Here is a 56,639-nt window from a genome sequence, read left to right on the forward strand (position 1 = left end):
AACGAACCCTGAACCGAGTGCGCCCAGCCGCACGAGGAGTTCCGGTACGCTCCATTGGAGCGTATTCCACGGGAGGGCCTTTTGAAACCATCGGCGGAAGGTACGTTCGTGGAGTCCGCTGTAACGGCTGAGATTCAGGGCATTGATTCGGCCAGGAATGGCCTGCCACACCGGCATCAGGTGGAGGAAAAAACGCTGTTGGGCAGCGGGGAGATTGAGCAGGGTGAGCAGCACAGGTAAAATAGTCATTGGGTCTCCTTGGGTGTGGGCTTGAGAACCTCACCCTACCGGAGACCCGTTTTTTGGGCCACCCCTACTTTTCGTCAAAACTGTCCGAACCATTGATCAGGCATAGGGGAGAAGGCGGCGGCGGGAGGAACTCGCACCCTCCCCGTTCAGCGTCGGCCCCGACTCCCGCCGCCTATCCGGCGCTGCGCCTGACCCAGCACAAAATCCAGGGCGCGGTCCCGTTTGCGTGCCTTGATGTATTTGCCGCCCTTCTTTTTTCGGCTGCGGCGCAGCAGGTTCAGGAGTTCCAGGGCGATGGGCGCGTAGACCAGCAGTTTGCCCAGGCTGGAGCCTTGCTTGGAGTTGCCCTTGACGGTGCGGGTGCGTGGGAATTTCACGCTTCCATTACGACATTTCCACCCCCAAAGTTGCTGAGAGAACGCAGGGGCGTGGGTTGTCAGTTCCCCCCCTCACCCTTGCCCAATGCCGCGTCGCGCTAGCCTGCGGGATGTGACTGCCGCCGCCGCCCCCATCCCGCAACCGTGGCTGGTGGTGGTCAATCTGCCCGTGCCAGCGCAGGATTTCAGCGCTCCACACGGCTGGACGGGCGAGGTTCCCACGGGTTGCCGGGTGCTGATCCCCTGGCGCGGCGAGCTGGTGGTGGGGCTGGTGGTAGGTGAGACCCAGGCGCGCGGCGCGTACCGTCTGCGCGAGGCCGTGCATGTGCTGGACGCCCCGGCCTGCCCCTGGGTCACCCCGCCCACGGTGGCGGGCGTGTGTGCCTGGGCAGGTGACGCCCGCATTCCCGCCGGACTGATCTGGGGCGATCTGCTGGGGGTGGGCTGGACGGCGGACTATTTGCACACGGTTCGCGCGGTGGACGGCGCGGACCTCAGCGCCTTCGCCCGCAAAGCCCCGACAACGCTGTGGACGGATGCGGGCGCATTTCATCCTGCCCTGCTGGACGCCGTGCGCGAACAGGGCCTGCTGGAGGAACGATTTGACCCCCGCCCCCGCACCAGATCTGTCATCCGCGCCCGAGAGCTGGCTGAGGTTCCCGCCGCCGCCCGCGCCGTGACTGCCCTGCACGCCGTCGTTCCCGCCCCCACTCCCCTGACACCCCGGCAAACGCACGCCCACGCCTGGCTGAGCGACTATGGCCCGCACGACACCTTAAGTGGCTGGGCCAAAGCGGCGGGCGTCAGCGCCAGCGTCGTGAACGGCGTTCTGAATGCAGGCGGCGCTCAGTACGTTTTGGAAACGGCCCCGCCTCCCCCCGCCTGGGCATGGCTGAATGAGGCTGGATCCCAGGACACCCTGAGCGGCTGGGCCAGTGGCGCAAGTGCGGACGGTGTGCCGCTGTCACCTACTGCTGCCGGAACGCTGCTGGCGCGGGGCTGGGCCGACAGCGTGCAGGTGATTGCGCCGCCGCCCGCGCTGCTGGAAGCTGCCCCCAGCGAAGTCAACGACGACTTCCCAGACCGCCTGCCCGAAGCCCCGCTGTGGCGCTTGCATGGCGGGCGGGCAGCCTCGCGCTTCCGCACCCTGGCCCCGCGCGTGCTGCGATTGCTGGGCCAGGGCCGAAGCGTGCTGGTCCTCGCTCCCGATCACGCCACCCTGCGCCGTGCCTGGGAAGGACTGTCCGGGCTGGCCGCCCACGCTGGAACGCGCGCCGTGCAGCTCAGCGGACAACTGAATGAAATCCAGCGATCCCACACCTGGGAACTGGTTCGCAAGGGTGCGGCGCGCCTGGTCATCGGTAGCGCCCACGCCCTGGCCGCCCCCTTGCAAGACCCCGCCCTGATCGTGGTGCTGGAGGAAGGCAGCGACGCCCACAAGCTGCTGTCCGGCTCGCGGGCCTTTGTGCCGGACATCGCCGCGCGGGTGGCCGCCGCGCACGACATCCCTATGGCTGCCCTAGGAGCCACGCCCGCCGCCGAGAGCGTGCCGTGGCCCGGCGCAGTGCTGCCGCCCCCACGCGCCCGAGTGCATATCGTGGATTACGCCACCCCGCCGGAGCAGCCCACCCTCGGTCCCCTGTCCGGCGCGCATCTGGGCATGGGTGACATGGGCTATCCGATCAGCCACGATCTGGCCCGGCTGCTGCGGCAGGTGCAGGAACGCGGGCGGCAGGCCGTTCTGCTGGCCCCCAGGCGAGGTTACTCGGCACTGTTGCGCTGTCCCAACTGCGAACACACCCCGCAGTGCCGCAACTGCGACGTGCCCCTGCGCTTCCATCAGGCCACCCGCCAGATGACCTGCCACCAGTGCGGCTACCACGAATCCATGCCAGACCGCTGCGACAACTGCGGCGAGCAGATGTGGAAGGCTCGTGGCCCCGGTACCGAATGGATCGCGCAGGAGGTAGGCAAGTTGCTGTCAGGAATGCCCATTTACCGCATGGATAAGGACCGTCAGGACCCACTGGCCCTGCTGTACGCCGGAGAGCCAGGGGTGCTGGTGGGAACCCAATTGTTGCTGTCTCATGACGCGCCGCCGAATCTGGCGCTGGTGGCAATCACGCTGGCCGATACGTGGCTGAACGTGTCCGATTTCCGCGCCTCCGAGCGGTATCACCGCCTGCTGCGGCAACTGGCCGAATGGCACCCCGCCCGCGCGCCGCTGCTGCTGGTGCAGACCTTCCAGGCTGATCACCCGGCCTTGAAGGTGCTGGCCGAGGGCCGCGATACCCTGGCCTATCCGGCGGCAGAGGAACGCGCCCGCAAGGAGCTGGGCTATCCGCCCCACGCCCGCTTGGCCCAGGTAGAAATCACCGCCCGCGAAGCCAAGCGTGCCCAGATTGCCGCGCAGGAACTGGCCGAGGCGCTGTACGCGGCGGGGGCCACAGCCCAGGAAGTTCTTGGCCCCGCCCCCAGCCCGGTGGCCCGCCTGCGCGGCGTGTACCCCTATCACCTTTTCCTGCGCGCCCGCAACGACGCCCGACTGGCGGAATTGCTGAAGGTGCTGGATACCAAGACCTGGAAGGCGCGGGTGCGGGTGGACGTGAACCCACGCGGCGGATTGTAAACAGCAAAAAAGCCCCCTCCACCTAGGAGAGGGCCTTTCTTTGAACGGCTAAACGCTTAAACTTCCAGCTCTTTCTTGCTGATAAAGGGCATCATGTCGCGCAGTTCCTTGCCCACGGTTTCCAGCTTGTGATCGCGCATCTTGGTGCGCTGCTCGTTCATGTAGGGGAAGCCGCTCTCGGCGTCCGCGATGAAACGCTCGGCAAATTTGCCGGTCTGGATGTCGCTCAGCACGTCCTTCATGGTGGCCTTGGTGTCATCGGTGATGATGCGCGGCCCGGTCACGTAGTCGCCAAACTCGGCGGTGTTGGAGATGCTGTGGCGCATGCCTTCAAAGCCCTTCTCGTAGATCAGATCGACGATCAGCTTGACCTCGTGCAGCGTTTCAAAGTAGGCGATTTCGGGCTGATACCCGGCGTCCACCAGCGTTTCAAACCCGGCCTGGATCAGGTGGGTCACGCCGCCGCACAGCACGCTCTGCTCGCCGAACAGATCGGTCTCGGTCTCTTCTTTGAAGGTGGTTTCCAGCACGCCCGCGCGGGTGCAGCCGATGCCGCGCGCGTAGGCCAGCGCAATGTCGCGGGCCTTGCCGGTGGCGTCCTGCCCCACGGCGAAGATGCCGGGCATGCCCGCACCGTCGGCGTACACGCGGCGCAGCATGTGGCCGGGGCCTTTGGGCGCAACCAGGAATACGTCCACGCCCGCTGGCGGCTTGATGCGCCCAAAGTGAACGTTGAAGCCGTGACCGAAGGCCAGCGCCTTGCCGTCCGTCAGGTGCGGCTCGATACTCTCGGCATAGGTCTTGGGCTGGTTCTCGTCGGGGATCAGGAGCATGACCACGGCGGCTTCCTTGGTGGCGTCCTCGATGCTGGCAACGCGCAGCCCAGCCTGTTCGGCCTTAACCTTGCTGCTGCTGCCATCGCGCAGGCCCACCACGACATTAAAGCCGCTATCTCTTAAATTTTGCGCATGCGCGTGCGCTTGCGAACCGTAGCCGATGATGGCGATCAGTTTGTTCTCGATGGGGGCGGTGTCCACGTCTCTGTCGTAATACATTTTTGCAGCCATTGGGGGATTCTCCTACAGGTGAGGGTGAAAGGGGGAATGTGGGCTAGGGGAGGGAAGGGATTAAAAGAAACCCCTCAGTCTGCTCCGCAGCCAGCTCCCCTCAAAAGCGAGCCAAGAAGCGCAGGGGATCAGATAATTTTGCAACTCTTGCCTCCCTTCTAAGGGGAGGTGGCCCGTAGGGCCGGAGGGGTTAAACCGTGGCAGCCACCCCTTCACACCGTTCAGAACAGATTCGGAACCCCACGCGCCCGTTCCTCCCGCGCCTCCAAACCTTCAACTGCGGGCCGCAAAGCTTCAGATTCGCCGTCGTGGTAGATGTGGCTGGCGATGTCGGCATTAGAGCCGCGCGTCAGGGCAATTCGGCCCGTTCGCATGGTTTCCAGGATGCCAAACGGGCGCATCTGCTCGATAAAGGCAGTCAGCTTGCCCTCGTCGCCCGTGACTTCAAAGGTCAGCGCGTGGCGGCCCACGTCCACGATCCGGCTGCGGAAGTCCTCGGCGATCTGGCGCACCTCCACGCGGCTTTCGGCGGTAATCGCCACCTTGACCAGCACCATTTCGCGGTCCACATACTTTTCCAGGCTGTGATCGATGATCTTCACCACGTCGTGTAGCTTTTCGAGCTGGCGGATGGCCTGCTCCACCACGCCCCGGTCACCATGCACCACGATGGTCATGCGCGAGACGCCGGGATGTTCGGTGCTGCCCACACTCAGGCTCTTGATGTTGTAACCGCGCCGCCCGAACAGCGCGGTGATACGGGTCAGCACACGCGGCTCGTCGCGCACCAGGATGGACAGCAGTTGATCGTAGGGAATGGGATCGGTCATGCGTCGTTCACCTCTGCGGCGTTGCTGATGGGGGCTTCGTTCATCGGAGCGTCAGCCAACTGGGCCTTGAGTTCCGCCGCCCGCTTGGGATCGGATTCAATCATCTCGTACAGCGCGGCCCCGGCGGGAACCATCGGGAAGACGCCGTGTTCGTGCGGCACCACCACTTCCAGCAGGGCGGATCTGGGGTCATTCAGCCATGCATCAATCGCACCGGGCAATTCCTCGGCGTTGCTGGCACGGTAGCCGGGCACGTCGTAGGCGTCGGCCAGTTTCAGGAAATCGGGGTTGCTGTCGCCCAGCCACACTTCCGAGTAGCGCTTGCCATGGAACATCTCCTGCCACTGGCGCACCATGCCCAGATACGAGTTGTTGATGATGCAGATCTTGACGTTGCGGATGTCGTACATCTTCAGCGTCGCCAGTTCCTGCGCCGTCATCTGAAAGCCGCCGTCGCCCGCGATGACCACGCTGCGGACGCCTGGTTCGGCCATGCCCGCGCCGATGGCCGCCGGGAAGCCGAAGCCCATCGTGCCCAGCCCGCCAGAGTTGAGCCAGCGCCGGGGCTTTTCAAAGCGGGCCAGTTGGGCGCACAGCATCTGGTGCTGCCCCACGTCGCTGCTCAGGATGTCGTCGGGGGTCAGGCGGTCCACCACGGCCTTGACCGCGTAGCCCGCGCCCCAGTGGTCCGGGGTCTCGTTGCGGCCCTTCCACTCCTGAATCTGCGCCACCCATTCGGGCCACTCGCCCTTCACGGCTCCATCCGTCAGCTTGACAGCGGCCACCTTTGCGTCCCCGCGCACCGGAACGTGTGTGCGGATGATCTTGCCGATCTCGGCGGCATCCAGCTCAATGTGGATAATCGCGGCGTTGGGCGCAAAGCCGTTGACGCGCCCGGTCACGCGGTCATCAAAGCGCAGGCCAATGCCCAGCAGCACATCGGCCTCGCTGATCGCGCGGTTGGCGGCCACGCTGCCGTGCATTCCCGGCATGCCCAGCCACAGCGGATCGCTGGCGGGAAAGGCTCCCAGGCCCATCAACGTGGTGATCACTGGAATATCCCAGGCGCGGGCCAGTGCTGTAATTTCGGCGGCGGAATCCAGCGAACCGCCGCCCACCATCATCACGGGCTTTTTCGCGCCTTTCAGCAGCTCCAGCGCCCGCGTAATGGACTCGTCGGACGGCGCGGGAATCTCCGGGCGGGCGTGTGGCGTGGGAATCTCGCCGTGGAAGGGGGCCATCTGCACGTCCTTGGGAATGTCCACCAGCACGGGTCCGGGGCGTCCGGTGCGGGCAATACGGATGGCCTCGGCGATGATCTGGGGAAGTTCCTCCACGTCGCGCACCACGTAATTGTGCTTGGTGACGGGCAGGGTGATCCCGGTGATGTCGGCCTCCTGAAAGGCGTCGGTGCCCATCAGGTGGCGGGCCACGTTGCCCGTGATCGCCAGCAGCGGCACGCTGTCCATCATGGCGTCGGCCAGTCCGGTGACGAGGTTGGTTGCTCCGGGGCCGGAGGTGGCGATGCACACGCCGATCTCGCCTGTCGCCTTGGCCCAGCCTTCAGCGGCGTGAATGGACCCCTGTTCGTGCCGCCCCAGCACATGCCGCACCTCTGGGTAATAGGTCAGCGCGTCGTACACCGGCATGATCGCGCCGCCGGGATAACCGAACACGGTGCTGATGCCGTGGTTTGCCAGCGTGGCCCACAGCGCCTTTGCTCCGGTCATCTCGCCCCGGCTTAAATCAACACTGCTCAGGTCCTGTCCACTCTGATCCTGCCCGTCTGTCTGTTCCATAAAGCCTCCTAAAAAAAATCCCCCGCCTCTACTGGGGCGGGGGTGTGCGGCATGGCGCGTTGCTCAGCCTCGGAAACCCCCGGTGCTGAGAATTACGACCACGAGGTTCGCACTCATGCCGTACAGCTTACGGGTTTGGGGGGGCGTTGGGCAAGGTGGGCTAGATGAATCGGGAAAACTGAAGCGCCCGCGCTAGCACATTTCTTCAAAAAAAGTTGAGCTTTTCAGTGGTCCAGCCGTTTCAGCCCACCGCAGGGCAGGATGTTCCAGCACAGCCTCAGCAAAAGCTGCCGCGTTCGGGTAGTTCTGGCTCCAGAGATTTGTGCTAGGAAACTCCAGACTGTTGGGAAAGACCTCCAGTTCTGGCCCCGCCGTCATTCCGCACTTTGTCCGCTCGTCATCGTCTGGGTCAGCATCTGGAGCATAGAGAATCCGCTCAAAGTAGAAAGAATTTCCGCTCGCCTCGAAATGCAGATAGTCCCAGCCCTCTTCGCGCGAACAATTCTGAATTCTGACCTCATTGAAATAGTCCACCAGAGCCAGCAAAAGCGTCGGCGCGGAAACTGAATTCAGGGTGATGCCCCGCTCGTGCAGAAAGGCGTGAAAGGCATTTTCCAATTCTCGCGCTGGAACAGTCAAAGACATACTGCGGCAACTATAGACCCACAAAAACGCCCCCACCATCAGGCAGGGGCGCTTCTCAATCCACTTCTATCAGCGGTTGTTCACGAACTCGCGGTCGGCGAAGTCCTCGCGGCGGGGCTGGCTGTTGCCACCCTCATTGCGGTCACGGCTCCAACGGCCCTGGCCTCCGCCCTGTCCACCGCTGCTCTGGCCGCCACGGTTGCCGCCGCCCTGGCCCTGGTAGCCTCCGCCACCCTGACTCTGGTTGCTGCGTCCGCCCTGGTAGCCGCCGCCCTGTCCACGGTAGCCACCCTCGTCGCGGCTGCCGCGTCCACGGCTTCCGCCCTGGTAACCGCCGTCGCGGCGCTCACGGGTTGGAGCCTCGAACAGTTCGGGCAGTTCCTTGGCAATCTCGATCTGAATCTCGCCTTCCAGCGGGTTGGCTGCCATCAGCTTGGCGATAAATTCGCTGGGGATGTCGGCCACGGTGCCGCCGCGCCACTGACGCAGTTTGCCCAGGCGGCGGGTATCCACGTCGCCGACTCGGGCCAGCAGGGCCACACTGCGGGCCACGCTCAGGCGCTCGCCGTGCAGGATGATGGTGGTCAGCCCTTCCTCACCGCTCAGCAGGCTGGCGGCCTTGGCAGGTTCGGTCACGCCACTGATCTTGGCCAGCGCGCGGGCCAGGGCGTCGATGCCCAGTTCGCTGAACAGCATCTCGGCCTGCTCCTGGAAGTTGGCGGCCACACTGGGGTCCACCTTGCGGATCATGTCGGCCCCGGCGCGGGCGCTGGCAGCGGCCACTTCGGCGGGGGTGGGGATGGTGCGCTCGATGAAACGCACGCCAGTCACGCGCTCCAGGCCGGACATCTCGCGGTTTTCGCGGTCACCGTACATGATGATGGCGGTGCCGGTGCGGCCCGCGCGTCCGGTGCGGCCCGAACGGTGGATGTAGCTGTCGGGGTCCTGGGGCAGATGGAACTGAACCACCAGATCGACTTCGGGGATGTCCAGGCCACGGGCCGCCACGTCGGTGGCCACCAGCACGCCCGCACGCCCGCTGCGGAAGGCTCCCAGCGCACGCTCACGCTGGCTCTGGGCCAGATCGCCGTGCAGCGCCTCGGCTTCCAGGCCACGGTGGATCAGCTCGTTCGCCAGCTCGTCGGCCTCGCGCTTGGTGCGGGTGAAGACAATCGCCTTTTCAGGGTTGTAGACGGTCAGCAGGTCGGCCAGCACGCGGGTGCGGCTGCGGCCCACGCGCACCTTGAGGTGTTCGACGGTCTGCGCGGCCTGGTTCTTGCCCGAACCCACGGTGTCCACCATCACGGGGTTGTTCATGTACTTCTGGCTCAGGCGCTTGACTTCCTGGCTGATGGTCGCGCTGAACAGCATGGTCTGGCGGTCTGCGGGCGCGTTCTGGAGAATGGTTTCGATCGCTTCCGCAAAGCCCACGCTCAGCATCTCGTCGGCCTCGTCCAGCACGGCGAACTGCACGCCGCTCAGGTCGATGTTGCCGCGTTCCAGGTGGTCGATCAGGCGTCCAGGGGTGCCGACGATCACATCGACGCCACGGCGCAGGGCGTTTTCCTGGGGTGCATACGCAGCGCCGCCGTAGACGGTGACGGTCACGAGGTCCACGCCAGTCTTGCTGAATTCCTCGGCCACCTGCTTGGCAAGCTCACGGGTGGGGGTAATCACGATGGCACGGGGCAGGCGGCCACGCTCGCGGCTGCCTTCCAGCTTGCTGATGATCGGCAGGGCAAAGGCCAGGGTCTTGCCGGTGCCGGTGCGGGCGCGGCCAATCAGATCGCGGCCTTCCAGGGTCTGGGGCAGGCTGTCTTCCTGGATAGGAGTGGCTTCGGTGATACCGCGCTCGGCGAGACGCGCCGCGAGTTCGGGCGCAATCAGTTGGTCAAAGTTCATTTGTAGTCCTTTCGGGAAAGCACAACTGCCCCAGTGACCACCAAATGCCTTTGTCCCAACGAGCGCGTGTCTTCTAATCAGCGCGTCACGAGCAGCATGTCCGTGGATATTGAAAATGGGGGTACTCTCCGGCTGCCAGGCCCTTCCTGGTCAGCGCACGAAGAAAGAGAATACACGAAGGTTGGATAGAGTGCAAGGGGCGTCGGGGCTGTTTTCGGACCTTTGGCACCCGTGCGGCAGACCGCAAAGCAAAACTCCCGGCGCATGGCCGGGAGCTATCAGAATCGGGTGGAACTATTGGGCGAAAATCAGGTCCCGAAGAACTCGTAATTGCGGGGGATGAAACTCTCCTCTCCGGCGGGCACGTCCTCCTCGGGGAAAATGGCGCTGACCGGGCAGGCCGGGACGCACGCGCCGCAGTCGATGCACTCGTCGGGGTGGATCAGGTACATCTCGCCGGCGTCGTAGATGCATTCCACCGGGCAGACCTCGGTGCAAGCCTGATCCTTGGTGCCAATGCAGGGACTGGTGATGATATGGGTCATGACGGACAGTATGCACAGCCGGGAAGGGCGGCGCAAGAGTGAATGGGCACAGCTTTTCGGGGGTCATCGGGGGCTAAAGATCGAGAGAGAGCGCCACCAGACCTCTGCCCTTCTGACCTTTAGACCCGTTCTTTTCCGCTTCCCAGGTACGCCTCGGCCAGTGCCAGATCCTCGTCCTGATCCACGTCTGTGCCCACCGCCGCGTGGGGCGTGATCAGCGCGCGGGCCTGCACACCCAGAATGTCCGAAACCTTGCTCTCCAGCGCTTCCACGGTCAGGCGGCCCGTCAGCAGCTTGATAAAGATGCCCGGCCCGATCAGTCCCGCCAGCTTCAGTGGGGCCTTGCGCGCCGCCAGCACCTCGCGCAGCCGGGGCAGAAACTGGCCGATCAGCGCCGGATCGAGGATAAACAGGTTGCCACCGGTAAATGAGCCGTCCCGCAGCCGGGCGTAGGTGCGCCGCACGCCGGGATAGGCCGCCTCGCAGACCTCGCGCCGGACCACCGGGTAGACCAGCGCGGCGTCGGTGGAAGCGCTGTCCAGCACGTCCTGAACCTCTCTGGCGGTCAGCATGGGAATGTCCGCCGTGACCACCAGCACGCGCTCGCCCTTGCGGATGCCGCCTGCCTCCAATGCTTCCACCCCGGCTTCCAGGTTGCCCAGCAGCGAGCCGTTGTCGGTCACGCGCAGGTCGATCAGGGCCTCGATCTCGGGCGTGGTGGGGCCGACGTAGGCGATGCGGGCCACCCGCCCGCTGCCGTGCAGGGCGCGCAGCACGTACAGCGCCATCGGCTCGCCGTTCACTGGGATCAGCGGCTTGACCGCCGCGCCGTGGGCCGCCGCAAACTCGTCGCCCGGATCGCCGCCGCCCAGCACCACGGCGCTGTAGCGCACGGTCTCAAATGCAGTCATGTGGGTCCAGGGTAGCAGAGGGAAAGAATTTGAGCCGCCGAGCAGTTTCCTGAAGCTGGGCGCAGAGAACCGCAACGGGCCGCGAGGGCGGTAGGCCGGTGGAGAGGGCTGTAGACGATTTTCTGAAGCCCCCGAAGCCTTAACCCGGCGTGGGCCGGGCGCGAGTCGTTCTCACGAACAGCCCACGGCCCACGCCTAGGGTCAGAAAGGAATATCCGTCGCCCCCAATCCAGCTCCCGATTCAGCCCTCAACTTCAGGAGGTTCCCAGATGTTTAACCCCAAACGTATGTCTGCCGCTCTGGCCGTTCGTGCCCTGCTGGTGCTGGGGCTGAGCGCCGCTCCTGCGCTGGCCCAGGACACGGCCCAACCTGCTCCTGCCCAACCCGTTCCCGCCGGACAGTCCGCCTTCGCCCCCCAGCCCGTGACTTACGCCAGCGCCGCCGAGGCCGCCGCCGCCGCGCAGAAATTTGCCGACGAGGCCCGCAGAACGTACCCGAAGGGCAGCGCCAACATCGATCAGGCGCTGTGGACCCAGGCCGCCGCCGCCGCCGAAGCTGCCGTGCTGGCCGAGTCCGGCAACGCCGACTACCTGAAACTGCGCGCCCAGATCTACACCGAAGTCGGCTTCTGGCGGCAGGCGGAAGTGACATGGGCAGCGTATTTCAAGGCCGTCCCCGCCGTTCCCGGCAGCCCGGAGGCCCAGCAGGCCGGGGCGGCCCAGTACAACCTGGGGTATTCGGCGTATGTCCGTAGCCAGCCCGATCTGGCAGCCCGTTACTTCGCGGAGTGCCTGAACTTCGATCCCCAGAGCGCCCAGTGCGCGGGCTGGGCCGCCCGGACCGCGCTGGAGGGCGGCGACTATGCCCGCGCCCAGACGCTGTACGCCCAGGCCGTGGCCCTGACGCCAACCGACAAGTCCCTGAAGTATTTCCAGGGGCTGGCCCAGAAGGCCGCCGATTACGGCCCCGCCGCCACCCAGCTATTCAGCCGCGCATACGCCGATCTGGACGCCGGGCGTAAGGACAGGGCGCTGGAGGGCTTCCAGGCCGCCGCCCAGAGCGCCCCCAACTTTGCCGAGGCGTGGCGGCAGGCCGGACGGCTGGCGCTGGATATGGGTGATGCCAGGGCCGCGCTGGCCGCGTACCAGGGCGCAGTGGCCCTGCCCGGAACTGACGCCACCGACAAATTCAACCTCGCCTTGGCGCAGGAGGGCAGTCAATTCGGCCTGGACGCCGTGCGGACCTTCCGCGCCGCCTATAGCAACTATTCGGGCGGCGATAAGGCAGCGGCGGAAAGCGGTTTCCAGCAGGCCACCACCCAGAACCCGGACTACGCCAAAGCCTGGGCGTGGCTGGGGCGCACCCGCTATGAGGCCAAGAACTACACCGGAGCTGCCGAGGCGTATGGCCGCGCCGTGGCCCTGGACCCGAACGACAAATCCAGCGCCTATTTCCTGAGGCTGGCGCAGCAGGGCAAATAGTCCCAAGTCCGGTTGAATCACCTGCAAAAACGCACAACGGTCCCCACCTTCCTGCGCTCCTGGCGTGGGCGGGTGGGGACTTTTTCGTTTCTTGCTCGGCGCTGCTTTTCCTGGGGCCGCTGCTTAAACTTTACCCGCCACTGCCCGTGAAGCCGTACAGCGACACGCGGGTATCCGCCGTGGGCGTGATCGTCGCCCGGTACTCGCCCGCTGGAAGGCGAGAGTTGTAAAAGGCGTAGGCGTCCTCTTCCAGAACCACGGGCTGCCCCTGGGCATTCACGAGCGCTGCCGTGAACTGCATGGGCGCGGCGGGGCTACAGTACTCGCCCTCCGATACGCAGTCTCCCGGATTGGAGAAGTACAGTTCAGCGTTCGTAGCGTTGGCCGGGACGACGATCTTGAACGTCCGGGCCACTCCATTTTTCAGGTCGAACTCCACGCTTCTGAACTGCTGGTTCAGGGTGAAATCCGCCGCAGTCTGCACGGGCGCGGCCACGTTCACGACCTGTCCGGCGCGCGCCTCGTTGCCGCTGCTGTCCGAGACCACCACCGTCAGTTCATGGCCCCCCGCTGTCCCCGGCGTCCAGCCCGCGCTCCAGGTTCCGGCAGCGTCACCCGTGACCACCGTGACGCCCGTGACCACCTCGGCATTCACGCTGCTCGCCACCAGCGTTCCGTTGTCGTACACCCGAATGGCATTCACCTGCACGTCGTCCGTCGCCGTTCCCTTCAGCGTGGTCACACTGCCCACCACCGCGCCGCTGACCGTCGCCAGCCGGGCCACCGGCATCACGCCGTCCGTGGTCAGGCCAAGCCCACCGCGCATGATGCTCTGGGCGTATTCCAGGGTGGTGGCCTTGTAGGTGGCCGTGTCCTTGCTGCCGTCGCGGACCCAGGCGCTGAAGGATGCCGTGACGTTCAGCACCGAATCGCCCGCCGTGCCCCGCGCGGTCACATTGACGCCCACCTTGCCGCCCGCGCCATTGAAGACGCCGTCCGTGGCGTTGCCCAGGGTATAGGTCACGTTGCCCAGGTCCGTTGTCGGCACGCCGACGCTGCTCCCGGCCACGGCGGCGGTCTTCGGGTTGAGCGCCAGGTTGAAGGTCACGCCGGTAAACAGCGTGTTCATGCTCAGGGTGGGGGCCAGCGTGCTGCTGGCGCGGTCAAACACCGCGTGGAACTTGAGCCGGACGCTGCCGCCGTCTGCCCTCACGGTGGCTGGATTCTCGGCGGCGGGGCCGTAGCCCAGCAGCACCGCGCCGCTGGCGTCATCGAGGACCGCGTTCTCGAAGGTGTAGTCCCCGGCAGGCAGCAGCACGGTCTGCTGAAAGCCGTTGACGGTGTTCAGGGTCAGGGTGGCGCTGCCTGTGCCGGTGGGATCGTAGGTGGTGCCCTGAAAGGCCACGGGCTTCCCGGCACTGTCGCGGACCCGCACATCGAAGTGTGCGGCGGGAAGGGCACCCGTCAGGCCCTGGGCCTCAATCGGGCCAGCGGCGCTGAGCCTGAGTGAAACCAGCGCCGTGGTGCCGGTCTGGGCAGGGGCAGTGGGCTGGGGGGCAGCGGTCTGGGGGGCAGAGGGCTGGGACACTGAGCCGCAGGCGGCGAGCAGGGGCAGGCAGAGCAGCAGGGCGCGTTTCATGGGGAACTCCTTGAGGAAAGGGCGGGATGTCGGCACCGGAGAAGCACGCAACCGGTCTTGCTGGAGAGTTTGCTTCAGCACGTTTGACAACCGACTTACAAATCACCGGGCGGCGCTGATCCAACCTGCTCCCCGAACGCCGGGTCAGGTGGGGACAGGTGCTGCCCAGGCTCATCCGATGACGCCGGAGAGACGACGGACCAAGCGTTACCCCCTCTCCCGTGTGCTGCCGGTCACGGCCAGTCCCACGACATCCCCACCCGTGCCGGGCGGACGGCCCTCGCGGCCTGCCTGGACTGCCATGAGGAAGCCAGGGCTGCCGCCTGGGCGGGCTGGGCAGCACACTCGATTGGGATCAGGCCGGATGCTGGCTGGATGTGGAATGTACAGGTCCGTACCCGGAATACGGGGCTTGTTTCCCTGACGCCCAGCGCCCAGACCCGCAGTAACCTGACAGCATGAATGGGAAAAGAAGCCATATCCTGGTGTCCAACGACGACGGTATCTTCTCGCCGGGCATCAAGGCGCTGGCCCTGGCCATGAGTGAATTCGCCGATGTCACGGTGGTTGCCCCCGATGTCGAGCAGTCCGCCGTGGGTCACGGCATCACCATCCGCCGCCCTCTGCGGTTCAAGCACACGGCGGCGGCGGGCTTTGGCGAGATTCCCGCCTACCGGGTGGACGGCACCCCTGCCGATTGTGTGGTGCTGGGCGTGCATCTGCTGGGACGGCCTGATCTGGTGGTCAGCGGCATCAACCTCGGCCCCAATCTGGGCGACGATCTGACGCACTCAGGCACGGTGGCGGCGGCCATCGAGGGGCTGTCGCTGGGGCTGCCGAGCATCGCCTTCAGCCAGCAGAGTGGCCCGGACGGCGAGTACGATTTTGCTGCCGGGGCCGCCTACGCCGCGAAACTGGCCCGGCAGGTGCTGGTCCACGGTCTGCCGCCGCGCACGCTGCTGAACGTCAACTTTCCCAGCCGCCCGGCTCTGGAGGTGCGCGTGACCGCCGTGGGGCACCACCGCTGGGAGGACAGTGTGGTCACCCGCCAGGACCCCGAGGGCCGCGATTACCACTGGGTGGCCGGAGTGAGCCGCGCCGAGGACGCCCAGGACGAGCGCACCGATTACGGCGCGGTGCAGAGTGGCATGATCAGCGTGACCCCGGTGCGTCTCGATCTGACGGCGCGCGACCTGCTGGAACAGGTTGAGGGCTATCTGCCAGAGGTTTAGGGCGGCTGGTTAACCCGGCACCCGGCCCTGACCTGTCAGCCTCAGCCAGCGCCTCGGTCAACTTGTGGCATCGTCTGGCTAGGCTAGGCTTCGGTCAGAACCTCAAAGCTCCACGCCTTCACGCCGCCCGGCACGCTCAGTTCCGGCACTTCTGTGGCCCAGCGGCTCGCCACCAGATACAGGCCCGGCTGCCCCGGACTGCCCAGCAATTCCGCGCCCAGGAAACCGGGGCAGTTCAGCAGACCTCCTAAAAACCCACGCAGCAAGGCTTCGGCCCCGTCTCCGCGCGCTTCTGCGTAATGCACCCTTTTCACCGTTCCAGTCCTCAGTACAGTCCCAGCGGATTGCGCGGATCCCAGCGCAGGTAGGTGCCGAAATGCAGGTGTGGCCCGGTGCTGCGGCCCGTGTTGCCCACCCGGCCTATCGTCTGCCCCCGGCTGACCAGTTCGCCTTTCCTGATCAGGTTGACGCTCAGGTGGGCATACCGGGTGATCCAGCCGTCCGGGTGTTCGATCACCACGGTCCAGCCCCAGCCGCGCTCGAAGTCGGGGCGTGATTCCAGCACCCGCCCGCTGCGGGCCGCCCGGACGGGGGTGCCCAGCGGAGCCACGATGTCCACGCCGTAATGCATCTCGGAGTCGCCTTCCAGCGTTCGCTCGCCGTAGCCGCTGCTGATGGTGTTGTAGCTGCCCAGCGGCCAGAGCCACCCGCCCGCGCGGCTGGAAGTGCTGGCGGTGCGGACCGTGGCGGCAGGGGTGCGCGTGGAACTGGCCGTCACCGTGCGTGCCGGAATCTTGACCAGCGCGCCCACCTGAACCGGTTTGCCACCCGCGTAGCGCGGATTGGCCCTGAACAACTGGGACAGCGAGACGTTGTACCGCTTGGCGATCACGCTCAGGCTGTCGCCGGACCTCACGCGGTACTGGGTGGCCGCGCCGGGCCGCGCGGGGAGGGTCAGTACCCAGCCTGCCTGCACCCCTGTCTTACCTCGCAATTTCGGATTGGCCGCCTGCACCTGCCCCACGCTGAGGCCCGCGCGGGCCGCGATCTGGCCCAGGGTATCGCCGGATCTGACCCGGTACGAGGTGGCGGCCCCCGCCCAGCCAGTCAACATCAGGCCGCTCAGGGTCAGGCCACAGAGCGCGGCGCACAGGACGTTCTTCACGCCGGAAAGCATACCAACTCGTGCCAGATTTCCATGAGACGCGCTGGCGTTACTCTGTGCGCCATGACCGATACCCGCCGCAGCTATGTTCCGCCAGCGGGCCACATCCGTCTGCGGCTGACCGTCGGCTGGGACGGCGCGGCCTACGCCGGATGGCAGTCGCAGGCCAGCGTCCCCAGCGTGCAGGACACGTTACAGGGGGCATTTCAGCACCTGACGTCTGCTGAGTTTCGTCCTGTCGCCGCCGGACGCACCGACGCCGGAGTCCACGCCGAGGCCATGCCGGTGCATATGGACGTGCCCCAGGGCTTTGGCGTGCCCCTGCCCCGGCTGGCGCGGGCGCTGAACGCCCATCTGCCGCCGACGCTGGCCGTGCTGGACGCTGCACAGGCCCCGCCGGGCTTTCACGCCCGTTTTTCATGTGCCGAGCGGCGCTACGTGTACCGCGTATTGCGAACGCCGCACCGACACCCCCTGTGGGAGGGCCGCGCCCTGCATGTGCGAGGTGAACTGGACGCGGAGGCCATGAACGCCGCCGCCGCCAGCCTGACCGGCACCCATGACTTCGCCGCCTTCGCCACCCAGGAGGACCGCCAGACGGTGCGGGAACTGCGTGGCCTGAGTGTGGTGCCCGGCAGTTCCGTCTGGGAAATCCACGTCGCGGGCCAGAGTTTTCTGCGCCACATGGTACGCGGGCTGGTGGGCACGCTGTTGCTCGTCGGCGCGGGCAAACTGGAGGCGGACGCGGTAGCCGCAATCCTGGCCTCCCGTCAGCGGGCGCAGGCGGGCGCGAATGTCCCTGCCCACGGTCTGTATTTCACAGGTGCGAGTTATGGTGGGCAGGGCTAGGGCTATGGCGAACAGGGAAGAGGCTGACATTCCCCACGCTCAATCCCGCCCTGCCAGCACCACGTACCGTTCCTCCTGGTAAGGCATGCCCCGTGCGCCAGCGTGTGCGTCCCAGGCCGCGCGGCTGGCGGTCTCGCCCATGAACTCACAGCGGGTCTGCCAGTCGGCCCACGACGGTATCCACGCCCGCACAGACACGCGCCATTCGCCTAGCATGGCCCAGCCCACTGCCGCCAGCCGCTCCGGCACACGAGGCACGTCCAGCCGTGGCCCCACGTACAAAAAATGGGCGTCCGGCGCGGCCACAGCGTTCAGATGACCGATCACCGAAGTCGGCCCCCGGCGCGACACGATCAGATTGAAGGGGCCGCGTAAATCCGTGGGCACCTCGCCCTTGCCGTCCCACAGGTGGAATTCGGCTGCCGGAGCATTCTCCCGCGCCAGCCTCAGTATTTCCGGCACCCAGTCGTAGGCTGCCCACCGCGCGCACTGACTGCCGAAACGCGCCGCGTCGGAGCCATGACCACAACCTGCCTCCAGCACGCGGGTGTCTGGGCGCAGGTGTTCCATCAGCAGCGCGTCAAAGGTCAACTCCGGGTTCGGGCCGTCCAGCACGCGGCTCCACGGATGACGGCAGCCGCCCAGCTCTCGGGCCAGTCGGGCGTACCACGCGCGGGAATGGGGCGGGTCAGTCATGATGCCTCCTTACCGAAGAAGATGGCCTCAAAAAAGGCGTGGGGAACGGTTTCCTCCACGCCTTGCCTGCCCTGCCCGGATGGTTCAGTCCTCGTCCCTGGCCCCCGAGCTGCCCAGAATGGCGCGGTACTCGTCGATCTGTCCGGCCTGGGGTCCCTCGCCGAGTTCGCGGGCGATCTTTTCGATGGCCAGCCGCACGACCTCGCTCTTGCTGATCAGGCGTTCGGGACTGGACAGCTCGTAGGCGGTGCGTGTCAGCAGCGCGTCCTGCTCGTCACTGATGACCACCTGCAAGCGTTTGCGTTCCTTTTTGGGCATGCCTCTCCTGGTGTGGGCCGCGCGGGGCTGACCATGAAAACGGGTCAGAACGGGGATGCGGCGGACCGTGGGCCGAGCGTAGCATGGGGGGGCACTCACCTCAACATCATGCTCAGGGGATGGGGGGAGATCCACGTGTATAGAGGAAAGGAGTAGACAGAGAGTAGACGTACAGTGAGCAAGATGTGTAAGATACACCTGTGGACCCAGATTTGGTGAACTTTCCGTCACTCCATTAGACTGTCCCGGTTTGCTGTTGTCTGAACCTTCCCACTTCGCTTCCAAGAGGATGAACTCCCATGCAATTAACCCCACTGCACATCAAGGGTGGCCGCGCGCTCAGCGGCGAAATTACCGTTCAACACAGCAAGAACGCTGCCCTGCCGGTGATCGTCGCCACCCTGCTGAGCTGCGAGCCGGTGACCCTGCACGGTATTCCGCGTCTGAGCGACGTGTACACCATTCTGGACCTGATGGCGCACCTGGGGACGCAGCACAAGTGGGTGGGGGACAACAGCCTGGAACTGTACACGCCCGAGATCCTCAACACCGACGCCCCTTACGCGCTGGTCAGCAAGATGCGCGCCAGCTTTATCGTGATGGGCGCGATCCTGGCCCGTGCCGGGCAGGCCACCGTCAGCATGCCGGGCGGCTGCGCCTGGGGACCGCGCCCGGTGGACCAGCATGTCAAAGCGTTCCGCGCGCTGGGCGTGACCATGACCGAGGACGGCGGCAACTTCGACGCGCGGCGCGAAGGCAGTCTGAGCGGGCATTTCGTCTTTGAGCTGCTGACCGTGGGCGGCACCCACAACGCCATCCTGGCCGCTGCGCTGGGCGACGGCGTGGTGGTGCTGGACAACGCCAGCATCGACACCGATGTGGTGGACATGGTGGAGTTCCTGAATTCACTGGGCGCGGACATCACGGGCGCGGGGACCAACACCATCACCGTGCGCGGCGTCGCTGCCCTGCGCGGCGGTTCGTACACGGTGATTCCTGACCGCATCGAGGCCGGAACGTTCATGATGCTGGCCGCCGCCAACCGCTGCAAGCTGCGGGTCCGCAACGTGCGCCCCGATCACCTGCGCGCCGTGACCGCCAAATTGCAGGAAATGGGCGTCGTGATCACCGAGGACGGTAACACCCTGATCGTGGACGCCACCGGGACGGAGCTGAAGCCGGTAAATGTGACCACCCAGAGCTTCCCCGGCTTTCCCACCGATCTGCAACCGCAGATGAGCGCCCTGCTCGCCACCGTTCCTGGTACCAGCGTCGTGCAGGACCCGGTGTACCCGGACCGCCTGACCCACGTCGCTGAACTGCACCGCATGGGCGCGAACATTACCGTCAGCGGCTACACGCAGGTCATTCAGGGCGCAAAATTGCACGCGGCCCCGGTCAAGGCCGCTGACCTGCGCGCCGGGGCGGCTCTGTTCATCGCCGCCCTGACCACCGAGGGCGAAACCGTCATCGACGGCGTGCAGTACCTGAACCGGGGTTACGAGCGTCTGGCCGAGCGTCTGCGCGGCATCGGGGCCAACGTGCAGCAGCACGACATGGCCCTGGCCATGGACTGAGGATTCAAACTAGAAACGCGCCTGTCTCTTAGCTGGAGGCGGGCGCGTTTTCAATTGCAGCACGGTGACCGGGGCATCCGGCAATGCAGCGGAGATTGACCCCAACGCGCCCTCAGGCCTGCGCCCCGCCCGGCATGATGGTGCTGGGAATCACGCCCAGACGCCGCAGGGCCTCGCTCCAGCGACCTGCTGCTGGAATGTCCCACAGCAATTCCGGGGTGTCCTGCTCCACCCAGACCCAGGCCCCGGCCCGCGCTTCCTCGGTGAGCTGCCCGGCGCTCCAGCCCGCGTAGCCCAGCACCAGCATGTAGCGCTGTCCGCTTTCCATCACGGCGTGCAGAACGTCCAGGCTGCTGGACACGTTCAGGCCCGGCACCAGCTCCATCTCGCCGTCCAGTTCCAGCGCGTCCGGGTACAGGCACCAGCCCAGCGTGGGGTCCACCGGGCCGCCCAGCCATGCCGGGGTGTCCTGTCCCTCGGCCCCGGCCATCAGCTCGGAGACGGGCTGGGGCGTCGGCGCGTTGACGATCAATCCCATCGCGCCTTTCGCGTCATGTTCCAGCAACAGGATGACGGTGCCGCCAAAGACCTCGCCGTGCAGGTGAGGACTGGCGACCAGGAAAGTCAGTGGCCCACTCATTACTGGACAGGATAGCGGGCAGGCGGCTGTTGCACGCGGCGGGGTGTCATGGCAGGGTGTGACCGCCACAGGGACTGCACAAAAAAACCCCCGCCGAAGCAGGGGCCTGAGACTCCAAAAGTTGTCTGGGGGTTAAGCGCTGGCTCCCGGTCCACGCCGGGCGGCACGGCGTTTGGCGGGTGGGGTGGGGGTGGATGCCTCGTTGCCACGCGGGGTTTCCAAAGCCTTCAGGCCGCCCACCAGGGCCACGTCCAGCACCTGATCCACCGTTTCGCAGGGGTGGAAGCGCACGCTGGAACGCAGGTGGGTGGGAATGTCGCGCAGGTCCGGCTCGTTGGCCTTGGGCATGATGATGTGCTTGATGCCCGCACGGCGCGCACCCAGCACCTTTTCCTTCAGACCACCGATGGGCAGGTAGCGTCCGGTCAGGGTCATCTCGCCGGTCATGGCGACGTCGTGGCGGGCGGGGATGCCGGTCAGGGCGCTGATCAGACTGGTCACCATCGCGCCGCCTGCGCTGGGGCCTTCCTTGGGAATGGCTCCGGCGGGAACGTGGACGTGGATCTCGGAGTCCTCAATGCGAGCGCGGTCGATGTGGAAGCGTTCGGCGTTGCTCTTGATGTAGGTCAGGGCGGCGCGGGCCGACTCCTTCATCACGTCGCCGAGCTGTCCGGTCAACACCAGTCCCTTGCCGGGCATGATCGAGGTTTCCACGAACAGGATGTCGCCGCCGACGGGGGTGTAGAACATCCCGGTGGACACGCCCACCATGTCCTCGCGGTTCTCGGTTTCGGGGGTGTGACGGGCCTGGCCCAGGTAGCGCTCCAGCTCCTTGTCGGTCACCTTGACGCGCTTGACGTCCCCGGTGGCAATCCGGCGGGCCACCTTGCGGGCCACCGTGCCGATCTCGCGTTCCAGGTTGCGGACCCCGGCCTCACGGGTGTAGTGGCTGATCAGCCGTTCCAGCGCAGCGTCGGTAAAGCTGATCTGATTGGGCTTCAGGCCGTTCTGCGTCAGTTGGCGGGGCATCAGGTAGCGCTTGGCGATTTCCAGCTTCTCCTGCTCGATGTAGCTGGAGAAGTCGATCACTTCCATGCGGTCCATCAGTGCGGCGGGAATCTGCTCGGGGTAGTTGGCGGTGGCGATGAACATCACTTCGCTCAGGTCGAAGGCCACGCCCAGGTAGTGATCGGTGAAGTTCTGGTTCTGCGCGGGGTCCAGCACTTCCAGCAGCGCTGCACTCGGATCGCCCTGATACGAGCTGCCCAGCTTGTCCACCTCGTCCAGCAGGATCACCGGGTTCTTGGTTCCGGCGGTGCGCAGGCCCTGGATCAGGCGGCCCGGCATCGCGCCGATGTAGGTGCGGCGATGGCCGCGAATATCGGACTCGTCGCGTGCGCCGCCCAGCGCAATCCGCACGTACTGGCGGCCCAGCGCCTTGGCGATGCTCTGCGCGATGCTGGTTTTCCCGACGCCGGGAGGCCCGGTGAAGACCAGGATCGGCCCCTTGTTGACGTCCTCGGCGCTCAGCTCGCCGCGCTCGGCACGCTCTTTACGCAAGCGGCGCACGGCCAGGAATTCCAGCACGCGGTCCTTGACCTTCTCCAGACCGTAGTGGTCCTCGTCCAGCACCTGCGCGGCTTCCTCGACTTCCAGGCGGTCCTCACTGCGGGTGTTCCACGGCAGTTCCGTGACCCAGGTCAGGTAGGTGCGGATCACGCTGGCCTCGGCGGCGTCGGGGTGCATCCGGGCCAGACGGTTGACCTCGCGGTCAATTTCCTTCTTGACGTCGGGCTTCAGCTCCAGCGCGTCGATCTTGGTGCGGAACTGCTCGGCCTCATCGCCTTCCTCACCGTCTTCACCGCCCTGCAACTCTTTCTGGATGACCTTCATCTGCTCACGCAGGTAGTACTCGCGCTGGTTCTTGTCGATCTCGTCTTTAACCTGCGCGCGGATCTTGGCCTGCACCGCCTGCACTTCCTGCTCGGTGTCCAGCAGCGTCAGCAGCGTGCGGATGCGGTCCGTGAGGCGCACGGCTTCCAGCAGCGCCTGCTTGTCCTCCAGCTTGAAATCCAGGTTGAAGGCGATGTGATCGGCCATCTCGCCCACGTCGTCCTTGCCGTTGATGGTCTGCACGCTCTCGCTGCTGATCTTGCCGTTTCCGGCGATCACGTCGAAGCGTTCGCGCAGTTCGCGGCTCAGGGCCTGCAACTCCACGGGGTTGTCGGCGGGTGCGGGCAACTCGGTGATGCTGGCGCGCAGGTAATCGCCCTCGGTGTACTTGCCCACCTTGACGCGGGCCACGGCGCTGACCAGCATCTGCACGGTGCCGTCGGGGTTCTTGCGGACGCGCAGCACATTGCAGGCGGTGCCGGTGTCGTACAGGTCCGCGCCCTTGGGATCATCCACGTCCTTGTCCTTCTGGGACACGATCAGGATGACCTTCTCGGCGTTCATGGCGGCCTCGATGGCGTTGATAGAGATAGAACGGCTGGCGTCGATGTGCTGCACCATCGTGGGGTAGATCACGCTGCCGCGAACCGGGCAGACGGGGACAATTTTGGGGAGATTCAGGCTGGTGCTTTGGGTCTTGTCGGTGGGCATGCGGAACTCCTTTGGCCCTTGCAGGTCAGTGGAAAGAGGAGGTCTCCGGTGGCATGTACTGATGGATCTGCCAGGAAACTTGAGTGCAAGTATATCAAGTTTAAGAAGTCAAGGCAAGTGCTTTCTGAAGCTGTAGCGGGCGGTCTGGGCCAGCGGTCTACCGTGTCTATGTCACTCCCAGAGCGTACTCCCGGTGCGCTGACACCAACCTCACGCAAGCTGACGGCGGCTTAACGCGGGCGGGGGTCTGCTTCTCGGGGGGAGGCCAGGGATATCGCCTACTTTACCTGACGGGCGGGAGGCGCATCAGTCGCATCTCGTGCCGTTCAGCCCCTAAGCTGAGTTATGGCCCAGGTCCGTTTCGTGATTCCAGAGTTGCCGCCGAACATGCCGCATGGCGTCCTGTTCCTGACTGGGGATCACCGGAAGTGGGGCAATGACCCGGCAGGCTGGACCTTCGAGCGTTCGGGAAACAGAGCCGTACTGGACGCCGATCTGCCCGAGGGCGCGTTGCTGGGGGTCAAGGTCCGCGTATCGCATGACGAGCAGGCCACGGAAGAGGGCGACGTGTGGGGAGGCCGCACCCCTGCCCATAAAGCTGTTGTCCACGGCGATATGGAAATTCAGCTCCAACTGGAGGGCTGGCAGGACACTCGACAGGGCAGAGGACGGCCTTCCGCCTCGGCCCCGCCGCGCGAGGAATTGACGCTGGCAGCGCCCTGGGGCGAGCAGATTGTACGGCTATGGTGGCCCGAAGCATCCACGCCGCCCTTGCCGCTGCTGATCATGCACGACGGCCAGAACGTGTATGACGAGGCTTCCACCTTCGCCGGGCAGAGTTGGAGCGTCGTTGAGGCTGCCCAAGCCCTGGCCGATGAGGGCCATCCCTGCCTGATCGCTGCTCTGAGCGTGAACGACGAGCGCAGCCGCCGTTACGCGCCGTTTCACTTCGAGATGAATGATTTCAACTCTGGGGCGGACGAGTATCTGGACTGGATTGCAGACACGCTCAAGCCCGCGCTGGCCGAGCGTTTCGGCATGGCTCCGCAGACAGCTCTGGCCGGGTCATCCTTTGGCGGCCTCGTCACGCTGTACGGCGGCTTGCGCGCTCCCGCCGAGTTCGCCACGCTGGGCGTCTTCAGCCCGGCCATCTTTCCTGCCGATTTCGAGTTGCTGCGCTGGATGGAAAACCGCCCGGCCCCACAGTCCCGCGTCTGGCTCGACATGGGGGACCGCGAGGCCGCTTCTCTGAAGGGTGCGGCAGAGATGGTGGCGCTGACCCACGATCTTGCTGCCCGCCTGAAACCTAGAGTGCGTGAAGTTCACGTCACCATCGGGGCGGACCACTGGCACGACGAGGCCGCGTGGGCGGAGCGTTTCCCGGCTTTTCTGCGCTGGTGGCTGGAAGGCTCGCCCACTTCCCGGGAATAGGATTTACAGGCTGGCTATCGCGTCTGAAATGCCCTGCTCTCCGGCCACCATCTCGAAGGTCTTGCCCGCCGTGGACGGGTCAGTCAGACAGGCCAGGACCACGCTCGCCACGTCGTCGCGCGGGATCATGCCGCCTTCTACCTGCCCGCCCACCGTGACTCTGCCGCTGCCAGGTTCGTCGGTCAGGCCGCCAGGGCGCACGATGGTCCAGTCCAGACCGCTTTGCTGCACATGGCCGTCCGACTGCGCCTTGACCTTCAGCACCTGCTGCAAAAAGGGCGGCATCTGCTCCGGGCGGTCCACGCCCATGCTGCTGACCACGATCAGCCGCTTCGGGCCGCGCTCCGCCAGGGTGTCGGCCACGCGCCCCAGGGCCTCGCCGTCGATGGCCTGATAATTGCCGCCCGCGCCGCCGCCTGCGGCCCAGACCACTACGTCTGAGCCGTCCAGCACCGCCTGCCAGTCGCCCTCCAGATCGCCCATGACGGGTTTTGCGCCGTAAAGGGACACCATGTCGGCCTGCTCCTCGCGGCGCACCAGCGCCGAAACCTCATGTCCTGCTTTGGCGGCCTGCGCCACCACCCGGCGGCCCACACCGCCCGCCGCACCGATCACTGCGATCTTCATGGCCCAAGGCTAGAGCGGGGCCAGCAAAAGTAAAGGGCCAGCCCCCTTAGTCTGGGCGTATCCTGCCCTCATGAGCGACGCCGCCCGTCCCGATCTTTCCGGCTCCAGTTCCAGACGTGGCGGCGGGCCGCAAGCCGCTGCCCCCGAAGCCGCGCCGCCCGCCGCCGATCCACGGGTCTACCGCGCCGTGCTGGCGCTGACCTACCTGCCCGTGATGCTCAGCGGCGCACACCTGGAAGTCCACGGGCGCGAGCATGTGCCGCCGCCCGGCACGCCATTGGTGGTCGCGGCCAACCACCGTTCCGGCCTTGATCCGTTCATGGTGGCCCGCTCCCTGCCGCCGGGCCGCCTGGTGCAGTTCATGGCAAAAAAAGAGCTGTTCGTCCCCGTGATCGGCTGGATCATCAGCACGGGCGGGAGCTTTCCCATTGACCGTTCGGGCAATGATCTGGGGGCCGTGCGGATGGCGGTGCGAATCCTCAAGAACAACGGCACGGTGGGCATCTTCCCGCAGGGAACGCGCGGCGGCCCGGCCCTCCAGGGCGGTGTGGCCTTGATTGCCGCCAAGGCCCGCGCCCCGATCCTGCCCGCTGGCATCTGCCGCGAAGGCAAACGCTGGATCGTGCGTTTCGGCCCGCCCATCGAAGCGCAGGGCGGCATTAAAGGCGTGACGGCGGAGCTGGGTGAGCGGCTGCGGGAGCTGGCGCAGCCTGTGGGAGAGCTGGTCTAGCCGCAGGGCGTAGCCAGATTCACCTTTCCCGCATCTGCGGTTCCCGCACCTGTGTTTCCCGCGTCTGCGTTTCCTGCGCCTGCGCCCGCAGCACATGCTTCAGCACCTTGCCGCTGGCCGTCTTGGGCAGCTCTGCAACGAGGTGGACATGGCCAGGCAGGGCGTATTCGGGCAGATGTGGGGCGCAAAACCCGCGCAGTTCCTCGCCGCGCACGCCCGCGCCGGGGTGCAGGGTGACGAAGGCCACCGCGCAGGTCTGGTCCGGCTGCGGATGTGCGGCCACCACCACGGCCTCGCGCACGCTGGGATGGCGGTACAGCACGGCCTCGATCTGCGCGCTGGAGACGCTCTGGCCGCCGATGGTCAGCAGGTCGCCCGCCCGGTCCAGAATGTCCACCCGCCCATCGGGATGAACCACCGCCAGATCGCCGGTATGCAGCCAGCCGCCGTCCAGCGCCCGCCGGGTGGCCGCGCGGTTCCTGTAGTAGCCTTTCATGACCTGATTGCCCCGAATGACGATCTCGCCAGGGGTGAAGCCGTCGGCGGGAACCTGCTGCCCGTCCTCTGCCACCACGCGCACCTGACCGCCGAACATCATCGGGTGACCCTGGCGGGACAGGATGCGGGTGTCGCCTTCCTCTGAGTCCAGTTCGCTGACGGTCATGACCGCATTGGTTTCCGTCAGGCCGTAGCCGTGCAGCACCTGAAAACCCTGCGCCTGAAGCTGTTCCAGCAGACGCGGCGGCGGGAGCGTTCCGGCCATCAGCAGCCGCACCGGGCGCGGCAGGGTCATGGGCGCAGCGGAATCCGAGAGCGGCGTCAGGATGGCGGGCGAGGCGAACAGATGCGTGATCCCGCGTGTCATGAGTGCCCGCCTCAGCTCAGGTGTCTCGTCGCCGCCCAGCATCACATGGGTGCCGCCCGCCGCCGTCACCGCCCAGGCGCTGCCCCAGCCGTTGCCGTGCGCCAGCGGCAGGGCATGCAGGTACACGCTGCCGGGCCGCAGGTTCAGGTGGTACAGCAGGTTGCTGAGGTTGATATAGGCATTGCGGTGCGTGACCATCACGCCCTTGGGATCGCTGGTGGTGCCGCTGGTGTAATTGATGCTGATGGGCGAATCCTCGTCCAACGTGGACGGAACTTCAAGAGGAGCGGGGGAGACGGCACTCAGCCTCGCGCCCAGATCAGAAGCGTCTCCGATTTCAATGATGAGGATGTTGAGTTCGCCCAGCCGCTCGGCCACACGCGCTAGACAGCCTGTGTCCACCAGCGCCACCACCGGATCGGCGTGGCCCGCCAGAAAGCGCAGTGCCTCGTCGCTGAAGGCGGGATTCAGGGGCACGATGACGCCTCCGGCCAGCGGAACGGCGAGAAAGGCCAGCAGCGCATCCGGCGTGTTGGGAGAAATCAGCAGGGCATGGGTGCTGGGCCGCAGACCATTTTCCCGCAGCAGCGTGACGAGGCGGGCAGTGCGGTCTGCCAGCTCTGCGAAACTCCATGTTTTCCCGCCCGACTCGATGGCCGGACGTTTTTTGTGGATGTGCAGGGCGCGCAGAACGGGTTCGAGAGGGGTCAGTGGCGTTTTCACGGCGGAGCCTCTGGCAGGGGGAAGGTGGGGGATAGAATCAGCCCAGTCTGAGGATTGACCCTCAGCATTTGCTCTAAATGGTCTAGACAGATCAGCCCCGATCTCTCATTTGGGTAATAAGCGTCTAGACAAATACACATTCACAGCCTGAGCCATACGCCCATAATCACTTCACCGACAATCTTCGCTTTGCTCATCCTCTGTTCTGTCAGACGCTGTTCTCAGGTTCCTTCACGCGAGGTGTCATGTCACAGCCTTCAACTCCCCAACTCGAAGTTCACGGAGTGACCCTCACCTTCGGCGGCCTCAACGCGCTGACCGACGCGAGCCTGACCGTGCCGCCGGGCGAGATCGTCAGCATCATCGGGCCGAACGGGGCAGGGAAGACCAGTCTGCTGAACTGCATCAGCGGCTTTTACCACCCGACAAAAGGCCGTATTACCTTCGGTTCCCATGACCTGAGCCGCGCCGCACCCAACGTGGTCACCAGTTACGGCATTGCCCGCGCCTTTCAGAATCTGGAGCTGTTCCGGGGCCTCAGCGTGGTGGAAAACCTGCTGCTGGCCCGGCACACGCACCTGCGTTACGGCCTGCTGGACAGCCTGATCTTCTATGGCCGCGCCAGCCGTCAGGAGGCCGAGAACCGCGCCTACGTGGAGCGCATCATCGACTTCATGGAGCTGGAGGAACACCGCGCCCACCCCGTCGGCACGCTGGCCTACGGCATCCAGAAGCGGGTGGAGGTGGCCCGCGCCCTGACCCTCGCGCCCCAGTTGCTGCTGCTCGACGAGCCGATGGCGGGCATGAACGTGGAGGAAAAGGAAGACATGGTGCGCTTCATTCTGGACATCCAGCGCGAGCAGGGCATCACCATCGTTTTAATTGAACACGATATGGGCGTGGTCATGGACATCAGTGACCGCGTGTACGTGCTGGATTTCGGCCAGTTGATCGCGGGCGGTAAGCCTGAAGAGGTCAGTGCCGATCCGCGTGTGATTGAGGCGTATACGGGTGTTGCGGAAGAACAGCAGGCGGTGGGCGCGTGACCCCCTACGACGTCGGGGATGTTACTGAGCTGACCATTCCCCGGCTCCTTGCAAAACGTGCGGCCCAGACGCCGAAAGCCGTGGCCCTGCGCCATAAGGAATACGGCATCTGGAACGAGACGACATACGCGGAATATTTGACGCGGGCTCAGCAGGTGGCCGCCGGGCTGCACAAACTCGGCATCGTGCGCGGGGAGAAAGTCGCCGTGATGGCCGACAACATTCCTGCCTGGGTCTTTATGGAAATTGGCGTACAGGCGCTGGGAGCCGTCAGCGTGGGCGTGTACCAGAGCAGTTCGTCCGAGGAAGCCCGTTACGTGCTGGACTACACCGACGCCGTGGTGGTGCTGGCCGAGGACGAGGAGCAGGTGGACAAGCTGCTGGACCACCGTGCCAGCCTTCCCCACATCCGCAAGGTGATTTACGAGGACGGGCGCGGCATGAGCAAGCACGCGGGCGACGACTGGTTCATTTCCTTTGAGGAACTGCTGGAACTGGGGCGGCCCGAGGCGGCCCGAGTCTTTGACCGCGAGGCCGCGCTGGGCAAACCCGACGACGTGTGCCACTTCAGCCTCACCTCTGGCACCACCGGGAACCCCAAGGCGGCCATGCTGTCCCACCGCAATCTGCTGTATATGGGCAAAGCGCTAGGCGAGGTGGACCCGTTAAATCCTGGCGACGATTACCTGTCCTTCCTGCCGATGGCCTGGATCGGCGAGCAGATGATGACGGTGGCGGTGGCCCTCGCCAATGCCGTGACGGTCAACTTCCCCGAGAGCAACGAGACGGCCATGAGCGATCTGGTGGAGATCGGCCCGCACTTCATGTTCGCCCCGCCGCGCGTGTGGGAGGGCATTCAGAGCAGCATGTTCATTCGGATGCAGGAGAGTTACGGCCCCAACCGGGCGCTGTATCGCAAGCTCCTGCAATGGAGTACCGACGCCGCCGACGCCAGCCTGAGCGGGAAAAAGGCGAGTGGCGCGGCGGGCTTCAAAAAGTGGCTGGCGTACTGGGGGCTGACCCGTCCGCTGCTGGATCAACTGGGCTTTCTGCGCCTCAAACGCGCTTATACCGGCGGCGCGGCGCTGGGGCCGGACGTATTCCGCTTTTACCACGGCCTCGGCGTGAACCTGAAGCAGATTTACGGCCAGACCGAGAACATCGGCATCGCCTACGTCCACCGCGACGGCGACGTGCGCTTTGACACCGTGGGCAAGATCCTCCCTGGCGGCGAGGTCCGAATTACCGACGAGGGCGAGATCCTCAGCCGCAGCCCCGCCGTGGTGGCGGGCTATTACAAGCGCGACGACGCCAGCGCCGAGACGATTCGTGACGGCTGGCTGCACAGCGGCGACGCCGGACGCCTGACCCCCGAAGGCCACCTTCAGGTCATTGACCGCCTGAGCGACGTGATGAAGACGGCGAACGGCGAAACCTTCAGCCCGCAGTTCATTGAGAACCGCCTGAAATTCAGCCCTTATATCAAGGAGGCAGTGGCCTTTGGCGACGGCCAGCACGAGGTCACGGCTTTCCTGAACGTGGACCCCCTGACCGCCGGGCAGTGGGCCGAGAAACGCCAGATTGCCTACAGCACGTACATGGACCTGAGCAGCAAGCCAGAACTGGCTGAGCTGATCCTGAAAGAGGTGGAGGAGGCGAATGGGCGACTGGAACCCCATGAGCGAGTCGCCCGTTTTGTGCTGCTGTACAAGCTGCTCGACGCCGACGACGATGAGTTGACGCGCACCGGCAAGGTCCGGCGCAAGCTGATCCGCGAGAAGTACGCGCCCATTGTTGCCGCTCTCTACGACGGCTCCGAATCTGTGCGGGTGGAGGCGACGTTCAAATACCAGGACGGGCAGACGCAGAGGGTGGAGACGGCTGTGGTTGTTTATCGCGTACCGGGGATGGAGCGGGCGGTTCCGCGATCTGGAGTGGCAGCGGCGCGGGTGGGGGCGTGATGGTTTTGGACGGTGTGAGTTGGTGGCTCCCACGCAAACCCCTCAGTCGGCGTCGCCGCCAGCTCCCCTTGAGGGGAGCCAGGAGTGCGCTGCTGGCCGGGCAATTCCGAGACTCTTGCCTCCCTTCTAATGAGAGGTGGCCCGAGAGGCCGGACTCGCAGAGCTGCGAAGCAGAGGGGTTAAACCGTGGGACCCACCCCAGAAAACTGCCAACCCAACACCACATCCCCATCACCCCGTCCCAAAAGGAGGTCTGAGTGGACTTACTCCCACAACTGCTGATCGCGGGCGTCGTGATCGGCAGCGTCTATGCCCTGGCCGCGCTGGGCTTCGTGCTGATCTACAAGTCCAGCCGCGTGATCAACTTCGCGCACGGGCAGATCATCGCCACCGGGGCGTTTATCGCCTTCGCACTGACCCAGCGGGGCGTCAATTTCTGGCTGGCCGGGCTGATCGCCATGCTCACCACCTTCCTGCTGGGCATGCTGATCGAGCGCGTGTTTCTGCGGCGCATGGTGGGCCAGCCGATTATCGCGGTCATCATGGTCACCATTGGCCTGAGCAGCGTGATCGACGGCCTGATTCACCTGACGCCCTACGGCGCGGGAACCTTCGGCTTTGAGCGCCCTGCATTGCTGACCGGGCAGGGCATCGAACTGTTCGGCCTGCCGCTGTCCAAGACCCAGATCGCGGGCGTGTTGATGGCGCTGGCCTTGCTTGGCGGCTTCACCTACTTCTTCAACAAAAGCACCCTGGGCATCACCATGCGCGCCGTGGCCGATGACCAGATGGCGGCCATGAGCGTCGGCACCAGCGTGGAGCGCGTGTTCGCACTGGCCTGGGCGGCGGCGGGCCTCACGGCGGCGGCGGCGGGCGTGATCCTGGGCCTGATGAGCGGACTGACGCTGGGCGGTCTGGCAGGCATTGGTCTCAAGGTCTTTCCGGTGGTGATCCTGGGCGGTCTGGACAGCGTAATCGGGGCCATCGTGGGCGGCATGCTGATCGGCATTCTGGAAAACCTCTCGGCGGGCTATCTGGACGGCGTCGTGCCGGGGGGCGGCACCCGCGAGGTGTTTCCCTTCATCATCCTGATCATCGTGCTGCTGATCCGCCCTTACGGGCTGTTTGGTACGAAGGAGATCGAGCGTGTATAGGTCCGGCATGGTGGCAAGCGGCTTGAGAGTGAGACCCACGAAGGGCGTGCGCTGATGCCCGCCTCCCGCTTTACCCAGACCGGCAATTACCGCACCAAGTACCGGCAGGACCAGACGATCTTCGCCACCTATGCCGAGCAACTGAGCCTGATCGTGCTGATCGGCCTTTTGCTGCTGCTGCCGCTGATCCTGCCCAAGACCATGCTGCGCGACGTGAACATGATCATGATCTACGCGGTGGCGGTGATCGGCCTGAACATCACCACCGGATACACCGGCCTGATCAACATCGGGCAGGCGGCGTTCATGGGCGTGGGGGCGTACGCCACGGCACTGGCGGCCACGCGGCTCAACCTCCCCTTCTTCCTCGCCATTCCGATTGGTGGACTGGCGGGCGCGCTGGTCGGCACCTTTGTTGGCCTGCCCAGCCTCCGCCTCAAATACCTGTATTTAGCGGTTGCCACCCTCGCCTTCCAGATCATCTTCGAGTGGGGCGTGGGGCACACGCCGCTGCTGGCGCAGGGGGGCGCGATCAGCCTGCCGCAGGTGCAGGTGTTCGGGGTCAAGGCCACGTTCTTTAACCACAATTTCGTGTGGTACTACCTGATTCTGCCGGTGCTGGTTGTTATGGGCCTGCTGTGGCGCAACGTGCTGCGGACCAAACACGGACGCTCACTGATCGCCGTGCGGGACAATGACCGGGCTGCCGCCGCGATGGGGATCAACCCCGGCACCGCCAAGATCATGGCCTTCATGATCGGCTCGTTCTACGCCGGCATCGCGGGCGGGCTGTTCGCGTACTTCCAGAAAGCCGTGGTGATCGAGGATTACGGCCTGCACATCTCCATTCAACTGCTGGCGATGGCGATTGTGGGCGGGCTGGGCAGCCTGCCGGGCTCGTTCCTGGGGCCGCTGTTTATCGTGACGCTGGACCGTCTGGTGGGCAACGGCAGCCAGTGGCTGGGGGCACAGAACCTGTTCCCGGCGGGGGTGGATGTGGCCACGGCGCTCCGCCCACTGTCCTTCGGCCTCGCCATCGTGCTGTTCCTGATGTTTGAGCCGCGCGGGCTGGCCAACTGGTGGCGACTCTCCAGGCTGTATTTCAAGAAGTGGCCGTATAAGTTCTAGCGGCCCCACAAGTGCAACGAATCCACCCTCCAATATCAACGTCAATCCAAATCCCTACCCGCCCTCTCACCGTTCGGAGGTTCCACCCATGAAGAAGACCCTGATGCTGTCCGCCCTCGTTTCCCTGTCCTTCGCCGCTGCTCAGAAAACCGTGACGCTGCCGTGGTCCGGGGCCATCACCGGACCGACGAGCGACGCCGGAGCCAGCTACGCGGCGGGCGTGGAGGACTATTGCAAGTACGCCAACGCGCAGAAAATGCTGCCGGGCATCACCCTCAACTGCGTGACCCGCGATGACCAGTACAACAACGCCAACACCCAGCGCAACTTCGAGGATTTCGTCGCCAACCTGAACGCCCCGGTGTTCCTGGGTTACGCGACGGGCGGTGCCCTGCAACTCAAGAGCGTGATTCAGGAAACCAAGATTCCCACGCTGACGGCCAGCTATCACATCGGCATCATCGACGCGCCCGACAACACCTACACCTTCCTGCCCGTCAGCAGCTACAGCGAGAACATCGTGGCGCTGCTGGAATACATCGCCAAGAAGGAGCGCGGCGCGAAGGTGGCGCTGATCGTCAACCCCAGCCCCTTCGGGCGTGACCCGGTGGTGGACGCCCGCAAGGCCGCCACCCGTCTGGGCCTGAAAATCACCGACGTGCAGGAGGTGGGCGGCAACAATCTGGACAATACCGCCCTGCTGAAGCGGCTGGAGTCGCAGGGCGCGAAATACATCATCAACCAGAACACCGCCGGGCCGGTGGCGAACATCCTGAAGGACGCCAAGCGGTTGAACCTGCTGGGCAAGATGCAGTTTATGGGCGCGCACTACACCGGTGGGGAAGACCTGACCAAGCTGGCCGGGGACGCCGCCAAGGACTTTATCTGGGCCACCAGTTACTACCTGTACGACGAGGCCAGCCAGCCGGGCATCATTCTGGCGAAGAAGATCGGCGCACAGTTCAAGCGCAATGCGGACACCATCCGCAGCGTGCATTACACCAGTGGACTGATGGCGTCGGCCATTGCCATCGAGGCCATGAAACGCGCCGGGGCCAACCCGGACGCCGCCGGGGTCTACAAGGGCCTGATCAGCATGAACGGCAGCAAGTCGTTCAACCCCGGCTTTGCCGTCGGCCCGGTGACCTTCAGCGCCAAAGATCACATCGGCGCGGAAAGCCTGCGGCTGTTGCAGGCCGATGCCACCGGGAACTTCAAGGCGATCACCGGGGCGCAGCGCAGCGCACTGTTCCAGCTTGTTCACCCGCTGAAGTAGGGCGCGTCGTCTAAAGCCTTCTGCTGCCTGGGCAGATGGCTGGGGAGGGGAGGCGTGTGACTCGCGCCTCCGCCCCACGTCACCCCAACACCCGCCTCGGAGGTCCACCCTCATGACCCTCTCCACCCCCCAACCTGCTACCGCTCCGCCGCCCCAGACTTCGGCCAGCAAGGACGACCTGACTGTCAACAACGTGGAAGTCGTCTATCACGACATTATTCAGGTGTTGCGCGGCGTGAGCCTGACCGTACGGGCCGGTCAAGTGACTAGCCTGCTCGGCACCAACGGCGCAGGAAAAACGACAACACTGCGGGCCATTTCAGGGTTGCTGAAACCCGAGAACGGCAAGATCAGAGAAGGCACCATTTCCTTTGCGGGCAAGATTTTAAGCGCCCTCAACGGCACCGACGTCGTCAAATCCGGCGTGGTGCAGGTGCCGGAGGGCCGCCGCGTCTTCAAGCACCTGTCGGTGGAGGAAAACCTGCGGGCCGGGGCGATTCTGGGCCGGGGCAACTGGAAAGACGATCTGGAGCGCATCTACACCTACTTTCCCAAGCTGCCCGCACTGCGGCACAAGCAGGCCGGGTACACCTCCGGCGGCGAGCAGCAGATGATTGCCATTGGCCGCGCGTTGATGGCCCACCCGAAAGTGCTGCTGCTGGACGAACCCAGCCTGGGCCTTGCGCCGCTGCTGGTCGCCGAGATCTTTGACAACGTGCGCCGCATCAACCGCGAGGAGGGCCTGAGCGTGCTGGTGGTGGAGCAGAACGCCAACATCGCTCTTCGGAACAGCGATTACGGCTACGTCATGGAAAGCGGACGCATCGTGATGGAAGGCCCCAGCGCCCACCTCGCCAGTAACCCTGACGTCAAGGAGTTTTATCTGGGCGTCACCGAGGGCGGCGTCCGCAAGAGTTTCAAGGACGTCAAGAGTTACAAGCGGCGCAAACGCTGGATGTGAAGGGCGTTCGGGTGCCTACGCTCTAAACAAGACGTCAGGGCTTTTAGAGCCTATTCGGAAAGTGGAGCGTCTGTTTTGATTAAGGTGCGCTGGGAGGGCGTCTGCGGTTCACCCCCTCCCTAACCCTCCCCCATAAAGAGGGAGGGAGTGGAAACACTGTCTGAGTCACATTAAATCTGATACTCACCTTCGACTTCCCGAATAGGCTCTTAGCTCCTCCCTCCTTGCGGGGGAGGCTGGGAGGGGGGTGGCAGGCACCGCCTGCCTTGCCTTTAAGGACAATCAATGACCAACACACTCCAACCAAGTTCCACCGCACCCGCCAATCAGGCTGAATTGCTGGTTCGCCTCAAGAGCCATCCCCTCTACCGCGCTGCCCTCAAGCAGACCTCTGAAAACTCCAACTGGGGCACTGTTCCCTTCCTGACCCGCGAACGACTGACGGAGGCTTTTGAGGCGGGCGAACTGGCCCACCCCGACGCCGTGCGCGTTCATCTCACGCCGCATCTGGGCGGGGGTTGGCTGCCCGAATACGCCACGCGGGCGGACATTGACGCGCACGGGCAGGCGGCGGCGTCGGCTTTCGCGCGGGCGGGTGTTCGCCCTGAAGATCACGTTCAGATCGCCTTCGGCTTTCACCGCTTCGCAGGCGGCTGGATCATGCAGGACGGCTTCGAGGCGCTGGGCACAAAAACCCTGCCCTTTGGTCCCGGCGAATCGGAAGCGCAACTGGACGCCATTCGGAAACTGGGCGTGCGCGTCCTCGTTTCCGCCCCCAGTTTCGCGCAGAAGCTGGGCGAGGCAGGTGCGCGGGTAGAACTGCTGATCTCGTCGGGCGAGCCGCTCACCAGCATCGCGGGCCGCCGGGAGCGGGTGGAAGCGGCGCTGGGCTGCGTGGCCCTGGACGCCTACGCCAGCAGCGAGGCCGGAATGATGGCCCTGGAAACCCCCGAAAAGAACGGTCTGCGCGTGCTGGAAGACTGGGTCCATCTGGAAGTCATAGATCCCGAAACCGGGGCGGCCATGCCGGACGGTGAACGCGGAGAACTCGTCGTGACCCATCTGAGCAAGCAGGCCATGCCATTGCTGCGCTTCCGCACCGGGGACCTGACCCGGCTGGAAAGGCGTGCGGACGGTGTTTATCTGCCCGGCGGCGTCTTCGGCAATGTTGGCGGCATGCTCAAGGTCAAGGGCGTCAAGCTATTCCCGCGTGAAGTCGCGTTCTGGCTGGCGGGGCATGGGCTGGACCACAGCCAGCACACGCTGAGGCTGTGGTCTCAGGGCGGCGCGGATCGCCTGGGGTTGACTGTTCGCGGCGAGATGCCTGAGAGCGTGGACGTGCTGCTGGCCGACTTCCAGCGCCGTTTTGCCATCCGGTTGGATGCGCTGGCCGTCACCACGGATCACGAGGGCGCAGGCGTGCTGGACGAGCGGTAATAAAGGCAGAAAATCGAGACAGAAAAAAGCCCCAGCAACTGTGGGGCAGCCTTCCTGACTTCACCCGGCCAGGTTAAATTGTTTGGCCCCCTCAGCATGGGGCCTGCGCCTGTGCGGCGCGTGTGAGGGAGATTGAGCTGGCCTTGGGTGACCGCCGACTGGACCGTCATGTGATACATGAAGGAGTGTGACTGGCCGCAAGAAGCAGAAAATCAGAATCGTCCGCCCGCCTGTGCGTGAAGAAACCGGTGGCAGCGGGGATTATTTCGGGGTCCGCCCCGCCAGACTCGGCCAGAGGTTGGAAGGGATGACTGCCCTCACCAAACCCGGCGTGCGCGGTTTTCCCGGTGTGGACGCGGCCCAGGAGTTGTTGGCCCAGACCATGCGAAAGGACCGGGTGTCGGGCGAGGTGCTGGACCTGTCGGCGGCAGGTGGATTGCTGGGCAGCTTGCCCGGTGTGGCCCTGCGTGCGGTGGAGGGTTCGGCGGCGGCGCTGGCAGTGCTGGAGTCTGCGGGTTACGAATTTCTGGCTGCTGCCCCCGGCGATGCGCTGGCTGAACGCTGGCCCGAACGGGCGCGCACGGTGGCACTGACGCTGGCCGGGGACCGGGGCAACGCTTACATCTCGGCGCAGATCGCCTGGGCGCACGCGCAGACGCCTCCGGGCGGCACACTGTATCTGGCGGGGGACCGCGACAAGGGCTTTGACCGCTATGTGCGCGCGGCGGGCGCAGCATTCGGGACAGGGGAGACGGTGGCCCGTGACGGCGGAATGCGCGTGGCCCGTCTGACCCGTCGCCCCGGCCCCACGCCGCTCCTGCCCGAAGCCGAGAACTACGAGGCGTTCGGCATCCAGATTGTCGGTTTACCCGGAGTCTTCAGCGCGGGCAAGGCGGATAAGGCGACTTCTCTGCTGCTGGAGACGTTGGGAGAACTGGACCTGTCCGGCCAGCACGTTCTCGATCTGGGCTGCGGCGCGGGCCTGATCGGTGCGTGGGCGGCCCGGCGCGGGGCAAAGGTGACCCTGGTGGACGGCGACTTGCAGAGCGTCCGCAGCTCGCGCCTGACGCTGGAGGCGAACGGATTGGCGGGCGAGGTCATCCACTCGGACGTGGACGCGGCTCTGGGCGAGCGCACCTTCGACATCATCCTGACCAATCCGCCCTTTCATGTGGGGCGCGGCGTGGTGCTGGATGTGGCACTGGAGTTCCTGGCCACGGCCTCACGCCGCCTGAAGCCGGGTGGCACGCTGTATCTGGTAGCAAACGAACCTCTGCCCTACGAAACGCCGCTGCGTGAAATCGGCCCGGCGCGGGAACTGGCGCGTGCGGGCGGATTCAAGGTACTGGCGGCGACGCGCGGCTGACCTGACCGGGAACCTTTTCCCCGTTTGACACGTAATGGAAGTGTTGATACGCGTGCTGGCAGATTCACCGGGGGCGTGGTAAAATTTACGACTGCCTTCAGGTGGGCGCTGGCCCGCGAATGCGTTTGCTAGACTGGCGCGTTTCGGCATCCAGTCTCCGGGTTTGAGACCTGAGTTCCGCCTTTCCCCGATTGATCCATTTTTTGCCACAGGAGGCCGCATGGCAGAGTCCACCAAAGCATCACCCGAACAAGCAACTGACATCCCCGAGGCGGCTCCCCAGGCCGCTGAAAAGAAGCCGCGTACCCGTGTGGGCGGGGCTAAACCCGCTGCCGCCAGAGCTGCGCCCGCCGAGGAAGTAGCGGCCAAGGCCGCCCCAGTGAAGAAGCCTGCGGCCAAGAAAGCAGCAACCGCCAAGACCGACGGCGACGCGCCGGTGAAGGCTGCCGCCAAGAAGCCAGCCGCAAAGAAAGCTGTTGCCGAAGCAGACGCGGCTGAACCCAAAGCCAAGGCCCCAGCCAAAAAAGCCGCTCCCAAGAAGACAGCCACGGCTGCCGAAGCCACTTCTGACACGCCCGCCAAAGCCGACAAGAAGACGGCTGCGGCCAAGGCACCTGCCGGCAAGGCCGCAAGCAAGGCACCTGCCGCGCCCAAAGTCGCCGTGGCCGACAAGCCCTACTACGCGCACTCCGGCATTCAGGAATTGCTCAAGAACGGCAAGGCGGCGGGCGTGCTGGCCTCCGAGGACATTGCCACGGCGCTGGCCACCGCGCTGGAAGCCAATGGTCTGGACCCCGAAAACCCGGAGAACGCCGACGCCTTCGAGGATCTTCAGCTCTACATCGCCGCCCAGAACATCGAGGTTCAGGACGCCGACGAGGATGACGAGGAAGAGTCCGAGGATGAGGAAACCGAGGACGGCCCCGCCGCCGCCCGTGCCACCAACCAGCCCGACGACGAGGAAAAGTACTTCGATGACATGCCGCGCGCCGTCAGCAATGACCCGGTGCGCCAGTACCTGCACGAGATCGGGCGCGTGCCGCTGCTGACGCTGGAGGAAGAAATCGCGCTGGCCCGCCGCATCGAGGAAGGCGAGGAAGCCCGCAAGATTCTGGAAGAAGAGCTGGAGATGGAAGACCGCGCCCGCCGCCGCCAGATGCGTCAGGTGGAAGACGGCGCGGCGGCCCGCCAGGGATTGATCGAGGCCAACCTGCGTCTGGTGGTCAGTATCGCCAAGAAGTACACCGGGCGTGGCCTGGGCTTCCTCGATCTGATCCAGGAAGGCAATCAGGGCCTGATCCGTGCGGTGGAGAAGTTCGAGTACCGCCGCCGCTACAAGTTCTCCACCTACGCGACGTGGTGGATCCGGCAGGCCATCAACCGCGCCATCGCCGATCAGGCGCGCACCATCCGCATCCCGGTGCATATGGTTGAAACCATCAACAAGCTGACCCGCACGGCGCGGCAATTGCAGCAGGAACTCTCGCGCGAGGCCACGCACGAGGAAATCGCCGAGGCGATGGGACCCGGCTGGGACGCCAACAAGGTGGAGGAAGTCCAGAAGGTCAGTCAGGAGCCGGTGTCGCTGGAAACGCCTATCGGCGACGAGAAGGACAGCTTCTACGGCGACTTCATTCCCGACGACAATCTGGATTCCCCGGTGGACAACGCCGCCAAGACCCTGCTCTCGGAGGAACTGGAAAAGGCCCTGTCCAAGCTGACCGAGCGTGAGGCGATGGTGCTGAAGTTCCGCAAGGGCCTCGTCGATGGCCGCGAACACACGCTGGAGGAAGTCGGCCAGCGCTTCAGCGTCACCCGCGAACGCATCCGCCAGATCGAGAACAAGGCGCTGCGCAAGCTCAAGTACCACGAGAGCCGCACCCGCAAGCTGCGCGACTTTCTGGACTGATCAGATTGTTGTTCTGCGCCGCCCCGGACTTTCGTCGGGGGCGGTTTTTTGTGGCTTTAGACGGCGATCTCGTAGGGTTGCCGCCACGGTTTAACCCCTCAGTCTGCTTCGCAGCCAGCTCCCCTTAAAGGGCTGTGTGATGCAGAGATCTCTCTCATAAAAGTGACGATACCGATAAACACGGCATTTTTAGCTCCTCCCCCCTCGCGGGGGAGGCTGGGAGGGGGGAACCGCAAACGCCGTCCCAGTGCGGTCAGAGAAAAATGGCATTTTGCGAAAATCAGCGCAAAGCTAAACATGAGAGACTTGTCTGCATCACCCAGCCTTAAAGGGAGCCAAGAAGCACAAAAGTCCTGTGCCACAAGCAATCTCCTTGCCTCCCTTCTAAGGGGAGGTGCCCCGTAGGGGCGGACTCGCAGAGCTGCGAAGCAGAGGGGTTCAACCGTGGCATCCCCCCTGCCCGCCACGAAGCCGATCCACTGACAAGCCTCCACCCGAAAAGAGCTAAAAACGGCAACTTTTCCCCACCCGAGCGCGTATTCTCCACTTGAGATGATGTTCGAGGAATTCTCCTGACCGCCGCGCCGCGTGAGGAACCCTGGCTGGACGCCCCGGCACGGGTGTCGTGGCGGGCCTACGGGCTGGCGCTGCTTCCGCTGGCGGCGGCGGGCTGGCTGCCATGGTGGGCCACCGCGTTGCTGTGCGTGTTGTTCGGTCTGGCCGTGCGCTGGCCCCGCTGGGAGGAAGGCCGCCTGCTGCTGAGTCTGCTGGTGGTGGGCGGCGCGGCGGTGGCCCTGGCCCCGGCAGCGCTGGCGCAGGGCCGGGCAGCGCTGGTGGGTCTGGCCCTGCACTATCTGGCCCTGTTTTTTGTGGTGATTGCCCTGAACTGGTCCGCCAACCGCATCACCGATGGCTTGCGGCGCAGTCGTGGGGCGTTGTTTGTGCCGCTGCTGATCGGGCTGCTGGCCCCACAGCCGGGGCTGCTGCTGGCGCTGGCCGGGGGACTGCTGGCGGTTCCGGGCCGCGACGAACGGATGGGACGGCGTCCCGAGCAACCGACGCCCCGCGTGTGGTGGGTGGCCGGCGCAGCGCTGGCGGCCCTGCTGCTTTTCAGCGTGCTGCTGCCGCGTCAGGCTGTGAACTGGGGAGCGCTGGGCGGGCCGACACCGCCGCCTGCCACCGCCCCTCTGCCGCCCCCCAATCAGACTGTGCCCCCGGACCTGGGCCAGACGCCGTCCGTCCCCAACTCGCCCGGACTGGCATTGCCTTTTCAGTTCACCATCGACAACGTTTTTCTGCCCATCGACGCCATCCTGCTGGGCGGACTGCTGTTGCTGGTGGCGGGCGGCGGGCTGCTGTTCAGACTCCGCCGGGAGGAGGGCCGCAAGCCCCGGCTGATCGAGATGCTGATGGTGGCGGGGTTGCTGCTGACCGGGGCAGTGTGGCTGGCAGCGGGCGTGTTGCTGTCCGGCGGCGACGGCGGCGGTTCAGGGGCGGCGCAGACGATGGGTCCCGGCGCGGGTAACGCCCTGGGGGAGCTGCTCAGCAACATCACCGGGCGGCGGCAGATCGATGTCAGCGGTTTTCTCCAGGCGCTGCTGTGGCTCAGTCTGGCGCTGCTGTTTGCGCTGGCCGCCGCGCTGTTCTGGCTGAACTTCACGCAGCCTAGAGAGAAGGAGAGCGACGAAAAAGCCCTGGATGGGCTTGAGGACGCGGCCCCCGTCTCCACCCAGCCCGCCCTGCACCGTGTCCGCCTCGCCTACCGACAGGCCGAGGAACTGCTGCGGCAGCATGGGCGCGGCAGGCTGGCCGCTGAAACCCCGGCAGGCTACGCGGCGCGCCTGACTGCCCTGGACGCCGTGCTGGCCGGGCCGCTGGACACCCTGACCCGCGCGTATGGCCCGGTGCGCTACGGCGGGCGCGTGACCGACGAGGACGCCGCCCAGGCCGAGGCGGCAGCGCATGAGCTGGCCGTAGTGCTGCCCGATCTGCCGCCCCCCCATGATCCATCCGAAGACTCTGATCCATCCGAAGGCGCTCCCGACTCCCTTTCAACAAAGGAAAACCCATGACCGATTCATCCCTGTCCCCTTCACCCACCACGCAGCCCTTCGCCCGCAGCATTCTGGACAACATCGCCCGCGTGCTGGTGGGCAAGGAGGGCGTGTCCGGGCTGGCCCTGGCCGGGGTGCTGGCCGGGGGCCACGTGCTGCTGGAAGACGCCCCCGGCACCGGCAAAACAATGCTGGCCCGCGCGCTGGCTGTCAGCCTGGGCCTGACCTTCACCCGCGTGCAGTTCACCCCGGACCTGCTGCCCGGCGACGTGACTGGCGTCAGCGTGTACCGCCCCGCCAGTGGCACCTTCGAGTTCGTGCCGGGGCCGATTTTCACGGGTGTCCTGCTGGCCGACGAGATCAACCGCGCCACCCCCAAGACCCAGTCCGCGCTGCTGGAGGCGATGGGCGAGGGGCAGGTCACCGAATCCGGCGTCACGCATACGCTGGAGCAGCCCTTCGTGGTGATCGCCACCCAGAACCCGATTGAAAACGAGGGCACCTACCGCCTGCCCGAAGCGCAACTGGACCGCTTTCTGCTGCGCCTGTCGGTGGGCTATCCCACGCTGGAGGAAGAGGTGCGGATGCTCGCGCGCCTCCAGGGGCAGCACCCAATTCATACGCTGGAATCGGTGGCTGCGCCCGCCGATCTGCTGGCTGCCCGCCGTGAGGTTCAGGCCGTGCATGTCTCCGAGGACTTGCGGCGTTATATGGCGTCGCTGGCGGCCCGCACGCGCACGCATTCCGCTGTGGCGCTGGGCGGCGGCCCGCGTGCCAGTCTGGCCTTGCAGGGGGTGGCGCAGGCGCTGGCGTGGATGGAGGAGCGCGGTTACGTCACCCCTGACGACGTGCAGCGGGCTGCTCCTGGGGTGCTGGCCCACCGCTTGAGCCTCAGGATCGAGGCCCGCTTGCAGGGATTGCCCGCCGAGGAAGTGGTGCGCGAGGTACTGCGCTCCGAGCCGGTGCCGGTGGAATCGGATCACTCTCAGCCTGAGGCTGTCGGCGCGCAGTGAACCTGCTGATCTCGGCCCTGGTGTGGCTGGCGGTTCTCGGTGTGCTGGCCGGACTCCTGTGGGCCGCCTACCGCCAGCCTCCGCGCGTGACCCTGACCCGTGAAGTGCCCCCCAACGGCTTTCAGGGCACCCGCTTGCCCCTGATAGTCCGGCTCGATCTGCACAGCCGCCTCCCCATCCGGTATCTGCTGGAAGACCCCACGCCGCGCGCTGTGGTGGTGGACGCGCCCGTGCGGCTGTCCGGCGAGCTGCTGGGCCACTCCGAGCAGGAGGTCCGTACCTATCTGACCCTCAACAGCCGGGGCGTGTACGAATGGCCGGGTGCCACGCTGCACTGGGCCGATCCGCTGGGGCTGTTCTGGCGCAGTATTTCCATTCCGGCCTCCCAGCGCCTGGATGTCTTTCCCAGTCCCCACGGCCTGCGTCTGCCGGACCTGCTGCGCCCCCTGCTTTCCGAGGGTGGCCTGAGCCGCCGCCTGGGTCTGGACGATCCCATCAGCCTGCGGAGCGTGCGCGACTACACGCCGGGCGATCCGCCGGGCCGCATCCACTGGCGTTCCAGCGCCCGTACGGGCACCCTGAGCGTCCGCGAACCCGAGCGCACGGCGGCCAGCAGCGTGACCGTCTATCTGGACGTGAGCAGCGGGGGAGAGGTGTTTACCGAAAGCGCCGTGCGTCTGGCTGCCAGTCTGGTGCAGGAGGCGCTGGCCCTGGAATTGCCCGTCTCTGTCGCCACCAACGGGGGCGTGACCCCCACAGGCCGCCACGCCGAGGCGCTGCATTCCGCCCTGCTGCGGCTGGCGCAGCTTCAGCCGGACCCGGCCCCGCCTGTCATTCCACCCACGCGCTCGGGGGGCAACCTGATCATCCTGAGCGCCAGTCCTGCGCCCGCGCTGATCGCCGGGGCCATGCGGGCGCGGGCCACCGCCAGCCGGGTGGCGATCGTCGCCATGCCCGAGGGCTTTTACCTGGAACCCGGCGAAAGGGCGCGCCGCCAGTGGGTGGCCGCCCCCGACTCGGTCAGGAATCTGGAGCGGCAGGCTGGGGTGCTGGCCGGGGCGGGCATTCTGGTCTTCGTGCTGCGCGGCAACCAGAGCGTGTTGCGGCTGGGCGGCTGAGGCCAGCATGAAGCCAGATGAAGGAAGCGCTCAGGCCGCCGATTCGCTCAACTTGGTAGCGTAGGCACATGACCCAGAATGATGATCGCCAGGGCGGCAAGCTGCCAGGCAACACCGAGACGGACGGCAAGCACGAACCCACCAACGTGGAGCTGCAATTCATGGGCCACACCGACCCGGGTGCAGAGCTGGAAGCCGAGGTGGAGGCCCAGAGCCGCGAGGCCGGGGAGTACAGGGAACGCGGCATGGACAAGCAGGACGTGGCGCTGGCCGGAACGATGGACGGCAGCGATCCGCCCAGCACCAACATGGGCGACGCCGACGAGGAAATGACGCCCTGACCCGACTTTCCAGAACCTCTTCCAGAAAGACACCCCGCCTCAGTGCCGGGTGTTTTTTCGTTCTGGGTGATCAGTGCTGTGCCAGCCGCTCGATCTCTGCCGCGATAACAGGCAAGGCCCCCGCCGGACCGATGCGGGTCAATCCGTCCAGCGCCGCCCGCGCCCGCATTGGGCCGTTGCTAAGAGTTGACCTGACCTCTGCCGCCAGAATCACCGGGTCCGCCCCCACCACCCGGAGCGCCGCGCCCAGCAGACGCCCCTGCCGCCGCGCAAAGCCCTCGGTGTACTGTGGGCCGCTCGTGGCAAAGGCGACGACTGGAACCCCCAGCCCGGCCAGTTGCTCGTTCGCCGTGCCTGATGTGCCGATGGCGATGTCCGCCGCCCGCGCCACTGCGCCGAAAGCACCGCGCAGCAGGCGGATGCTTGCGCCCTCGCCCGTGGCCAGCGCCTCCGCATCATTGCGAATCTCCAGCGTCCAGCCGTCCGGCAGCGTGACCGCCTCCCAGGCGTGCGGCCAGGCCACCAGCGCCGTGACTTCGGGCAGCAATGCGGCGGCTCGCAGCATCACGGGCAGACTCTCACGGTGATCCTCCCGCGAACCGGGCAAGAGGGCCAGCACCGGACGGCCCGGTGGCAGATTCAGTTCACGCTCTGGCCTGTCTAGCACGTCCATCGCAAAACTTCCGGCAAAGCGGGCCGGGACGCCGCGCCGCTGGTAGTAGCGCTGGGTGGCGGCGTCGCGCACGAAGACGGCGGCGGCCCCGCGTGCCAGCCGCAGTTCGTAGGGCATGGGCAGGTTGGCCCCCAGCGCGTTCAGTTCCCGCAAAGCCCCGCGCAGACCCAGGCCATCCAGATACTGTGCGCTCAGCAGCGGCTGAACATGAATCAGGGGCAGGTGATTGATCCTCGCCGCCACACTGCCCACCATCAGCGCGTAGGCGTCGCCCACGACGACGACTGCGCCCGCGCCTCTGGCCCCGCGCACGGCGTCGGCCCACTGCCCCAGCGAGTCACCGATCAGTCCGGCCCTCAAATCTGCTTTCAGGTTGTTCAGGCTGCCGAAGGGAAAGCCGCCGCTGGGCAGGTGCAGCACCCGGCCCACCCGGTTGGCCTCGGCGGCGGCATAAGCCCGGCCCTCACCCACCAGTGGGGAATAACGAATCTCGCCCGGCAGCAGCCCGGCCAGCCGCGCCCCGATCAGGTCTTCCGCCGTGCCGTTGGAAATGAACAGGGTGGGGTGGGGGGCGGCAGTCACGCGCCGCAGCATACTGCCGATGATCGAATCCTAATATCGCCCGTCCGCGCTGGCGTGATAGGAATACGGCTGAGATGCCCCCCGCAAGTGACCTTCAATGAGCGAGTTCGACGAGCTTCAGGCCGCCATCCGCCGCCACGCCCACGAGCGGCAGGCCGAGGAGCGCGCCTGCGAGTCGTTCCTGAACGCGCTGTACCATGCCCTGCGGACTGCCAGCGGGCCGGGGTTGCCACTGAACAACGTGACGCTGGACTTCACCGTGGACCCCGCCAACCGCCTGCGCCCCGTACCCACCGGGGGCTTTCACGCTGCCTGGCTGCGCCTGGGTCTGTGCGAGATGCTGGTGCGCGTGCGCCGGGTGGGCGGGGCCTTTCAGGGCGAGTACGGCGACGGCGGCAGCTTCCGGCTGGAAACGGCGGGCGAGAACGAGTTGATCACCCTGGCCCGCCAGATGCTGCGTGATGTGGCGGATACGTATGCGGGTTCAGGGCAGGAGCGCATCAGACGACTGAACTGAGGATGAGCAAAGAAAATCGCCCCTCCAGAATTCGGAGAGGCGATTTTGTCAGAGAAGAGGCTAGCCCTTGACCGCCCCTGCCGTCAGGCCGGACACGATGTTGCGCTGGAAAATCAGCACCAGCGTGATCAGCGGAATCGTGACCACGATGCTGGCGGCCATGATCGGCCCCCACGGCTGGTCAAACTGCGACGCACCCGAGTAGTTGGCGATCACCACGGGCACGGTGCGGTTGGTACTCATGAAGGTCAGCGCGAACAGGTACTCGTTCCAGGCGTTGATGAAGGCCAGCAGACCGGTGGTCACCAGCGCGGGCATCATCACCGGGAACAGCACCTTGAACAGCGTTTGCAGCGGGCTTGCGCCGTCCACCAGCGCCGCTTCTTCCAGCTCGCCAGGAATGTCGCGCACGAAGGAGGTCAGCACCCAGACGGTGAAGGGAATGGTGAAGATCAGGTACGAGACCATCAGGCCAATCGGGTTGTCAAACAGGTTGAAGCGCGTGATCAGGGTAAATAGCCCGCCCAGCACAGCGATCTGCGGAAACACGCTGACCGCCAGGATGATGTACATGATGAACTGCTTGCCCCGGAAGCGGAAACGCCCCAGCGCGTAGGCGGCAAACGAGCCGAACAGCAGGCTGACGGCCACCGCGCCCACGGCAACCACCGTGCTGAACAGCAGCCCACGCCGGAAGCTGGCGTTGGCAAACACCTGGGTGTAATTGTCCAGGGTGGTGGGCGCAAAGGCGAATTGCAGCGGCGGCAGGAACAGATCGGTGGCCCGCCGGAAACTGGTCAGCACGGCCCAGCCGAAGGGCAGCAGCAGGTACAGGGTAATCACGATCACCAGCAGGTAGAACAGCGTGCGCTGAAGGTAGTACAGGCCGGGCTTGGTCCGTTTCAGATACATGTCTGTCTCCCTCCTCTAGTCGAACTTCACGCGGAAGGCGGTCACGTAGATGACCACAATCGCCATGATGATGATAAAAATGGCCACCGAGACGGCGCTGCCGGTGCCCAGCAGTTGGTTGTCGATCAGTTGCTGGCGGGCGTAGCCGGTCATGCTGGTGCTGGCGGCCACGTTTGCGCCCAGCATCACGTACATGATGTCGAACACGCGCAGGGCGTCCAGGCTGCGGAAGACCAGGGCCACCAGCAGCGCGGGCCGCAGCAGCGGCAGGGTCATGCGCCAGAACTGGGTCCACTTGGTTGCGCCGTCCATGTCGGCGGCCTCGTACATGTCGCCGGGCAGGCTTTGCAGTCCGGCCAGGATCAGCAGCGCCATGAACGAGGTGGTCTTCCACACGTCCACGGCGATCATGGCCCAGATGGCCGTGCCCGAATCGGCCAGCAGCGCCTGCCCGCCCAGCAAACCCTGCCCGATCAGGCCGAAGGAATCGTTGTACATGTAGGCCCACATCTGCGCCGAGACCACTGTGGGAATCGCCCAGGGCACCAGCATGGCGGTCCGCAGGAACGAACGCCCCGCGAAGGCGCTGTTGACCACCAGCGCGATGATCATGCCGAACACCGTTTCCAGCGCCACCGAGAACACGGTAAAGATCAGTGTGTTGCGAACGGCGGTCCACCACTGGGGGTCTTGCATGAAGCCCAGGCCGATGCCCTCGGCGGTGGTGAACCAGAAGTTCTGGAGGCCGACAAAGGTGGCCTGTCCCGGCGTAGTCAGGTTGGCTTCCTGCGCCGAGAAGAAAATCGTGCGGTATAGCGGGAAACCGGCCACCAGCGCAATGGCGATCAATGTGGGCAGCAGCAGCCAGAAAGCCTGCCAGGCGCGTGCGCCCTCGATGCCGCGAACTTTCTTGCGGCCAATGGGTGGGACGGTTGGAGGCTTGGTGGGGGCGTTTGCGGTCATGGGTTACGGCCTCCTTGTCCCTGAAAGGTGGGTTCCCGAAAAAAGGGGATGCCCGGCACTGCTCAAATGGAATGCGCTGTCGCGGAGAACGGCTGGCCTGCTCTGATCTGGAGCCTTTAGTGTAAAGGTCAATGCTGGTCTGTGTTTGAGGGGAATGCAGAAATGACGCGCGGCGTCGGTGGAGCTGGACTGATTTCTAAAATGGGTCTGCTTTCTGAAATGAGAAGGGGGAACACCCAGTTGCAGCGGGCGTCCCCCAGTTCACCGAATGGTGAGGGCCAGAGTGGGCGCGCTTACCAGCCGCGTCCCTTGATGCGGGCCAGGTCCGTTTCCAGCTTCTTAACGGCGGCTGCACCCTTGGTCTTGCCCGCCATCACGTCGCTGACTGCGCCCGCGAAAGCCTGCGAAACCTGGTTGTACTTCAGCTTGGTGGGGCCGGAGGGGCGGGCCACGGCGCTGGTGAAGACGTCCAGCAGGCTGCCGAAGAAGGGGTTGGCCTTCAGGATGGCCTGGTCCTTGTACAGCGCGGGACGGGTGGGGTTGTAGGCTCCCTCGATGGCGCGGAGCTTTTGCTCCTCGGCTCCGGTCAGGTAGCGCACCAGATCGATGGCGGCGGCCTGGTTCTTGGAGTACGTGCTGACTCCCAGGTTCCAGCCGCCCAGGGTCGCCGCTGCGCCGTTGCCGCCGCTGGGCAGAGGGGCCACGCCGATCTTGCCCTTGACCTTGCTGTCGTCGCTCTGGCCCAGTGCCCAGGCGTAGGGCCAGTTGCGCATGAACGCCGCGTTGCCCGACTGGAAGATGCCGCGCGCTTCTTCCTCACCGTAGGTGGTCACGCCTGCGGGGCTGATGGTCTTGACCCAGCTTGCGGCGGTGTCCATCGCTTTGGCGGCGTTGGCGTTGTTGACCGTGATCTTGCCGCTGTCGTCCACGATGGTGCCGCCGCCGAAGGACACCAGCCATTCCAGCGCGTCGCAGGTCAGGCCCTCGTAGTTCTTGCCCTGGAAGACGAAACCGGTGAAGGTGCTGCTGGTCTTCTTCTCGCCGTCCTGGATCTTCTTGGCCATGGTGGCCAGCTCGGTCCAGGTTTTGGGCGCGGCGCTGTAGCCGTACTTCTTCATCAGGTCCGTGCGGTAGTACAGCAGTCCGGCGTCCGTGAACCACGGCAGCGACACCAGTTTGCCGTCCACGGTGTTGGCCGCGACGATGCCCTTGAAGTGCGCGTTCACCTCTGCGGCGGGCACCTTGCTCTTCAGGTCCACGAAGTGCTGCGACAGCAGGCCGGGCCAGATGACGTCGAGCTGGTAGACGTCGATGGCGTCGCTCTTGGCGGCCAACTGCTGCTGGTACAGGCCCAGGCGGTCGTTGGTCAGGTTGGGGCTTTCAAAGACCTTGACGGTGTTGCCCGTCTTTTTGGCCCAGCGCGCCGAGCCGTCCTTGCAGAGCTGGAGTTCCTGACCCACGGTTCCGCAGGCCAGGGTGACCTGAACGGCTCCGGCCTGGCTGGAGGCAGCGATGGCGGCGGTGAGGCTGACAAGTGCAATAGCTTTCTTCATATCTTCTCCTGTGTGGACAGACCGGGCGGACCCCGACTGCGCCCCCTCGTTTCGGAAGCGGTTCCACGGTTACGTAGTTGTGATTCTGGCAGGCTACACCGCTCGCCTGTGGGTGTCAATGTGAGTTTTCTCAATTGGCGGGTGGAGTCGAGGGCGGCTGGCAGGCGCTCAGCGGCACCTCGCCCGCACTCGGAACAGGGTTTTTCCGCGCTCTGACGCCAGGGCCTCGTGGCCATCCATCAACCTCAAACTGTCGATCTTTGTGATGTGATGGTGCGGCAGTATGTCCTTCGTTCCAAGCGGGTCGGCAGCTCGGATGACGGGTGCGGGGCAGGACGCTGCTGTGCAAGACGCCCTGGTGTCCGTCATCCGCTGTCTGTCAGCGTCGCAGGCAAATCGGCCCAGCAGTTCCCCGCCCGGAAGGCAGAGGCCAAACCGCCGTGCCCAGAATCTATACTGCGCCCCATGATTGACGCCGCCCAGATGGACCACCTCGCCAGCCTCGCGCGGCTGGAGCTGACCCCCGGTGAACGGGAAGCCATGACCCAGGACCTCGTGCGCGTGCTGGGCTACTTCGAGCAACTGCGGGAAGTGAATACCGACGGCGTGGAAGAAATGCAGCGCCCGGTGAATCTGGTCAACGTCCTGCGGGATGACGTGCCCGGCAAGGCGTTCCCCGCGTCCGTGATCGAGGCTCTGGCCCCCGAGACCCAGGACGGCCTGATCCGCGTTCCCCGCACCGTCGAGGCCGACTGAATGCTGGACCTCAAATTCATCCGCGAGAACGCCGGGGCCGTCAAGAATGCCATCAAGGTCAAGGGCGTTGGCCTCGATCTGGATGAGCTGCTGGCGCTGGACCACGAGCTGCTGGGCGTCAAACAGCGCGTGGAGGCCATGCAGGCCGAGCGCAATGCCAACGCCAAGCTGGTCCCGAAGGCCACGCCCGACGAACGCACCGCCCTGATCGTGAAGGGCAAGGAACTGGGCGAGGAGATCAAGGCGCTGGAACCCGCCCTGCGCGCCCACGAGGAACAGCTCAGGCAACTGCTGCTGCGCGTGCCGAATATTCCCCTGGACAGCGTGCCGGTGGGCAAGGACGACTCCGAGAACGTGGAACTGCGCCGCGAGGGCGTGCTGCCGGAGTTTGCCTTCAAGCCGCTGGATCACGTCGAACTGCTGGAACTCCAGGGCTGGAGCGATCCCGAGCGCGTGGCGCAGGTCTCGGGCAGCCGTAGCTATCTGCTGAAGGGTGAGGCGGTGCTGCTGGAAATGGCGGTGCAGATGTTCGCGTTGGATTTTCTGTCGGCGCGCGGTTTCACGCCCCTCAGCACCAGCGCCCTGGTCCGCCCCGAGACCTTTGTGGGCAGCGGCCATTTCCCCGGCGGCGAGGATCAGGTCTACAAGATTGACGGTGACGAGCTGATGCTGGCTGGAACGTCCGAGGTGCCAGTCAACAGCCTGTACGCTGGGGAGCAGTTGCCCCTGGCCGCCCTGCCGATGACGTTTGCCGCCATCAGCGCGGCCTTCCGCAGCGAGGCGGGCAGTGCGGGGCGCGACGTGCGCGGGCTGATCCGCGTCCACGAATTTCGCAAGGTCGAGCAGTACGTGCTGTGCCGCGCCGATGAGGCCGAGGCACTGGAGTGGTTCGGCAAGATTTTGCAGAATGCCGAGGATTTATTGACCGCCCTGGAACTGCCGTACCGCGTGATGCAGAATTGCACGGGCGACATGGGCGCGGGCAAGGTGCTGATGTACGACCTGGAAAGCTGGGTGCCCAGCGAGAACCTCTACCGCGAAACCCACAGTTGCAGCTATCTGGGCGACTGGCAGGCGCGGCGCACGAATCTGCGTTACCGCGACGAGGACGGCAAGCTGACCTTCGCGTACACGCTGAACAACACCGGAATCGCCACGCCGCGCATCCTGGTGCCGTTTCTGGAAAACCACCAGCAGGCCGACGGCACCATTCGCGTGCCACAGGCATTGCGGGCGTATCTGGGCGGGAAGGCAGTGCTGGGAAAAGCGGTTCGCTGAGTCCTCCATTGTCCTGCATCCAGCCGTGAGGGCCAGGTCAGGTGACTGGCTCTCTTTTCATGGGCAGGCTGTGGAGAATGACCGTGTGAATTGGATGCAACTCATGGCATTGGCGCTGACCTGTTCAGGCGTCGGCATGGCGGGCGGAAGGCAGCCTGAGGCTGCCTGGCTGGGCCGCGCGGTGGACGTGCAGAACACTGAGTTCTGCCGCGCCAACGGGTGCCGACTGCTCCCGGCGCGCCAGAACCAGACCAATACGGTGGGCTGGCATGACGGTCAGCAGCTCCGCTACGGCGTGGGCCAGGGCTGGACGCTGGAAGTGGAGGTGCGCCCGGAAGGCTGGATCAGCAACGCCTTTCTGCTCAATTCCTCGGCCCACCGGGGAACCCGACTTGACACGAAGGAATTGAACCGGGCCGCCCACTTTCTAAGTGCCGTGACAGGCCGCCAATTTTCAGCGGGAGCCGTGAGATCCTGTATTTCTGCCGGTCTGGCCGCCCAGAATCTTGACCCGGACATTTACGGTCCACTCCAGCAGCTCAGTCAGTGGAAGACTCCGGCAGGTCTGCCCTACAAAGCGCGGTGCGGCGTGGCGGGCGCGGGGCCGCTGGGCGTCTGGGCGGGGTGGATGCAGGCATAAAGACTGCGCGCCTACCTCACCCCCGTTCCGCTACCCTACCCACATGGACATTCCGCCCGAGGTGCTGGAGCAGACGCACGCCCGCTACGTTGGCCGCGACGCCGAGCGCGCCCGCACGCATGAACGCCTGATCCTGGGCGGCCCGCTGGCGGCCAATTCCGACGAGCAGGTGGAGGCCCGCCTGACCCGTCTGGGCGTGCCGTATGCCGACGCCTGCGCCATTTCTGAGGGCCGCGAGAAGATGGCGGCGGTGGCCGAGCGCTGGCCGGGCAAGACCCGCATTCAGGCCGAGCGGGTGCTGGGCGCGAACGATCTGGTGGGCGTGGGGTATCTGGATCTGGCCCGCAGCGCGTCGCGGGCGGTGGGGCGCGTGGTGTTAAAGGACGCGCGGGGCCGCACCGTGGGCTTCGGCACCGGCTGGCTATGCAGCCCACGCGCCATCCTGACCAACCACCATGTGCTGGAGGACGCAGCCAGCGCGCGGCTGGCCGTGATCGAGTTCAACTACGAGCTGCTGCCGGACGGCGCACTCGCCACGCCCGTCACGCTTCCGCTGGACCCGGACACTCTTTTTCTGACCTCTGAGCGGCTGGATTACTCGCTGGTGGCGGTGCGCGGCGACACGGCCCCTTACGGCTGGCTGCCCCTGATCGCCAGCGCCGACAAGACCGTGTTGGGCGAGGCCCTGAGCATCGTGCAGCACCCCGGCGGCGAGACCAAGCAGATTGCCCTGCGCGAGAACCGGCTGATCGACCTGCTGCCCGACTTCCTGCACTACGAGACCGACACCGCGCCCGGCAGCAGCGGCAGCCCGGTCTTCAACGACGGCTGGGAGGTGGTGGCCCTGCACCACAGCGGCGTCCCGCGCACCGATGACCAGGGCCGCACCCTGCGCCGCGACGGTCAGCCGCTGCAACCCGGCGATCCCGACAGCGCCATCGACTGGATCGCCAACGAGGGCGTGCGCGTCAGCCGGATTCTGAACGACTTGCGGACCCGTGCCGATGCGGCGGGCAATGCGCTGGTGGCCGAAGTCCTGAGCGCCAATCGCCCGCCCGTCATCGTCTCCGCGCCCGTGGCTTCTGGCAGGGGCATTCTGGAGGCCGTCAGCACCCTCGATCTGGGCGTGGTCACGGCGGGACCGGACGGCGTGGCAAGCTGGCCCGTCACGCTGAAGGTGCGGGTCAAGGGGGGAGAGGCCACGCCAGCCCCACCCGTGCCCAGGCCGCAACCCGAACCCCAGCCGGGCGCTTACCTCAACCCGCAGGACGGCCAGGATGCGGCGGCCTATTACGCGGGCCTTGCCACCGACGGCACGCCCCAGGACCGCTTTCTGGCTCTGTCGCAACTCCTGACGCGCACGCACGCGCAGACGCCGCGCTACGCCCCATCCACCGAGTTGTATCCCGCTATAGACCTGTGGCCGGACGGCAAACTCCGCAGCCTGTACAGCGCCCGCGAACACACGCCGGAAGAATTCATTGCCGCCGATCTGGCCGCGCAGAGCCGCCGCAATGAACTGGCTGCCCGCGAGGGCATCTCCCTGGATACGCTGGAAGACGCCTTTCCGTACAACTGCGAACATGTCGTCCCGCAGAGCTGGTACAGCAAGCGCGAGCCGATGCGCGGGGACCTGCATCACCTGTTCGCCTGCGAACCCGACTGCAACTCCTTCCGGGGCAACACGCCGTACTTTGATTTCCCCGATTACGGCGAGGCGCTGCGGAGCGACTGTGGCCGCCGCGATCCCGGCGAGTTCGAGCCTGCCCACGGCAAGGGGGCGGCGGCGCGGGCCACCCTGTACTTTCTGCTGCGCTATCCCGGCGTGGTGCGCCAGTACAGCGCCCGGCACCTGGAAACGCTGCTGGCGTGGCACGCGGCACAGCCGCCCGGCGACTGGGAAAAGCACCGCAACGCCCTGATCTTCGCCCGCCAGGGCAACCGCAATCCGCTGATCGATCACCCGGAATGGGGGCCAGCGGTGGACTTCGGCGAGGGGCTGGGGCGGTAAGCCTCTTTGTGTGTGGCAGAGAGCCAGCGGAAGGACCGTCAAGGCACTCTGCACCCCGCCTCTCTGTCCAGCCGCTAAACTGCCCGTATGACACAACCCCTGTACGATCCCGCCGTCCTGAAATTCGTCGGCCAGACGCCCGAAGAAGTCCGCACGCGCCTGAGCGTGGAGCTGGACCGCTTTGAAGCGCAGTTGCGGGGCCGTCAGGGCGACTGGACCGTGACCCAGCCGAACCGCGACTGGTCCCCCGCGCAGGAGGCCGAACACGTCCTGAAGATCGACACCAGCATCGTGCCCCTGATGCGGCTGCTGCTTTCGGACAAGGAGCTGCGGCCCTCGCCCCAGGTTCCCGGCGTGACCATTAACGGCAAGCGGCAGTCGCCCGATTCACTGCTGCCCAGCGCGGAGGGGATGCCCTTCGAGGCGCTGGACACCACCTGGGCCGAACACCGCCAGAAGCTGGAAGAAATGGCCGCCCAGGTGCGGGAAACGCCGGGGCGCACCTTCTGGCACCACTTTTTTGGCGAGATCGACGCGCTGGACTGGCTGCGGATGATCACCGTGCATCTGCGCGCCCACCGCAAGCTGCTCGAGGAGAGCGCGGCAGCATGACTGGAGGCCCGGTAGAGACCCAGCCCGTCCAGACCGACAAGGGCAAGCGCGGCCACGAGCTGGACATTCACGTCACCTTTGCCCACCCGCTGCCCGAGGCGCAGGCACTGGCCGCGCTGCTGGTGCTGGACGGCTTCCGCGTGGAGCTGTACCGCCCGCACCCCGCGCCCACCCGGCCCGCCCATGAACCCGTGCCGGAGCCGGAAGTCACGCCCGATATTCCCTCTGCCCGCCTGACCGGGCCGCTGCGTGACCCGGAGGCGGTGCGCGCGGGTCTCAGCGCCCTGCTGGGCAAGGACGCCCGCTACGTGGAAGTCGGCGTGCGCGGCCTTTTGAGAAGTTCGACGGGGCAGACCGAATGGATGCCCTGGAAGCTGAACAAGGTATTGAAGCGGGCCGAGGCTGGGAAAGTTGGGTTTGAGGAATCGGTTCGGTATGTATTGGAGTAGCGTCCTATGACGCCCTTTTCTCCTTAGCTACAAATTCCACCCGCAGTTCCATTCCCAATGCGTCGGCCAGGCGCGTCAGCGTCGCCAGTGAATGCCCCTCGTAATAGGGGTCAATCAGGCGGCTCAGCGCCTGCTGACGCATTCCGGCACGCTGGGCGATCACGGCCTGCGCCTCTCCGCTGGCTTCCACCGCCTGCCGCAATTTCTGGCTGACCGGATTGGCCGTCTGCGGCGGTACGAAATCGCTGAGCGGAAACTCGGGCGGCATATTCCCGTAAGTTTCAGGCCGGAACGAATCGGCATCCAGATCCAGTTCACCCGGCCAGCCCAGCGAGCGGCCCCGCGCTCCCACGGCCACCTGCTCAAAGAAGGCCGGGTCTTTCAGCGGTGCGAAAACTCCGCCGCCAGTGAGCAGGCTGCTGACATTTGCCGTGACAGCGGCTCCATCCGTGAAGGTCAGGTGCAGGGTGTGGGGTGCTTCGGCAACGACAGCGGCGAGTTTGTACATCGGTCCTCCCATTATTCCAGCGGGTCTATGCGGCCCAGTGGCTCCTGCGCGCGGGCCAGTTCCCAGACCTGCGCCAGTTCGACCTGATGCATGGCGGCCCATTCCAGCACCAGCCGCAGCGCCCGCCGGGGCAGCCAGCCCTCATCCAGTACCAGATCGTCGATCAGGATGGTGGCCTCGTCGTCGCCGTAGATGGCGTGGAAGTGCGGCGGCAGGTGATCGCGGTAATAGAACACGATCTTGATTCCATAGAAACTGCACACCTCCGGCATGGGCTGAGACTACTACAAAAATGATGTGACTCTGGATCATTCCAGCAAATTTCTATCCGTCCATCAACGCCGTCAACCCCTTTGAGGCCGTCTCGCGCAGGCTGAAGCTCAGGCGGGGGGTCAGCTCGGTCTCATCCGGGTTGATCTCGATCACTGTTCCGCCGCGTTCCAGCGGCAGGGAGGCCAGCCCCGCCGCCGGGTACACCACGCCGCTGGTGCCGATGATCAGGGCCACGTCGGCGGCAGCAAAGGCGTCGCTGGCCGCCTCCAGCGCCTGTTCGGGCAGGAACTCGCCGAACCACACGATGTTGGGGCGCATCCGTCCGCCGCATCTGGAGCAGACCGGGGGCGGCACAAAGTCTGCCGGGGCGGGCAGGGCGTCGATCTGGGCGCAGACCTCGCAGCGGGCAGTGGTCAGGTTGCCGTGCAGTTCCACCAGCCGCTCGCTTCCGGCGCGGGCGTGCAGACCGTCCACATTCTGGGTGGCCAGAAAGTAGCCGTCGCCCTTCTCGCGTTCCAGCCGCGCCAGCAATTCATGCCCGGCGTTGGGCGTCGCGGCCATCACGTCGCGGTAGCGGCCCGCGTACCATTCCCAGACCAGCGCCGGATCGCGGAAGT

The 56,639-nt window shown here is 65.6% G+C and carries 51 protein-coding genes and 1 pseudogene (1 of these 52 running past the window's edge); 27 read left to right on the top strand and 25 right to left on the bottom strand.

The window, feature by feature from the left end; translation table 11 throughout:
• Both Q319_RS0102720 and Q319_RS0102725 read right to left on the bottom strand, forming a co-directional pair.
• Positions 1 to 249: pseudogene (locus Q319_RS0102720) on the bottom strand (hypothetical protein); the annotation flags it as partial.
• A gap of 146 nt (positions 250 to 395) precedes the next feature.
• On the bottom strand, positions 396 to 626 hold the full coding sequence (locus Q319_RS0102725; protein ID WP_029480349.1) for a hypothetical protein: 231 nt from the start codon (positions 624 to 626) through the stop codon (positions 396 to 398).
• A gap of 85 nt (positions 627 to 711) precedes the next feature.
• On the opposite strand from Q319_RS0102725, the gene priA reads away from it, so the two are divergent.
• On the top strand, positions 712 to 3,255 hold the full coding sequence (gene priA / locus Q319_RS0102730) for a replication restart helicase PriA (RefSeq protein ID WP_051655047.1): 2,544 nt from the start codon (positions 712 to 714) through the stop codon (positions 3,253 to 3,255).
• 56 nt (positions 3,256 to 3,311) lie between these two features.
• Here the strand turns inward: priA and ilvC are convergent, their stop codons facing one another.
• The 7 genes from ilvC to Q319_RS0102765 form a co-directional block, all read right to left on the bottom strand.
• The gene (gene ilvC, locus Q319_RS0102735; RefSeq protein ID WP_029480353.1) at positions 3,312 to 4,322 is read right to left on the bottom strand and encodes a ketol-acid reductoisomerase; all 1,011 of its coding nucleotides are present in this window, start codon (positions 4,320 to 4,322) and stop codon (positions 3,312 to 3,314) included.
• Positions 4,323 to 4,543: 221 nt separating this feature from the next.
• Positions 4,544 to 5,152: an acetolactate synthase small subunit gene (ilvN, locus tag Q319_RS0102740; RefSeq protein WP_029480355.1), complete on the bottom strand. Its 609-nt coding sequence runs from the start codon at positions 5,150 to 5,152 to the stop codon at positions 4,544 to 4,546.
• Positions 5,149 to 6,951 carry a biosynthetic-type acetolactate synthase large subunit gene (ilvB, locus tag Q319_RS0102745; RefSeq protein ID WP_051655048.1) on the bottom strand — a complete coding sequence of 601 codons (1,803 nt, stop codon included), beginning with the start codon at positions 6,949 to 6,951 and terminating at the stop codon, positions 5,149 to 5,151. The genes ilvN and ilvB overlap by 4 nt, the downstream gene beginning before the upstream one ends.
• A 192-nt stretch (positions 6,952 to 7,143) precedes the next feature.
• Positions 7,144 to 7,596: a hypothetical protein gene (locus Q319_RS0102750; RefSeq protein WP_156039142.1), complete on the bottom strand. Its 453-nt coding sequence runs from the start codon at positions 7,594 to 7,596 to the stop codon at positions 7,144 to 7,146.
• Between the two features lie 69 nt (positions 7,597 to 7,665).
• Positions 7,666 to 9,498 (bottom strand): DEAD/DEAH box helicase, encoded by a 1,833-nt coding sequence (locus Q319_RS0102755; protein WP_029480358.1) that lies wholly within the window; start codon positions 9,496 to 9,498, stop codon positions 7,666 to 7,668.
• A 308-nt stretch (positions 9,499 to 9,806) separates the two neighbouring features.
• Positions 9,807 to 10,043 (bottom strand): ferredoxin family protein, encoded by a 237-nt coding sequence (locus Q319_RS0102760; protein WP_029480359.1) that lies wholly within the window; start codon positions 10,041 to 10,043, stop codon positions 9,807 to 9,809.
• A 119-nt stretch (positions 10,044 to 10,162) separates the two neighbouring features.
• Complete coding sequence (locus Q319_RS0102765; protein ID WP_029480361.1) at positions 10,163 to 10,954, bottom strand: NTP transferase domain-containing protein; 792 nt, start codon at positions 10,952 to 10,954, stop codon at positions 10,163 to 10,165.
• A gap of 269 nt (positions 10,955 to 11,223) precedes the next feature.
• On the opposite strand from Q319_RS0102765, the gene Q319_RS0102770 reads away from it, so the two are divergent.
• Positions 11,224 to 12,435, top strand: a complete 1,212-nt coding sequence (locus Q319_RS0102770; protein ID WP_245618915.1) for a tetratricopeptide repeat protein — start codon at positions 11,224 to 11,226, stop codon at positions 12,433 to 12,435.
• A gap of 130 nt (positions 12,436 to 12,565) precedes the next feature.
• Here Q319_RS0102770 and Q319_RS0102775 read toward each other — a convergent pair whose 3' ends face one another.
• Complete coding sequence (locus Q319_RS0102775) at positions 12,566 to 14,074, bottom strand: Ig-like domain-containing protein (protein WP_029480366.1); 1,509 nt, start codon at positions 14,072 to 14,074, stop codon at positions 12,566 to 12,568.
• 458 nt (positions 14,075 to 14,532) lie between these two features.
• Between Q319_RS0102775 and surE the strand changes: the two genes are divergently transcribed.
• Positions 14,533 to 15,306, top strand: coding sequence for a 5'/3'-nucleotidase SurE (surE, locus tag Q319_RS0102780; RefSeq protein WP_029480367.1), 774 nt, complete (start codon positions 14,533 to 14,535; stop codon positions 15,304 to 15,306).
• 83 nt (positions 15,307 to 15,389) lie between these two features.
• Here the strand turns inward: surE and Q319_RS0102785 are convergent, their stop codons facing one another.
• Complete coding sequence (locus Q319_RS0102785; RefSeq protein WP_034413498.1) at positions 15,390 to 15,611, bottom strand: antibiotic biosynthesis monooxygenase family protein; 222 nt, start codon at positions 15,609 to 15,611, stop codon at positions 15,390 to 15,392.
• A 20-nt stretch (positions 15,612 to 15,631) separates the two neighbouring features.
• Positions 15,632 to 16,471, bottom strand: a complete 840-nt coding sequence (locus Q319_RS0102790; protein WP_245618917.1) for a M23 family metallopeptidase — start codon at positions 16,469 to 16,471, stop codon at positions 15,632 to 15,634.
• A gap of 63 nt (positions 16,472 to 16,534) precedes the next feature.
• On the opposite strand from Q319_RS0102790, the gene truA reads away from it, so the two are divergent.
• Positions 16,535 to 17,320, top strand: coding sequence for a tRNA pseudouridine(38-40) synthase TruA (gene truA, locus Q319_RS0102795; RefSeq protein WP_034413502.1), 786 nt, complete (start codon positions 16,535 to 16,537; stop codon positions 17,318 to 17,320).
• 39 nt (positions 17,321 to 17,359) lie between these two features.
• Here truA and Q319_RS0102800 read toward each other — a convergent pair whose 3' ends face one another.
• Positions 17,360 to 18,016: a class I SAM-dependent methyltransferase gene (locus tag Q319_RS0102800; RefSeq protein WP_029480376.1), complete on the bottom strand. Its 657-nt coding sequence runs from the start codon at positions 18,014 to 18,016 to the stop codon at positions 17,360 to 17,362.
• Between the two features lie 84 nt (positions 18,017 to 18,100).
• On the bottom strand, positions 18,101 to 18,334 hold the full coding sequence (locus tag Q319_RS0102805) for a hypothetical protein (protein WP_029480378.1): 234 nt from the start codon (positions 18,332 to 18,334) through the stop codon (positions 18,101 to 18,103).
• A gap of 299 nt (positions 18,335 to 18,633) precedes the next feature.
• Between Q319_RS0102805 and murA the strand changes: the two genes are divergently transcribed.
• Positions 18,634 to 19,911: a UDP-N-acetylglucosamine 1-carboxyvinyltransferase gene (gene murA / locus Q319_RS0102810; RefSeq protein WP_029480380.1), complete on the top strand. Its 1,278-nt coding sequence runs from the start codon at positions 18,634 to 18,636 to the stop codon at positions 19,909 to 19,911.
• 112 nt (positions 19,912 to 20,023) lie between these two features.
• Here the strand turns inward: murA and Q319_RS0102815 are convergent, their stop codons facing one another.
• Together Q319_RS0102815 and lon are read right to left on the bottom strand one after the other, a co-directional pair.
• Positions 20,024 to 20,551 (bottom strand): YqgE/AlgH family protein, encoded by a 528-nt coding sequence (locus Q319_RS0102815; protein ID WP_029480382.1) that lies wholly within the window; start codon positions 20,549 to 20,551, stop codon positions 20,024 to 20,026.
• Between the two features lie 132 nt (positions 20,552 to 20,683).
• Positions 20,684 to 23,155 (bottom strand): endopeptidase La, encoded by a 2,472-nt coding sequence (gene lon / locus Q319_RS0102820; protein WP_029480385.1) that lies wholly within the window; start codon positions 23,153 to 23,155, stop codon positions 20,684 to 20,686.
• A gap of 345 nt (positions 23,156 to 23,500) precedes the next feature.
• On the opposite strand from lon, the gene Q319_RS0102825 reads away from it, so the two are divergent.
• Complete coding sequence (locus Q319_RS0102825) at positions 23,501 to 24,586, top strand: alpha/beta hydrolase (protein ID WP_029480387.1); 1,086 nt, start codon at positions 23,501 to 23,503, stop codon at positions 24,584 to 24,586.
• A gap of 3 nt (positions 24,587 to 24,589) precedes the next feature.
• Here Q319_RS0102825 and Q319_RS0102830 read toward each other — a convergent pair whose 3' ends face one another.
• Positions 24,590 to 25,213 carry an SDR family oxidoreductase gene (locus tag Q319_RS0102830; protein WP_029480389.1) on the bottom strand — a complete coding sequence of 208 codons (624 nt, stop codon included), beginning with the start codon at positions 25,211 to 25,213 and terminating at the stop codon, positions 24,590 to 24,592.
• A gap of 70 nt (positions 25,214 to 25,283) precedes the next feature.
• Between Q319_RS0102830 and Q319_RS0102835 the strand changes: the two genes are divergently transcribed.
• Positions 25,284 to 25,943, top strand: a complete 660-nt coding sequence (locus tag Q319_RS0102835) for a 1-acyl-sn-glycerol-3-phosphate acyltransferase (protein WP_029480391.1) — start codon at positions 25,284 to 25,286, stop codon at positions 25,941 to 25,943.
• 19 nt (positions 25,944 to 25,962) lie between these two features.
• On the opposite strand, the gene Q319_RS0102840 is transcribed toward Q319_RS0102835, so the two are convergent.
• Complete coding sequence (locus tag Q319_RS0102840; RefSeq protein ID WP_051655049.1) at positions 25,963 to 27,531, bottom strand: AMP-binding protein; 1,569 nt, start codon at positions 27,529 to 27,531, stop codon at positions 25,963 to 25,965.
• 245 nt (positions 27,532 to 27,776) lie between these two features.
• On the opposite strand from Q319_RS0102840, the gene Q319_RS0102845 reads away from it, so the two are divergent.
• From Q319_RS0102845 to Q319_RS0102905, 13 genes are all read left to right on the top strand, one after another.
• Complete coding sequence (locus tag Q319_RS0102845; protein WP_029480395.1) at positions 27,777 to 28,577, top strand: ABC transporter ATP-binding protein; 801 nt, start codon at positions 27,777 to 27,779, stop codon at positions 28,575 to 28,577.
• Positions 28,574 to 30,538, top strand: coding sequence for an AMP-binding protein (locus Q319_RS0102850; RefSeq protein WP_051655050.1), 1,965 nt, complete (start codon positions 28,574 to 28,576; stop codon positions 30,536 to 30,538). Before Q319_RS0102845 ends, Q319_RS0102850 begins: the two co-directional genes overlap by 4 nt.
• A 257-nt stretch (positions 30,539 to 30,795) precedes the next feature.
• The gene (locus tag Q319_RS0102855; protein WP_029480400.1) at positions 30,796 to 31,692 is read left to right on the top strand and encodes a branched-chain amino acid ABC transporter permease; all 897 of its coding nucleotides are present in this window, start codon (positions 30,796 to 30,798) and stop codon (positions 31,690 to 31,692) included.
• A gap of 54 nt (positions 31,693 to 31,746) precedes the next feature.
• On the top strand, positions 31,747 to 32,820 hold the full coding sequence (locus tag Q319_RS0102860) for a branched-chain amino acid ABC transporter permease (RefSeq protein WP_029480402.1): 1,074 nt from the start codon (positions 31,747 to 31,749) through the stop codon (positions 32,818 to 32,820).
• 88 nt (positions 32,821 to 32,908) lie between these two features.
• Positions 32,909 to 34,096, top strand: a complete 1,188-nt coding sequence (locus tag Q319_RS0102865) for an ABC transporter substrate-binding protein (RefSeq protein ID WP_029480405.1) — start codon at positions 32,909 to 32,911, stop codon at positions 34,094 to 34,096.
• A gap of 112 nt (positions 34,097 to 34,208) precedes the next feature.
• On the top strand, positions 34,209 to 35,057 hold the full coding sequence (locus tag Q319_RS0102870; protein WP_081845860.1) for an ABC transporter ATP-binding protein: 849 nt from the start codon (positions 34,209 to 34,211) through the stop codon (positions 35,055 to 35,057).
• A 285-nt stretch (positions 35,058 to 35,342) separates the two neighbouring features.
• On the top strand, positions 35,343 to 36,494 hold the full coding sequence (locus Q319_RS0102875) for a phenylacetate--CoA ligase family protein (RefSeq protein ID WP_051655051.1): 1,152 nt from the start codon (positions 35,343 to 35,345) through the stop codon (positions 36,492 to 36,494).
• A 187-nt stretch (positions 36,495 to 36,681) separates the two neighbouring features.
• Positions 36,682 to 37,860: a class I SAM-dependent methyltransferase gene (locus Q319_RS0102880; RefSeq protein ID WP_029480410.1), complete on the top strand. Its 1,179-nt coding sequence runs from the start codon at positions 36,682 to 36,684 to the stop codon at positions 37,858 to 37,860.
• Between the two features lie 220 nt (positions 37,861 to 38,080).
• Positions 38,081 to 39,769, top strand: coding sequence for an RNA polymerase sigma factor RpoD (rpoD, locus tag Q319_RS0102885; RefSeq protein WP_029480413.1), 1,689 nt, complete (start codon positions 38,081 to 38,083; stop codon positions 39,767 to 39,769).
• A 620-nt stretch (positions 39,770 to 40,389) separates the two neighbouring features.
• Complete coding sequence (locus Q319_RS0102890) at positions 40,390 to 41,841, top strand: DUF4129 domain-containing protein (RefSeq protein WP_029480415.1); 1,452 nt, start codon at positions 40,390 to 40,392, stop codon at positions 41,839 to 41,841.
• Positions 41,838 to 42,836, top strand: coding sequence for an AAA family ATPase (locus Q319_RS0102895; RefSeq protein WP_051655052.1), 999 nt, complete (start codon positions 41,838 to 41,840; stop codon positions 42,834 to 42,836). Before Q319_RS0102890 ends, Q319_RS0102895 begins: the two co-directional genes overlap by 4 nt.
• Positions 42,833 to 43,954, top strand: a complete 1,122-nt coding sequence (locus Q319_RS0102900) for a DUF58 domain-containing protein (RefSeq protein WP_029480419.1) — start codon at positions 42,833 to 42,835, stop codon at positions 43,952 to 43,954. The genes Q319_RS0102895 and Q319_RS0102900 overlap by 4 nt, the downstream gene beginning before the upstream one ends.
• Positions 43,955 to 44,022: 68 nt before the next feature.
• A complete protein-coding gene (locus tag Q319_RS0102905) occupies positions 44,023 to 44,295 on the top strand; it encodes a hypothetical protein (protein WP_029480421.1) in 273 nt (90 codons plus the stop codon).
• 70 nt (positions 44,296 to 44,365) lie between these two features.
• On the opposite strand, the gene Q319_RS0102910 is transcribed toward Q319_RS0102905, so the two are convergent.
• Positions 44,366 to 45,550: a lipid-A-disaccharide synthase-related protein gene (locus Q319_RS0102910; RefSeq protein WP_029480423.1), complete on the bottom strand. Its 1,185-nt coding sequence runs from the start codon at positions 45,548 to 45,550 to the stop codon at positions 44,366 to 44,368.
• A 97-nt stretch (positions 45,551 to 45,647) separates the two neighbouring features.
• On the opposite strand from Q319_RS0102910, the gene Q319_RS0102915 reads away from it, so the two are divergent.
• Positions 45,648 to 46,067: a hypothetical protein gene (locus Q319_RS0102915; RefSeq protein WP_029480425.1), complete on the top strand. Its 420-nt coding sequence runs from the start codon at positions 45,648 to 45,650 to the stop codon at positions 46,065 to 46,067.
• Between the two features lie 60 nt (positions 46,068 to 46,127).
• Here the strand turns inward: Q319_RS0102915 and Q319_RS0102920 are convergent, their stop codons facing one another.
• The 3 genes from Q319_RS0102920 to Q319_RS0102930 form a co-directional block, all read right to left on the bottom strand.
• A complete protein-coding gene (locus tag Q319_RS0102920) occupies positions 46,128 to 46,979 on the bottom strand; it encodes a carbohydrate ABC transporter permease (protein WP_029480427.1) in 852 nt (283 codons plus the stop codon).
• Between the two features lie 15 nt (positions 46,980 to 46,994).
• Positions 46,995 to 47,942, bottom strand: a complete 948-nt coding sequence (locus Q319_RS0102925) for a carbohydrate ABC transporter permease (protein WP_029480429.1) — start codon at positions 47,940 to 47,942, stop codon at positions 46,995 to 46,997.
• 293 nt (positions 47,943 to 48,235) lie between these two features.
• Positions 48,236 to 49,495, bottom strand: coding sequence for an ABC transporter substrate-binding protein (locus Q319_RS0102930; RefSeq protein ID WP_029480431.1), 1,260 nt, complete (start codon positions 49,493 to 49,495; stop codon positions 48,236 to 48,238).
• A gap of 465 nt (positions 49,496 to 49,960) precedes the next feature.
• Between Q319_RS0102930 and gatC the strand changes: the two genes are divergently transcribed.
• The 6 genes from gatC (at position 49,961) to Q319_RS0102960 (ending at position 55,241) form a co-directional block, all read left to right on the top strand.
• A complete protein-coding gene (gene gatC / locus Q319_RS0102935) occupies positions 49,961 to 50,251 on the top strand; it encodes an Asp-tRNA(Asn)/Glu-tRNA(Gln) amidotransferase subunit GatC (RefSeq protein ID WP_029480433.1) in 291 nt (96 codons plus the stop codon).
• Positions 50,252 to 51,529: a serine--tRNA ligase gene (serS, locus tag Q319_RS0102940; RefSeq protein ID WP_029480435.1), complete on the top strand. Its 1,278-nt coding sequence runs from the start codon at positions 50,252 to 50,254 to the stop codon at positions 51,527 to 51,529. It begins immediately after the preceding gene.
• Between the two features lie 103 nt (positions 51,530 to 51,632).
• Positions 51,633 to 52,169: a hypothetical protein gene (locus Q319_RS0102945; protein ID WP_029480437.1), complete on the top strand. Its 537-nt coding sequence runs from the start codon at positions 51,633 to 51,635 to the stop codon at positions 52,167 to 52,169.
• Between the two features lie 43 nt (positions 52,170 to 52,212).
• Positions 52,213 to 54,180: an endonuclease gene (locus tag Q319_RS0102950; protein WP_029480439.1), complete on the top strand. Its 1,968-nt coding sequence runs from the start codon at positions 52,213 to 52,215 to the stop codon at positions 54,178 to 54,180.
• Between the two features lie 87 nt (positions 54,181 to 54,267).
• Positions 54,268 to 54,792 carry a DinB family protein gene (locus Q319_RS0102955; RefSeq protein ID WP_029480440.1) on the top strand — a complete coding sequence of 175 codons (525 nt, stop codon included), beginning with the start codon at positions 54,268 to 54,270 and terminating at the stop codon, positions 54,790 to 54,792.
• Positions 54,789 to 55,241: a hypothetical protein gene (locus tag Q319_RS0102960; RefSeq protein WP_029480441.1), complete on the top strand. Its 453-nt coding sequence runs from the start codon at positions 54,789 to 54,791 to the stop codon at positions 55,239 to 55,241. Before Q319_RS0102955 ends, Q319_RS0102960 begins: the two co-directional genes overlap by 4 nt.
• 4 nt (positions 55,242 to 55,245) lie before the next feature.
• Here the strand turns inward: Q319_RS0102960 and Q319_RS25320 are convergent, their stop codons facing one another.
• The 3 genes in view from Q319_RS25320 to Q319_RS0102975 are tightly spaced (at most 52 nt apart) and all read right to left on the bottom strand, a layout consistent with a single transcriptional unit that may run on beyond the window.
• Positions 55,246 to 55,749, bottom strand: a complete 504-nt coding sequence (locus Q319_RS25320; RefSeq protein WP_051655054.1) for a DUF2442 domain-containing protein — start codon at positions 55,747 to 55,749, stop codon at positions 55,246 to 55,248.
• Between the two features lie 11 nt (positions 55,750 to 55,760).
• Positions 55,761 to 56,021, bottom strand: a complete 261-nt coding sequence (locus tag Q319_RS0102970) for a DUF4160 domain-containing protein (protein ID WP_029480445.1) — start codon at positions 56,019 to 56,021, stop codon at positions 55,761 to 55,763.
• Between the two features lie 52 nt (positions 56,022 to 56,073).
• Positions 56,074 to 56,639: the 3' portion of an SIR2 family NAD-dependent protein deacylase gene (locus tag Q319_RS0102975; RefSeq protein ID WP_029480446.1), read on the bottom strand. 163 nt of this gene lie beyond the right edge of the window; only the last 566 of its 729 coding nucleotides appear in the window; its start codon lies off the right edge, out of view — the gene reads right to left on this strand; it ends in the stop codon at positions 56,074 to 56,076.

Source organism: Deinococcus marmoris DSM 12784 (assembly GCF_000701405.1).
In the GTDB taxonomy this organism is placed as follows: Bacteria; Deinococcota; Deinococci; order Deinococcales; family Deinococcaceae; genus Deinococcus; species Deinococcus marmoris.

Bases quoted from the DNA above. Each gene is read 5' to 3' on its own strand.
- Q319_RS0102800 (WP_029480376.1), bottom strand. From the start codon at position 18,016: ATGACTGACCCGCCCCATTCCCGCGCGTGGTACGCCCGACTGGCCCGA.
- Q319_RS0102960 (WP_029480441.1), top strand. From the start codon at position 54,789: ATGACTGGAGGCCCGGTAGAGACCCAGCCCGTCCAGACCGACAAGGGC.
- Q319_RS0102805 (WP_029480378.1), bottom strand. From the start codon at position 18,334: ATGCCCAAAAAGGAACGCAAACGCTTGCAGGTGGTCATCAGTGACGAG.
- Q319_RS0102930 (WP_029480431.1), bottom strand. From the start codon at position 49,495: ATGAAGAAAGCTATTGCACTTGTCAGCCTCACCGCCGCCATCGCTGCC.
- truA (WP_034413502.1), top strand. From the start codon at position 16,535: ATGACCGATACCCGCCGCAGCTATGTTCCGCCAGCGGGCCACATCCGT.
- murA (WP_029480380.1), top strand. From the start codon at position 18,634: ATGCAATTAACCCCACTGCACATCAAGGGTGGCCGCGCGCTCAGCGGC.
- Q319_RS0102915 (WP_029480425.1), top strand. From the start codon at position 45,648: ATGAGCGAGTTCGACGAGCTTCAGGCCGCCATCCGCCGCCACGCCCAC.
- Q319_RS0102870 (WP_081845860.1), top strand. From the start codon at position 34,209: ATGACCCTCTCCACCCCCCAACCTGCTACCGCTCCGCCGCCCCAGACT.
- Q319_RS0102925 (WP_029480429.1), bottom strand. From the start codon at position 47,942: ATGACCGCAAACGCCCCCACCAAGCCTCCAACCGTCCCACCCATTGGC.
- ilvN (WP_029480355.1), bottom strand. From the start codon at position 5,152: ATGACCGATCCCATTCCCTACGATCAACTGCTGTCCATCCTGGTGCGC.
- ilvC (WP_029480353.1), bottom strand. From the start codon at position 4,322: ATGGCTGCAAAAATGTATTACGACAGAGACGTGGACACCGCCCCCATC.
- Q319_RS0102865 (WP_029480405.1), top strand. From the start codon at position 32,909: ATGAAGAAGACCCTGATGCTGTCCGCCCTCGTTTCCCTGTCCTTCGCC.
- Q319_RS0102755 (WP_029480358.1), bottom strand. From the start codon at position 9,498: ATGAACTTTGACCAACTGATTGCGCCCGAACTCGCGGCGCGTCTCGCC.
- Q319_RS25320 (WP_051655054.1), bottom strand. From the start codon at position 55,749: ATGTACAAACTCGCCGCTGTCGTTGCCGAAGCACCCCACACCCTGCAC.
- surE (WP_029480367.1), top strand. From the start codon at position 14,533: ATGAATGGGAAAAGAAGCCATATCCTGGTGTCCAACGACGACGGTATC.
- Q319_RS0102765 (WP_029480361.1), bottom strand. From the start codon at position 10,954: ATGACTGCATTTGAGACCGTGCGCTACAGCGCCGTGGTGCTGGGCGGC.
- Q319_RS0102945 (WP_029480437.1), top strand. From the start codon at position 51,633: ATGGCATTGGCGCTGACCTGTTCAGGCGTCGGCATGGCGGGCGGAAGG.
- Q319_RS0102760 (WP_029480359.1), bottom strand. From the start codon at position 10,043: ATGACCCATATCATCACCAGTCCCTGCATTGGCACCAAGGATCAGGCT.
- Q319_RS0102955 (WP_029480440.1), top strand. From the start codon at position 54,268: ATGACACAACCCCTGTACGATCCCGCCGTCCTGAAATTCGTCGGCCAG.
- Q319_RS0102750 (WP_156039142.1), bottom strand. From the start codon at position 7,596: ATGTCTTTGACTGTTCCAGCGCGAGAATTGGAAAATGCCTTTCACGCC.
- Q319_RS0102895 (WP_051655052.1), top strand. From the start codon at position 41,838: ATGACCGATTCATCCCTGTCCCCTTCACCCACCACGCAGCCCTTCGCC.
- Q319_RS0102775 (WP_029480366.1), bottom strand. From the start codon at position 14,074: ATGAAACGCGCCCTGCTGCTCTGCCTGCCCCTGCTCGCCGCCTGCGGC.
- priA (WP_051655047.1), top strand. From the start codon at position 712: ATGCCGCGTCGCGCTAGCCTGCGGGATGTGACTGCCGCCGCCGCCCCC.
- Q319_RS0102920 (WP_029480427.1), bottom strand. From the start codon at position 46,979: ATGTATCTGAAACGGACCAAGCCCGGCCTGTACTACCTTCAGCGCACG.
- Q319_RS0102905 (WP_029480421.1), top strand. From the start codon at position 44,023: ATGACCCAGAATGATGATCGCCAGGGCGGCAAGCTGCCAGGCAACACC.
- lon (WP_029480385.1), bottom strand. From the start codon at position 23,155: ATGCCCACCGACAAGACCCAAAGCACCAGCCTGAATCTCCCCAAAATT.
- Q319_RS0102835 (WP_029480391.1), top strand. From the start codon at position 25,284: ATGAGCGACGCCGCCCGTCCCGATCTTTCCGGCTCCAGTTCCAGACGT.
- rpoD (WP_029480413.1), top strand. From the start codon at position 38,081: ATGGCAGAGTCCACCAAAGCATCACCCGAACAAGCAACTGACATCCCC.
- Q319_RS0102970 (WP_029480445.1), bottom strand. From the start codon at position 56,021: ATGCCGGAGGTGTGCAGTTTCTATGGAATCAAGATCGTGTTCTATTAC.
- ilvB (WP_051655048.1), bottom strand. From the start codon at position 6,951: ATGGAACAGACAGACGGGCAGGATCAGAGTGGACAGGACCTGAGCAGT.
- Q319_RS0102950 (WP_029480439.1), top strand. From the start codon at position 52,213: ATGGACATTCCGCCCGAGGTGCTGGAGCAGACGCACGCCCGCTACGTT.
- serS (WP_029480435.1), top strand. From the start codon at position 50,252: ATGCTGGACCTCAAATTCATCCGCGAGAACGCCGGGGCCGTCAAGAAT.
- Q319_RS0102845 (WP_029480395.1), top strand. From the start codon at position 27,777: ATGTCACAGCCTTCAACTCCCCAACTCGAAGTTCACGGAGTGACCCTC.
- Q319_RS0102770 (WP_245618915.1), top strand. From the start codon at position 11,224: ATGTTTAACCCCAAACGTATGTCTGCCGCTCTGGCCGTTCGTGCCCTG.
- Q319_RS0102830 (WP_029480389.1), bottom strand. From the start codon at position 25,213: ATGAAGATCGCAGTGATCGGTGCGGCGGGCGGTGTGGGCCGCCGGGTG.
- Q319_RS0102815 (WP_029480382.1), bottom strand. From the start codon at position 20,551: ATGAGTGGGCCACTGACTTTCCTGGTCGCCAGTCCTCACCTGCACGGC.
- gatC (WP_029480433.1), top strand. From the start codon at position 49,961: ATGATTGACGCCGCCCAGATGGACCACCTCGCCAGCCTCGCGCGGCTG.
- Q319_RS0102825 (WP_029480387.1), top strand. From the start codon at position 23,501: ATGGCCCAGGTCCGTTTCGTGATTCCAGAGTTGCCGCCGAACATGCCG.
- Q319_RS0102875 (WP_051655051.1), top strand. From the start codon at position 35,343: ATGACCAACACACTCCAACCAAGTTCCACCGCACCCGCCAATCAGGCT.
- Q319_RS0102860 (WP_029480402.1), top strand. From the start codon at position 31,747: ATGCCCGCCTCCCGCTTTACCCAGACCGGCAATTACCGCACCAAGTAC.